The 55,893-nt window shown below is 56.2% G+C and carries 55 protein-coding genes and 1 pseudogene (2 of these 56 cut by a window edge); 26 read left to right on the top strand and 30 right to left on the bottom strand.

Annotation, left to right across the window (positions count from 1 at the left end; genetic code table 11):
- On the bottom strand, positions 1-89 hold the beginning of the coding sequence (locus tag ACE4QZ_RS02305; RefSeq protein WP_047279633.1) for an OprD family porin. Its footprint begins 1,255 nt before the window's first position; 89 of the gene's 1,344 nt are visible here — the first part of the coding sequence; it begins with the start codon at positions 87-89; the stop codon falls past the left edge of the window.
- Positions 90-493: 404 nt separating this feature from the next.
- Here ACE4QZ_RS02305 and ACE4QZ_RS02300 point away from each other — a divergent pair, with 404 nt between their 5' ends.
- The 5 genes from ACE4QZ_RS02300 to ACE4QZ_RS02280 all read left to right on the top strand — a co-directional run bounded on the left by ACE4QZ_RS02300 (position 494) and on the right by ACE4QZ_RS02280 (position 8,956).
- Positions 494-1,765 (top strand): TolC family protein, encoded by a 1,272-nt coding sequence (locus tag ACE4QZ_RS02300; RefSeq protein ID WP_010951456.1) that lies wholly within the window; start codon positions 494-496, stop codon positions 1,763-1,765.
- 68 nt (positions 1,766-1,833) lie between these two features.
- On the top strand, positions 1,834-3,084 hold the full coding sequence (locus ACE4QZ_RS02295) for an efflux RND transporter periplasmic adaptor subunit (RefSeq protein ID WP_010951455.1): 1,251 nt from the start codon (positions 1,834-1,836) through the stop codon (positions 3,082-3,084).
- Positions 3,085-3,108: 24 nt separating this feature from the next.
- Entirely contained in the window at positions 3,109-6,270 is a 3,162-nt protein-coding gene (locus ACE4QZ_RS02290; RefSeq protein WP_010951454.1) for a CusA/CzcA family heavy metal efflux RND transporter, read from the top strand.
- Positions 6,271-6,432: 162 nt separating this feature from the next.
- Positions 6,433-6,756 (top strand): DUF2790 domain-containing protein, encoded by a 324-nt coding sequence (locus ACE4QZ_RS02285; RefSeq protein WP_003253432.1) that lies wholly within the window; start codon positions 6,433-6,435, stop codon positions 6,754-6,756.
- A 202-nt stretch (positions 6,757-6,958) separates the two neighbouring features.
- On the top strand, positions 6,959-8,956 hold the full coding sequence (locus tag ACE4QZ_RS02280) for a heavy metal translocating P-type ATPase (RefSeq protein ID WP_010951452.1): 1,998 nt from the start codon (positions 6,959-6,961) through the stop codon (positions 8,954-8,956).
- Between the two features lie 92 nt (positions 8,957-9,048).
- Here the strand turns inward: ACE4QZ_RS02280 and ACE4QZ_RS02275 are convergent, their stop codons facing one another.
- The 4 genes from ACE4QZ_RS02275 to ACE4QZ_RS02260 form a co-directional block, all read right to left on the bottom strand.
- Complete coding sequence (locus ACE4QZ_RS02275; RefSeq protein WP_010951451.1) at positions 9,049-9,273, bottom strand: hypothetical protein; 225 nt, start codon at positions 9,271-9,273, stop codon at positions 9,049-9,051.
- 127 nt (positions 9,274-9,400) lie between these two features.
- Entirely contained in the window at positions 9,401-10,426 is a 1,026-nt protein-coding gene (locus ACE4QZ_RS02270; RefSeq protein ID WP_011953109.1) for a hypothetical protein, read from the bottom strand.
- A gap of 298 nt (positions 10,427-10,724) precedes the next feature.
- On the bottom strand, positions 10,725-12,032 hold the full coding sequence (locus ACE4QZ_RS02265; protein WP_009395904.1) for an OprO/OprP family phosphate-selective porin: 1,308 nt from the start codon (positions 12,030-12,032) through the stop codon (positions 10,725-10,727).
- Positions 12,033-12,242: 210 nt separating this feature from the next.
- On the bottom strand, positions 12,243-13,211 hold the full coding sequence (locus ACE4QZ_RS02260) for a LysR family transcriptional regulator (protein ID WP_011953108.1): 969 nt from the start codon (positions 13,209-13,211) through the stop codon (positions 12,243-12,245).
- A gap of 257 nt (positions 13,212-13,468) precedes the next feature.
- On the opposite strand from ACE4QZ_RS02260, the gene ACE4QZ_RS02255 reads away from it, so the two are divergent.
- The 3 genes from ACE4QZ_RS02255 to ACE4QZ_RS02245 are packed head-to-tail and all read left to right on the top strand — an operon-like array spanning position 13,469 to position 16,285.
- Positions 13,469-13,888, top strand: coding sequence for a GtrA family protein (locus ACE4QZ_RS02255; RefSeq protein WP_010951446.1), 420 nt, complete (start codon positions 13,469-13,471; stop codon positions 13,886-13,888).
- Positions 13,854-14,837 carry a glycosyltransferase family 2 protein gene (locus ACE4QZ_RS02250; RefSeq protein WP_010951445.1) on the top strand — a complete coding sequence of 328 codons (984 nt, stop codon included), beginning with the start codon at positions 13,854-13,856 and terminating at the stop codon, positions 14,835-14,837. Before ACE4QZ_RS02255 ends, ACE4QZ_RS02250 begins: the two co-directional genes overlap by 35 nt.
- Positions 14,831-16,285 carry a phospholipid carrier-dependent glycosyltransferase gene (locus ACE4QZ_RS02245; RefSeq protein ID WP_010951444.1) on the top strand — a complete coding sequence of 485 codons (1,455 nt, stop codon included), beginning with the start codon at positions 14,831-14,833 and terminating at the stop codon, positions 16,283-16,285. Before ACE4QZ_RS02250 ends, ACE4QZ_RS02245 begins: the two co-directional genes overlap by 7 nt.
- 82 nt (positions 16,286-16,367) lie before the next feature.
- On the opposite strand, the gene ACE4QZ_RS02240 is transcribed toward ACE4QZ_RS02245, so the two are convergent.
- Positions 16,368-16,589, bottom strand: coding sequence for a hypothetical protein (locus tag ACE4QZ_RS02240; protein WP_010951443.1), 222 nt, complete (start codon positions 16,587-16,589; stop codon positions 16,368-16,370).
- Positions 16,590-16,855: 266 nt separating this feature from the next.
- On the opposite strand from ACE4QZ_RS02240, the gene ACE4QZ_RS02235 reads away from it, so the two are divergent.
- Entirely contained in the window at positions 16,856-17,443 is a 588-nt protein-coding gene (locus ACE4QZ_RS02235; protein WP_010951442.1) for a hypothetical protein, read from the top strand.
- A 57-nt stretch (positions 17,444-17,500) separates the two neighbouring features.
- Here ACE4QZ_RS02235 and ACE4QZ_RS02230 read toward each other — a convergent pair whose 3' ends face one another.
- Both ACE4QZ_RS02230 and ACE4QZ_RS02225 read right to left on the bottom strand, forming a co-directional pair.
- Positions 17,501-18,919 carry a heavy metal sensor histidine kinase gene (locus ACE4QZ_RS02230; protein ID WP_011953107.1) on the bottom strand — a complete coding sequence of 473 codons (1,419 nt, stop codon included), beginning with the start codon at positions 18,917-18,919 and terminating at the stop codon, positions 17,501-17,503.
- Positions 18,916-19,590 carry a heavy metal response regulator transcription factor gene (locus ACE4QZ_RS02225; RefSeq protein WP_003253457.1) on the bottom strand — a complete coding sequence of 225 codons (675 nt, stop codon included), beginning with the start codon at positions 19,588-19,590 and terminating at the stop codon, positions 18,916-18,918. The genes ACE4QZ_RS02230 and ACE4QZ_RS02225 overlap by 4 nt, the downstream gene beginning before the upstream one ends.
- A gap of 689 nt (positions 19,591-20,279) precedes the next feature.
- Here ACE4QZ_RS02225 and ACE4QZ_RS02220 point away from each other — a divergent pair.
- A complete protein-coding gene (locus tag ACE4QZ_RS02220) occupies positions 20,280-20,606 on the top strand; it encodes a DUF2790 domain-containing protein (protein ID WP_011953106.1) in 327 nt (108 codons plus the stop codon).
- Between the two features lie 32 nt (positions 20,607-20,638).
- Here ACE4QZ_RS02220 and ACE4QZ_RS02215 read toward each other — a convergent pair whose 3' ends face one another.
- The 3 genes from ACE4QZ_RS02215 to ACE4QZ_RS02205 all read right to left on the bottom strand — a co-directional run bounded on the left by ACE4QZ_RS02215 (position 20,639) and on the right by ACE4QZ_RS02205 (position 22,445).
- Entirely contained in the window at positions 20,639-20,989 is a 351-nt protein-coding gene (locus tag ACE4QZ_RS02215) for a DUF3147 family protein (RefSeq protein ID WP_011953105.1), read from the bottom strand.
- Positions 20,990-21,146: 157 nt separating this feature from the next.
- On the bottom strand, positions 21,147-22,052 hold the full coding sequence (locus ACE4QZ_RS02210; protein ID WP_010951438.1) for a cation diffusion facilitator family transporter: 906 nt from the start codon (positions 22,050-22,052) through the stop codon (positions 21,147-21,149).
- 54 nt (positions 22,053-22,106) lie between these two features.
- Complete coding sequence (locus ACE4QZ_RS02205; RefSeq protein WP_071890582.1) at positions 22,107-22,445, bottom strand: zinc ribbon domain-containing protein; 339 nt, start codon at positions 22,443-22,445, stop codon at positions 22,107-22,109.
- A 490-nt stretch (positions 22,446-22,935) separates the two neighbouring features.
- On the opposite strand from ACE4QZ_RS02205, the gene ACE4QZ_RS02200 reads away from it, so the two are divergent.
- Positions 22,936-24,633 carry a phosphoethanolamine transferase gene (locus ACE4QZ_RS02200; RefSeq protein WP_003298414.1) on the top strand — a complete coding sequence of 566 codons (1,698 nt, stop codon included), beginning with the start codon at positions 22,936-22,938 and terminating at the stop codon, positions 24,631-24,633.
- 122 nt (positions 24,634-24,755) lie between these two features.
- Entirely contained in the window at positions 24,756-24,884 is a 129-nt protein-coding gene (locus ACE4QZ_RS02195; protein ID WP_003253468.1) for a hypothetical protein, read from the top strand.
- 143 nt (positions 24,885-25,027) lie between these two features.
- Here ACE4QZ_RS02195 and ACE4QZ_RS02190 read toward each other — a convergent pair whose 3' ends face one another.
- From ACE4QZ_RS02190 to ACE4QZ_RS02160, 7 genes and pseudogenes are all read right to left on the bottom strand, one after another.
- Positions 25,028-25,234: a hypothetical protein gene (locus ACE4QZ_RS02190; RefSeq protein WP_011953104.1), complete on the bottom strand. Its 207-nt coding sequence runs from the start codon at positions 25,232-25,234 to the stop codon at positions 25,028-25,030.
- 14 nt (positions 25,235-25,248) lie between these two features.
- Positions 25,249-25,458 (bottom strand): hypothetical protein, encoded by a 210-nt coding sequence (locus ACE4QZ_RS02185; protein ID WP_015268418.1) that lies wholly within the window; start codon positions 25,456-25,458, stop codon positions 25,249-25,251.
- Positions 25,459-25,678: 220 nt separating this feature from the next.
- Positions 25,679-26,602: a hypothetical protein gene (locus ACE4QZ_RS02180; protein WP_011953102.1), complete on the bottom strand. Its 924-nt coding sequence runs from the start codon at positions 26,600-26,602 to the stop codon at positions 25,679-25,681.
- A 310-nt stretch (positions 26,603-26,912) separates the two neighbouring features.
- Positions 26,913-27,146, bottom strand: a complete 234-nt coding sequence (locus ACE4QZ_RS02175) for a hypothetical protein (protein WP_156867445.1) — start codon at positions 27,144-27,146, stop codon at positions 26,913-26,915.
- Positions 27,147-27,563: 417 nt separating this feature from the next.
- A complete protein-coding gene (locus ACE4QZ_RS02170) occupies positions 27,564-27,818 on the bottom strand; it encodes an STAS-like domain-containing protein (RefSeq protein ID WP_128337688.1) in 255 nt (84 codons plus the stop codon).
- Between the two features lie 174 nt (positions 27,819-27,992).
- Complete coding sequence (locus ACE4QZ_RS02165) at positions 27,993-29,012, bottom strand: ATP-binding protein (RefSeq protein ID WP_015268415.1); 1,020 nt, start codon at positions 29,010-29,012, stop codon at positions 27,993-27,995.
- 423 nt (positions 29,013-29,435) lie between these two features.
- Positions 29,436-29,771 (bottom strand): annotated as a pseudogene (locus tag ACE4QZ_RS02160) (helix-turn-helix transcriptional regulator); the annotation flags it as partial.
- Between the two features lie 47 nt (positions 29,772-29,818).
- On the opposite strand from ACE4QZ_RS02160, the gene ACE4QZ_RS02155 reads away from it, so the two are divergent.
- The 7 genes from ACE4QZ_RS02155 to ACE4QZ_RS02125 all read left to right on the top strand — a co-directional run bounded on the left by ACE4QZ_RS02155 (position 29,819) and on the right by ACE4QZ_RS02125 (position 35,920).
- On the top strand, positions 29,819-29,977 hold the full coding sequence (locus ACE4QZ_RS02155) for a hypothetical protein (RefSeq protein ID WP_011953098.1): 159 nt from the start codon (positions 29,819-29,821) through the stop codon (positions 29,975-29,977).
- Between the two features lie 43 nt (positions 29,978-30,020).
- The gene (locus tag ACE4QZ_RS02150) at positions 30,021-32,543 is read left to right on the top strand and encodes a heavy metal translocating P-type ATPase (protein WP_137108948.1); all 2,523 of its coding nucleotides are present in this window, start codon (positions 30,021-30,023) and stop codon (positions 32,541-32,543) included.
- A 337-nt stretch (positions 32,544-32,880) separates the two neighbouring features.
- Positions 32,881-33,081 carry a heavy-metal-associated domain-containing protein gene (locus tag ACE4QZ_RS02145; RefSeq protein ID WP_004575963.1) on the top strand — a complete coding sequence of 67 codons (201 nt, stop codon included), beginning with the start codon at positions 32,881-32,883 and terminating at the stop codon, positions 33,079-33,081.
- A 265-nt stretch (positions 33,082-33,346) separates the two neighbouring features.
- Positions 33,347-34,369 carry a cytochrome D1 domain-containing protein gene (locus ACE4QZ_RS02140; RefSeq protein WP_011953096.1) on the top strand — a complete coding sequence of 341 codons (1,023 nt, stop codon included), beginning with the start codon at positions 33,347-33,349 and terminating at the stop codon, positions 34,367-34,369.
- A gap of 138 nt (positions 34,370-34,507) precedes the next feature.
- Positions 34,508-34,963, top strand: a complete 456-nt coding sequence (locus tag ACE4QZ_RS02135) for a hypothetical protein (RefSeq protein ID WP_011953095.1) — start codon at positions 34,508-34,510, stop codon at positions 34,961-34,963.
- A 25-nt stretch (positions 34,964-34,988) separates the two neighbouring features.
- Complete coding sequence (locus ACE4QZ_RS02130) at positions 34,989-35,264, top strand: DUF2933 domain-containing protein (RefSeq protein ID WP_011953094.1); 276 nt, start codon at positions 34,989-34,991, stop codon at positions 35,262-35,264.
- Positions 35,261-35,920 (top strand): methyltransferase family protein, encoded by a 660-nt coding sequence (locus tag ACE4QZ_RS02125; protein ID WP_011953093.1) that lies wholly within the window; start codon positions 35,261-35,263, stop codon positions 35,918-35,920. Before ACE4QZ_RS02130 ends, ACE4QZ_RS02125 begins: the two co-directional genes overlap by 4 nt.
- Positions 35,921-36,334: 414 nt before the next feature.
- On the opposite strand, the gene ACE4QZ_RS02120 is transcribed toward ACE4QZ_RS02125, so the two are convergent.
- The 6 genes from ACE4QZ_RS02120 to ACE4QZ_RS02095 form a co-directional block, all read right to left on the bottom strand.
- Entirely contained in the window at positions 36,335-36,682 is a 348-nt protein-coding gene (locus ACE4QZ_RS02120) for a copper-binding protein (protein ID WP_011953092.1), read from the bottom strand.
- Positions 36,679-39,837, bottom strand: a complete 3,159-nt coding sequence (locus ACE4QZ_RS02115; RefSeq protein ID WP_197860483.1) for an efflux RND transporter permease subunit — start codon at positions 39,835-39,837, stop codon at positions 36,679-36,681. The genes ACE4QZ_RS02120 and ACE4QZ_RS02115 overlap by 4 nt, the downstream gene beginning before the upstream one ends.
- The gene (locus tag ACE4QZ_RS02110) at positions 39,834-41,300 is read right to left on the bottom strand and encodes an efflux RND transporter periplasmic adaptor subunit (RefSeq protein WP_011953090.1); all 1,467 of its coding nucleotides are present in this window, start codon (positions 41,298-41,300) and stop codon (positions 39,834-39,836) included. The genes ACE4QZ_RS02115 and ACE4QZ_RS02110 overlap by 4 nt, the downstream gene beginning before the upstream one ends.
- A complete protein-coding gene (locus ACE4QZ_RS02105; RefSeq protein WP_011953089.1) occupies positions 41,297-42,550 on the bottom strand; it encodes a TolC family protein in 1,254 nt (417 codons plus the stop codon). Before ACE4QZ_RS02105 ends, ACE4QZ_RS02110 begins: the two co-directional genes overlap by 4 nt.
- 470 nt (positions 42,551-43,020) lie before the next feature.
- A complete protein-coding gene (locus ACE4QZ_RS02100; protein ID WP_011953087.1) occupies positions 43,021-44,427 on the bottom strand; it encodes a heavy metal sensor histidine kinase in 1,407 nt (468 codons plus the stop codon).
- The gene (locus ACE4QZ_RS02095; RefSeq protein ID WP_011953086.1) at positions 44,427-45,104 is read right to left on the bottom strand and encodes a heavy metal response regulator transcription factor; all 678 of its coding nucleotides are present in this window, start codon (positions 45,102-45,104) and stop codon (positions 44,427-44,429) included. Before ACE4QZ_RS02095 ends, ACE4QZ_RS02100 begins: the two co-directional genes overlap by 1 nt.
- A gap of 166 nt (positions 45,105-45,270) precedes the next feature.
- Here ACE4QZ_RS02095 and ACE4QZ_RS02090 point away from each other — a divergent pair, with 166 nt between their 5' ends.
- From ACE4QZ_RS02090 to ACE4QZ_RS02065, 6 genes are all read left to right on the top strand, one after another.
- Positions 45,271-45,477 (top strand): co-regulatory protein PtrA N-terminal domain-containing protein, encoded by a 207-nt coding sequence (locus ACE4QZ_RS02090; protein ID WP_011953085.1) that lies wholly within the window; start codon positions 45,271-45,273, stop codon positions 45,475-45,477.
- A gap of 182 nt (positions 45,478-45,659) precedes the next feature.
- Positions 45,660-47,618, top strand: coding sequence for a copper resistance system multicopper oxidase (locus ACE4QZ_RS02085; RefSeq protein WP_012269846.1), 1,959 nt, complete (start codon positions 45,660-45,662; stop codon positions 47,616-47,618).
- A gap of 14 nt (positions 47,619-47,632) precedes the next feature.
- The gene (locus tag ACE4QZ_RS02080) at positions 47,633-47,956 is read left to right on the top strand and encodes a hypothetical protein (RefSeq protein ID WP_012269845.1); all 324 of its coding nucleotides are present in this window, start codon (positions 47,633-47,635) and stop codon (positions 47,954-47,956) included.
- The gene (locus ACE4QZ_RS02075) at positions 47,946-49,061 is read left to right on the top strand and encodes a copper resistance protein B (RefSeq protein WP_011953082.1); all 1,116 of its coding nucleotides are present in this window, start codon (positions 47,946-47,948) and stop codon (positions 49,059-49,061) included. Before ACE4QZ_RS02080 ends, ACE4QZ_RS02075 begins: the two co-directional genes overlap by 11 nt.
- Positions 49,062-49,070: 9 nt before the next feature.
- Entirely contained in the window at positions 49,071-49,850 is a 780-nt protein-coding gene (locus tag ACE4QZ_RS02070; protein ID WP_011953081.1) for a c-type cytochrome, read from the top strand.
- Positions 49,840-50,295 (top strand): DUF411 domain-containing protein, encoded by a 456-nt coding sequence (locus ACE4QZ_RS02065; protein ID WP_011953080.1) that lies wholly within the window; start codon positions 49,840-49,842, stop codon positions 50,293-50,295. The genes ACE4QZ_RS02070 and ACE4QZ_RS02065 overlap by 11 nt, the downstream gene beginning before the upstream one ends.
- A 97-nt stretch (positions 50,296-50,392) precedes the next feature.
- On the opposite strand, the gene ACE4QZ_RS02060 is transcribed toward ACE4QZ_RS02065, so the two are convergent.
- From ACE4QZ_RS02060 to ACE4QZ_RS02050, 3 genes are all read right to left on the bottom strand, one after another.
- A complete protein-coding gene (locus ACE4QZ_RS02060; RefSeq protein ID WP_011953079.1) occupies positions 50,393-50,725 on the bottom strand; it encodes a DUF2790 domain-containing protein in 333 nt (110 codons plus the stop codon).
- 371 nt (positions 50,726-51,096) lie between these two features.
- Positions 51,097-51,456 (bottom strand): histone-like nucleoid-structuring protein, MvaT/MvaU family, encoded by a 360-nt coding sequence (locus ACE4QZ_RS02055; RefSeq protein WP_010951431.1) that lies wholly within the window; start codon positions 51,454-51,456, stop codon positions 51,097-51,099.
- 56 nt (positions 51,457-51,512) lie between these two features.
- Positions 51,513-53,042 (bottom strand): hypothetical protein, encoded by a 1,530-nt coding sequence (locus ACE4QZ_RS02050; protein WP_015268410.1) that lies wholly within the window; start codon positions 53,040-53,042, stop codon positions 51,513-51,515.
- Between the two features lie 335 nt (positions 53,043-53,377).
- On the opposite strand from ACE4QZ_RS02050, the gene ACE4QZ_RS02045 reads away from it, so the two are divergent.
- Positions 53,378-54,574 carry an IS256 family transposase gene (locus ACE4QZ_RS02045; RefSeq protein WP_004575957.1) on the top strand — a complete coding sequence of 399 codons (1,197 nt, stop codon included), beginning with the start codon at positions 53,378-53,380 and terminating at the stop codon, positions 54,572-54,574.
- Between the two features lie 55 nt (positions 54,575-54,629).
- Here the strand turns inward: ACE4QZ_RS02045 and ACE4QZ_RS02040 are convergent, their stop codons facing one another.
- The 3 genes from ACE4QZ_RS02040 to ACE4QZ_RS02030 all read right to left on the bottom strand — a co-directional run.
- Positions 54,630-54,818: a TniQ family protein gene (locus ACE4QZ_RS02040; protein WP_410480393.1), complete on the bottom strand. Its 189-nt coding sequence runs from the start codon at positions 54,816-54,818 to the stop codon at positions 54,630-54,632.
- A gap of 75 nt (positions 54,819-54,893) precedes the next feature.
- Positions 54,894-55,853 (bottom strand): TniB family NTP-binding protein, encoded by a 960-nt coding sequence (locus tag ACE4QZ_RS02035; RefSeq protein ID WP_010951429.1) that lies wholly within the window; start codon positions 55,851-55,853, stop codon positions 54,894-54,896.
- Positions 55,850-55,893, bottom strand: partial view of a DDE-type integrase/transposase/recombinase gene (locus ACE4QZ_RS02030; RefSeq protein WP_011953078.1) — the 3' portion only. It continues 1,915 nt past the right edge of the window; the window shows 44 of its 1,959 coding nt (coding positions 1,916-1,959); its start codon lies off the right edge, out of view; the stop codon is at positions 55,850-55,852. Before ACE4QZ_RS02030 ends, ACE4QZ_RS02035 begins: the two co-directional genes overlap by 4 nt.

Here is a 55,893-nt window from a genome sequence, read left to right as displayed (position 1 = left end):
TCTGGCTTGTCTTCAGCTTGTGCCGAAATAGCATAGCTTCCAGACAGCGCAGAAACTGCCGCCAAATACAGTGGTACTTTGATTTTCATCCGATGCTCCTTTGATTCACGGCAGTTTTTATTATGTTTACCTGCGCGGGTGTCGTTAATTGTTCTGACCCGGCGGCGCGCCTAGCGTAGCGCGAGCTCATATTTGCAGGCCGAAGATAACGGGAGGGTGATAGGAAAATTACAATTTCGTCATCTGCCCGTTATTTGGCGCCTTCGCACCGCGTGGTTGCCATCTCCGTTGCTTGTAACGAAATCATAGAGCCGGGTTGGGAATCGCAGTATTTACGGGCATTACAGGGATTTATTACGAAATTGTAATTTTCCAGCCACCCCTCTGATAGCTACCGCTCATTAGAGTGCCATCACCTAATCAAGTGGGGCTTGGCAGCTGTTTCGGCGTTCTCGCCAAGCTTTATCGAAGTTTGTGCACGAGGACCATCAAAGTGCCCCGGTATAACCGCAATGTCTTACCCAAGACCCCCGTCTCGCCCTGGAAGATCGCTGCACTCTGTGCAGTCATCTCTGGGTTGATGGCGCCTGCAGCCCTTGCCCAAAGCATCAGCTTGCCCCAGGCGCTTTCGACGGCCATGGATGCCAACCCAGACCTGGCCGCGGCCAGGCAAGAAATTGGGATCGCTGATGGTGCTCGCAAGCAGGCCGGGCTTATCCCCAACCCCACAATCTCGTATGACGTGGAAGACACCCGTCGTAACACCAGCCAGACGACTGTCTCTCTCAGCCAGACCCTTGAGCTGGGCGGTAAGCGGGGGGCTCGTGTTGACGTCGCCACATACGGGCAGACCGCCGCACAGCTTGAGTTAGACCGTCGCGTTAACGGCCTGCGTGCAGATGTCGTCCAAGCCTTTTACGCCGCGTTGCGGGCCCAGACAGGTCTCGACCTGGCCAAGCAATCTCTCGAACTGACTGAGCGCGGTCTTCGCATCGTCGATGGCCGTGTTCGCGCAGGTAAGTCGTCCCCAGTGGAGGCGACCCGCGCTCAAGTGCAACTGGCCGAAGCCCAGCTGCAAGTTCGACGTGCAGAAACGGAAAAAGCGACCGCTTACCAACAGCTCGCTCAAATTACCGGGAGCTCAGTCACCGTGTTTGATCGACTCGAATCGCCAACCCTCTCCCCGGGCTTGCCACCTCGCACTGAAGATCTGCTGGCTAAGCTCGACCAAACAGCAGAAATGCGTCAGGCCGTGGTGCAGATAGACAAGAGCGATGCCTCGCTCGGCTCAGAGAAAGCTCAGCGTATCCCGAACCTTACTGTCAGTGTAGGTAGCCAGTACGACCGCTCTGTGCGCGAGCGGGTCAACACTGTGGGCCTGTCTATGCCTTTGCCGCTGTTCGATCGTAACCAGGGCAACATTCTTTCCGCTTCTCGTCGTGCAGATCAGGCCCGGGACCAGCGCAATGCTGTTGAGCTGCGCCTGCGCACCGAAACCCAAACCGCGTTGAACCAATGGTCCACCGCCATGCAGGAGGTCGAGTCCTACGACAAGACCATTCTGCCTTCAGCCCAACAAGCCGTAGAGACCGCAACCCGCGGCTTCGAGATGGGCAAATTCGGTTTCATCGAAGTGCTGGATGCCCAGCGCACCTTGATCGTCGCTCGTGGCCAATACCTCGAATCGTTGGCAGCGGCGACCAATGCGCGTGCGCAGGTGGAAAGGGTTTATGGCGAAGTCGGCTCAACCGCCGGCACTCGCTGAACGGGCCAAACATTTTCTTCGGCACACAGCCTTGAACAAGCCGGTGCCTACGATCAGCAGGAGTAGCAATGGATAACAAACGCAAGATCGCCCTCGCGGTAGCCGCTGTGGCAGCCCTCGGATTTGGCAGCCTTGCCTGGAACAACAGTTCCGGACAGCAGGCCGCCAGTACTGCCGAGCATGGCGCTAACGATGGCCATGGCGACGAAAAGAAAGCCGCATCTGCCGCCAAAGAGGAAGGTGATGAGGGCCATGGTGAAGAAGGCCACAGCGAAGAGGGCGGTGAAGAAGAGGGCAAGCTGACGCTCAGCGCTGAACAGATCAAGGCCGCTGGTGTTGCCCTGGAAGCTGCAGCGCCTCGTGACCTCGGTACCGTCGTGAGCTTCCCTGGCGAAATTCGCTTCGACGAAGATCGTACTGCCCACGTGGTTCCTCGTGTTCCTGGCGTTGTTGAGGCTGTCCAGGCCAACCTGGGCGAGACGGTCAAGAAAGGGCAAGTCCTCGCGGTAATCGCCAGCCAGCAGATCTCTGACCTGCGCAGCGAACAACAGGCCGCACAGCGTCGCGTCGAACTGGCGCGTGTGACCTTCGAACGTGAGAAGCAACTGTGGCAGGACAAGATCTCTGCAGAGCAAGACTACCTCCAAGCACGCCAAGCGCTGCAAGAAGCGGAGATCTCCTTGGCCAACGCCAAGCAGAAGGTCGGCGCAATCGGTGCCTCGGTTAACTCCGTTGGCGGTAATCGTTACGAGCTCCGCGCTCCCTTCGACGCCGTGGTAGTGGAGAAACACCTGACCGTCGGCGAAGTCGTCAGCGAGGCGACCAACGCCTTCATCCTTTCCGACCTGAATCAGGTCTGGGCGACCTTCGCAGTTCCGCCGACAGATCTGGGCAAGGTCACGACTGGCCGTGCAGTGAAAGTCTCTTCGCCTGACATGAACGTCGAGGTCGAAGGGAAGGTGGGTTATGTCGGCAGCCTGCTGGGCGAGCAAAACCGTGCAGCTACTGTCCGCGTCACCTTGACCAACCCCAACGGCGCCTGGCGTCCAGGCCTGTTCGTAAACATTGCGGTCACCTCCCAGACCGATCGAGTTGCCGTAGCGGTCCCTGAGCACGCTGTGCAGACCGTTGAAGACAAACCTTCGGTATTCGTACGCACCCCAGATGGCTTTGACACCCGCCCGGTAAAACTGGGTCGCCGCGACAATGGGTACGTGGAAATCATCGACGGTATTGAAGCCGGCGCCCAGGTAGCAACCAGTGGCAGCTTCACACTCAAGTCCGAGCTCGGCAAAGCTTCTGCCGAACACGGTCACTGATGCGAACTGACAGGATGATTTCTCATGTTTGAACGTATCATCAGATTCGCCATCGAGCAGCGCATCGTAGTAATGATCGCCGTTCTGATCATGGCGGGTATCGGTATCTACAGCTATCAAAAGCTGCCCATCGATGCGGTACCCGATATCACCAACGTCCAGGTGCAGATCAACACTGCAGCGCCTGGTTACTCGCCCTTGGAAACCGAACAACGGATCACGTTTCCAGTTGAAACGGCCATGGCCGGTCTCCCGGGCCTTCAGCAGACCCGTTCCCTGTCTCGCTCTGGCCTGTCTCAGGTCACCGTGATCTTCAAGGATGGCACTGACATCTTCTTTGCCCGCCAGTTGATCAACGAGCGGCTGCAGGTTGCGAAGGAACAGCTGCCAGAAGGTGTAGAGGCCGTCATGGGTCCGGTATCTACCGGCCTCGGCGAGATCTTCCTGTGGACTGTTGAAGCCGAAGATGGCGCGGTCAAAGAGGACGGTACGCCGTACACCCCGACCGACCTGCGCGTGATCCAGGACTGGATCATCAAGCCTCAGCTGCGTAACGTCCCGGGTGTGGCCGAGATCAATACCATCGGCGGTTATGCCAAGCAGTTCCTGGTTGCGCCGGATCCAAAGCGCCTGGCTACCTACAAGCTGACACTCAATGACCTGGTCGCAGCGTTGGAAAGTAACAACGCCAACGTCGGTGCCGGCTACATCGAGCGTAATGGTGAACAGTTGCTCATCCGTGCACCGGGTCAGGTAGGCAATATCGAAGACATCGCCAACATCGTGATCACCAGTGTGGATGGTGCACCGATTCGCATCAGCAGCGTTGCTGACGTCAGCATCGGTAAAGAGCTCCGTACAGGTGCTGCTACTGAGAACGGCCGCGAAGTCGTGCTCGGTACCGTGTTCATGCTGATTGGTGAAAACAGCCGCACCGTATCTCAAGCTGTCGCCGCCAAATTGGCGGACATCAACCGCACCCTGCCAAAGGGCGTGGTGGCTGTGACTGTTTACGACCGTACCAACCTGGTTGAAAAAGCCATCGCGACGGTGAAGAAGAACCTGGTGGAAGGCGCGATCCTGGTTATCGCCATTCTGTTCCTGTTCCTCGGCAACATCCGTGCGGCTCTGATCACCGCGATGGTGATTCCGCTGTCCATGCTGTTCACCTTCACAGGCATGTTCAACAACAAGGTCAGTGCCAACTTAATGAGTTTGGGGGCACTCGACTTCGGCATCATCGTCGACGGTGCCGTGGTTATTGTAGAAAACGCGATCCGTCGACTGGCTCATGCGCAACATAAGCATGGCCGCATGCTCACCAAAACCGAACGCTTCCACGAGGTCTTTGCCGCGGCGCGAGAAGCTCGCCGGCCGCTGATCTTCGGTCAGCTGATCATCATGGTGGTGTACCTGCCGATCTTCGCCCTCACCGGCGTCGAAGGCAAAATGTTCCACCCGATGGCCTTCACCGTTGTGATGGCGCTGCTGGGTGCAATGGTCCTGTCCGTTACCTTTGTTCCTGCAGCTATTGCCATGTTCGTCACTGGCAAGGTGAAGGAAGAGGAAGGCGTGGTCATGCGCACAGCTCGACTGCGCTATGAACCGGTTCTGCAATGGGTGCTGGGACATCGGAACATCGCTTTCTCGGCCGCAGTAGCCTTGGTCGTGCTCAGTGGTTTGCTGGCAAGTCGTATGGGTAGCGAGTTCATCCCAAGCCTCAGTGAGGGTGACTTTGCGATGCAGGCCATGCGTGTGCCTGGAACGAGCCTCACTCAATCTGTCGAGATGCAGCAGCGTCTGGAGAAAGCGGTGATTGCGCAGGTGCCTGAAGTTGAGCGGATGTTCGCACGCTCGGGTACCGCAGAAATTGCATCTGACCCGATGCCGCCGAACGCCTCTGACGCCTACATCATGCTCAAGCCTCAGGATCAGTGGCCTAACCCGAAGAAGCCTCGTGATGAGCTGATTGCTGAAGTGCAGAAGGCCGCAGCGGGTGTTCCAGGAAGCAACTACGAGTTGTCGCAGCCAATCCAACTGCGTTTCAACGAGCTGATTTCGGGCGTGCGTAGTGACGTCGCTGTGAAAGTCTTCGGCGATGACATGGACGTGCTCAACAACACCGCCAACAAGATCGCGGCAGCGCTCAAAGCGGTCCCGGGCTCATCGGAAGTGAAAGTTGAGCAGACATCCGGCCTGCCGGTGCTGACCATCAACATTGACCGCGAAAAAGCAGCACGCTACGGCCTGAACATCGCGGATGTTCAGAACTCGATCGCTATCGCCGTGGGTGGCCGTCAGGCCGGCACGCTGTATGAGGGCGACCGTCGGTTCGACATGGTAGTACGCCTACCAGAGACCGTTCGCACCGACGTAGCGGGTATGTCCAGCTTGCTGATCCCGGTACCTGCCAATGCGGCACAGGGTGCCAATCAGATCGGCTTCATCCCGCTGTCCCAGGTCGCCAATCTGGACCTGCAACTGGGCCCGAACCAAATCAGCCGCGAGAACGGCAAACGTCTGGTTATCGTCAGCGCCAACGTTCGAGGCCGCGATCTGGGGTCCTTCGTTGAGGAGGCGACCGCATCGCTGGACAAGAAGGTGCAAATCCCTGCGGGCTACTGGACGACTTGGGGGGGCCAGTTCGAGCAGCTGCAGTCGGCTGCCAAACGCCTGCAGATCGTTGTTCCAGTCGCCTTGCTGCTGGTCATGACCTTGTTGTTCCTGATGTTCAACAACCTGAAGGACGGCATGCTGGTCTTCACCGGTATTCCATTCGCACTCACCGGTGGTGTTGTGGCGTTGTGGCTGCGGGACATCCCACTGTCGATCTCGGCAGGTGTCGGCTTCATTGCACTGTCCGGCGTTGCAGTACTGAACGGCCTGGTGATGATTGCCTTCATCCGCGGGCTAAGGGAGGAGGGACGAACGCTCAGACAGGCAGTCGATGAAGGTGCATTGACCCGTCTGCGACCTGTTCTGATGACAGCCTTGGTAGCGTCCCTGGGCTTCATCCCGATGGCTTTGGCCACCGGCACCGGTGCCGAAGTTCAGCGGCCATTGGCGACGGTGGTGATTGGCGGGATCCTGTCCTCCACCGCACTGACCTTGCTGGTACTGCCTGCCCTGTATCACTGGGCACACCGCAAGGATGAAGACGGCGACGAGGCCGAAGTGGTTAGCTAACAGCCTCCGCTAAAGAGAAGCCCACAACACGTGTTGTGGGCTTTTTTGTTTAAAGTGAAGTAGATGCACTTACCTTTCAAAATTGTAAGTTTCTCGTCATGCCGGTGATGCCTATGCATTGCTAAGGTTACGCCCGAGAAGTTTTGAAATTGAGAGGGTTTTATGAAAAAGCTAATTATCGCTGCTGCACTTGTTGTTTTCTCGGTGGCTTCGCAGGCCAACACTTTCTCCGAGAGCAAGCAGCTTCAATACACCAAGGAACACCAGACCGCAGTGGCCAAGTACGCGGAGAAAAATGGCAAGCCAATGCCAGAGATTCAGGATTACAAATATGGCATGAAGATAGACGTTGCGAAATTCGTACGTCAGTCGCAGGACCCCCGTACCTGCCAGGTCTATCCACGGTTGATGACCTTCGAGGACTCCCAGGGCACGCTCAAGACTGTTCGTTACTCGATGTATTCGCAATGCATCAACAACAAGTAGTAAACGATTTGAACAGAACAATTAGAGAATTCATAAATGCCAGGCAGTGCCTGGCATTTTTTATTACGCCCGATACCCCATAGCTTCGAAATGTTAACGCCTGGGCTCGGGCAAACCGTGCAATAGATCTTAGCCAACCAACAGAGACGGCTCCCCAACTGCAGAGGGCAATTGGAAGCCTTGACCCCAGAAGGGACGAGTTATGAAGAGTTTGCTTGAACGCCCTGATGACCAAGCCGGGCATGAAGGTCATAGCCATGAGCATGGCGGCATTTTTGGAATGAACACAGAGCTGATTTTCGCGCTGATCTGTGGTGCTCTCCTGGGTGCCGGAGCTCTCGCAGGAAAACTTGGCCTGATTGATCGTCTGCCTCTGATTCTGTACGTGTCGGCCTACGTGTTCGGTGGATGGTTCACCACTAAGGAAGCGGTTACCAACATCCGTCAGAAACGCTTCGAGATCGACTCGCTGATGCTTCTCGCCGCAGTCGGTGCCGCGAGCATCGGCGCCTGGGCGGAGGGGGCTCTGCTGCTGTTCCTGTTCAGTCTGGGGCATTCCCTTGAAAGCTACGCGATGGGGCGGGCCAAGAAAGCGATTGAGGCACTGTCCAAGCTCGCACCAGCCACCGCGATCGTACGCAGAGCAAATGGCACGGTGGAGATGCCCGTGGAGCTGCTGGTTCCCGGTGACGTTGTCATCGTGCGCCCCAATGACCGCCTGCCGGCCGATGGTTTTGTAGTCGTAGGCTCCTCAAGTATCAACCAGGCGCCAGTAACCGGTGAGAGCGTCCCCGTGGACAAGCAACCTGTTCCTGATGCCGAACTCGCACGCAGCAAGCCAGATGCAGTGGATGCAGCCTCGAAAGTCTTCGCCGGTACCATCAATGGCGAAACGCTCATCGAGGTTGAGGTAACCCGGCGCTCTACGGAGAGTACCTTGGCGCGGGTCATCAAGATGGTCAGTGAAGCCGAAGTCAGGAAGTCACCGACCCAGCGATTCACGGACCGCTTCCAACGCATATTCGTCCCGTTGGTTTTACTGCTGGTAGTCGGGCTGCTATTTGCCGGCATTTTCCTTGACGAGCCGTTCCGTGACTCGTTCTACCGGGCGATGGCCGTACTGGTTGCAGCCAGCCCCTGCGCGCTCGCGATCGCTACACCAAGCGCCATTCTCTCTGGCATCGCCAGGGCAGCCCGAGGTGGCGTGCTGATCAAGGGCGGTGCGCCACTTGAAGAGCTTGGATCATTGAATGCCATGGCATTCGACAAGACCGGTACCCTGACCGAAGGGCGCCCACGTATCACCGATGTAATACCCATAGGCGGCACGCAGATCGAGGATCTGCTAAACGTCGCCATCGCTGTGGAGTCGATGAGCGACCATCCGCTGGCTGCGGCAATTGTGCGTGACGGTGAAGAGATGATTGGCACACGGCGCCGATTCCAAGCCAAGAACATGAGCAACATGATTGGCCGCGGCGTGCGTGCTGAGCTTGATGGGCAGTTCGTCTGGATTGGCAAGGTCGAGATGTTCGGTACCAATGGTATTCCCGCACTCAGCAAGGCAGCCCTGGAGGCTGCGGAGCGTCTACGTCAGTCAGGCCGTACCACCATGGTGGTACGGCGTGCTGACAAGGATCTGGGCGCTATCGGGCTATTGGACACACCCCGGGAGGGGGCCAAAGAGGCACTCCAGAAGCTTAGAGAGATGGGCATCGAACGCATGGTCATGATTTCTGGAGACCACAACCGCGTTGCAGAGGCTGTAGCCAAACAAGTTGGCTTAGATGAAGCGTGGGGAGACCTGATGCCGGAAGACAAGGTCAAGGCCATCAAAAACCTGCGCCTTAGCGCCAAGGTGGCCATGGTGGGTGACGGCGTCAATGATGCCCCTGCCATGGCCAGTTCGAGCGTTGGTATCGCAATGGGGGCTGCTGGATCTGATGTTGCCCTGGAAACGGCTGATATCGCGCTTATGGCTGACGACATCAGGCAACTCCCATTTGCGGTGGGGCTGAGCCGTCACACGCGATCGATCATCCACCAGAATCTGTTCGTCAGCTTGGGGATTGTGGCCATCCTGGTTCCGTCCACCATCATGGGCTTGAGCATTGGTGCCGCTGTTGCGATCCATGAGGGCTCCACACTGTTGGTCGTCTTCAACGCCTTGCGCCTGTTGGCCTACCGCAGAAGCACCTGATCCCTGAGCTTCAATCATGAAGCTAAGCAGGGAAATGACCTGAAGTAGAAGTACGGGTCGTGCGCGATCAGCGCACGACCCGTACTTTTCTCTCACTCGTCGATCCCGATGCGCTTGAGGCTTTCAAGGGCCTTTCCGCACTCAGGTGAGCCATGCCGTAAGCCGCAGGCCAATGCAGCTTTGAGGCTCATGACACCGGCTACGAAACCGACTTGATTGCCGACTCCGTGTCCGTCCGCAAATCCCTGATCATACGCAATCTCGACAAGCGCATTGATCGCCGCCAGGGTGTCCTGTTTGTTTTTACTCTTTTGCATATCTACTCCGCGAGCATTCAGCTCATATCGCTCGGTTAGGTGGCGGCGCCTTCAGGTTTGGGGTGAGCGAATCCCGCTCCCATAGCCAATCCCTAACGGGGGGCTCAGCCCGCCACCGTAAGGAAAATCAGCTATTGAGAGCAGATGACTCGTTTTGGTCACCCGTGCTGCTCGCCTCACCGCATTGGCACTGAGTGGGTACATCCGGGTAGTCGCTGTGATTCTCAATGAACAGCGTTCGGCAGGTTTCGCACCCATAGATCCGGGGCAGGGATTTAAGGCCGCTCGGAAGCACGTCACTCAGAGGCTCGTTATGCCAAGGAGCCCCGTCAAGGATTCTTGAACGCAGGATGTTTCCCAGGCGCCAGGTGTCACTTTGTGCGCGCCAGGACCACATCGGCGCAGAAAGCGAATACTGGATGAAGGTCTCTTGTGACTGCCTGGATAGCGGGTACTTGGGGCGGGTCCAGCCGGAATCGATGATGCTGAACCCCATGCCCATTTCTGCGCTCGGGTGGGTCTTTTCACCAAAGAAACGGTCATGCGTCGCTGGAGCCGTCGCATGATGGTCAGTCGGTGGGAATACCCACAGATAACACTCATCCCGGTTGACCATGCTGATGAGCTCGCTTGGCCCCCGCATGGGGGAATTTGCAGCCAGGGCGAAGCGATCCTTCCACGACATTTTGGGAGGCGGCGCAATACCAGCAGCGATGGCCAACGTGGCAGTCTTGGGGACGAAGCGATCGCCTAGCTCGTTCAGATCCAGGTTCTTGCAGAGAGCCTTGAAGGCCTTTTTGCGAGTCTTCGAGCTGAAGGAGGGGTCAAGGAGCAGGCGAACCTGGTTCACGCCGATTCCCGCAGTTCGTAGCACCTCAATGACTTCTTCAGCCACACCGACTGCTTGAAGATCGGTCAATCCTAAGCACGTTTTCGCCCGCTCGACCGCCGCGTAGAGGTTGTACTGCCGTGTCTCGTTGTCACGACAGACCTGAATTGGCAGCTTGTCTTGGATGGCAACTTGCGGTGCAACGGAGCCGATGGCCGCGTGGAACAGCTGGTGGAGGTGCAGATGAGAGTACGGGCGGCCAGAAGCCGAGAACGAGGCGTGCAGCTGAGCAGCGAGAGGTTGAAGCAGCTTTTTTGCAGACATGACTATCCCCTAATGAGCGACGTTGGGGTAGCTGCGCTTGTAGGGCCGTTAGACGCGAAGCTGGACGTCGAATCAGGTTCAATCATGAATAGGAGTCAGGTTTGATTTGCTTGCACGGCCACCATGCAAAGCCCGACGCGGCAATCACATCAGATTCGCCGAGCTTTGGCAAGAGCGGTCATCGGTAAGCGAAAGCAGGTAGGAGGAGGGCGCTCCATGCTTGATCACCTCCAGAAACAGGAAAGCCGGAAGCACGTTGAGCGCTTCCGGCTTTCTCACGTCAGACTGATGAGAGGGATCAGAAGACGTATTGCAGGCGGGTCACGATGGCATTGCCGCTGTCGTCGCCCACGGTGTTCTCGTTGTTGTCGGTGCGCACGTTGATGTAGTTGGCACTGACTTTCACCGCCTCGTTGACGTACCAGTTCACACCCACCGTGTGGCTCTTGGCCTTGCGCTCGTTCGATTGGTCCGCCGCGGTGACCAGGTTGCCGTCTTCGACCTTGATATCGTCAAAGCGGTAGAAGACTTCCCAGGCCCCCAGTTCCTTGTTCTCTGGTTTGATAGTGTCGAACTTGGCACCATCGAGCTTGTAGATACGCGGCTCGCCGGTCAGGGTGTAAGCCATCTGGGCGTAGTAACCGGAGGCCTTCATGTCGTTGTTGGCCTGGTCAGCTTTCAGCTTGCGGCGAAGGTATTCCGCTTGAACCGAGAACGGGCCGGTGGCCCAGGCACCTTCGAGACCCCAGACCGAGTCGTCCTTCCACAGGCCATCTTGTGCAGCAGCACCGCCAAACAGCATGCGGTTGCCGTTGGTGCCGGCATCGCCGCCGCCATTGGTATCTACACCGCGGACGCCCAGACGCGAACGAATCCGGGTATCGACCGCACTGTTTTTGAGGTCGCGGTAAGCGTACTGAGCACCGACGTGCAGGACGTTGCCATCACTGTGCAGCGGTGCGAACACGCCACGTACGTTGTAGCGCTTGGTGCTGTCGCCATCCGAGTTGTTATTGGTTTCGCTGAAAACGCTACCGGAAACATAAGCCATGTCAGCGATGGTGCTGGTGGCTTGAACACCCATGCCGGCGTTGTCGTTGATCCAGTCCGCCAGGTCGTACGAGAGGTTCCGCTCCATGGCGGTGGTCCACTTCGAACTGGTGGCTTTCTCAAGACCGAAGTCGGTGTAGAAACGGCCAAAGCGCAGTTGCACCGGCTTGAAACCCGTGTAGGTCAGGCTGGCTTCGTCGAAGTAGCCGTCGGAGTCGTTGCCCGTGTTGCGGGAAAGGTCGTAGTTGAGCTGATACTTCCAGTCGCGGTACAGCACGCCACCGAGCTCAAGGTAGGCGCGACGGAAGTAGCCTGCGTCAGCGGTATCGCCATTCTTGGTGAAGACACCATCGAAACGGCCGTAGTCGGCCTGAACTCGGCCGCCCAGTTTGAAACTGAATTCCTTGTCAGAAGTCGATACTTCAAGACCGCCCTTGGTCTTCAGAACGATGTCAGCTCCGTCAGTGGTTACTGTTCCGGAGAATGCTTGCGAGGAAAATGTGCCTATTATTGCGGCAGCCAACAGCTTTTCCCGCATGTTCGAAGAACGGATCATTGCTTGCCTCTCGTATGTTAAGTGCTTAGCTACCGACGTTATATTTCGCCCTGCGCCGGCCTAAATTTATCTTGCAGATGGGAGCAGGCCACGGTTGTCACCTGCTGTAACAAGATGCCTTTGTTCTAAGCACTCTGACTAGGTTGCAAGCGAATATGACAGTTGTGTTTCTGTAGTGTTAACGGAGGAGTTTCAAACCTAACAAAACTGTTACCGAACAAGCCAGTCCTTCTTATCAAAGAAGCTCTTCTTGATCAATCTTCGAATTTCCAAAACCTGCGGATTGCGGACAAGCTTCGTTTTGATAACAAGATAGACATCTTTCTCCTCCAGGTCGTCCAGGAAACCCGGCACGGGTAGGATATTTCTCTCCAGTTTTCGGCTGTAGTCGGGCAGCACTCCAATACACGCACCGCCAACGACAAGGCCTCGTGATAGGTTGTAGCTCTTGACCCGAGTGGTACCGCCCTGATGCTCAGCCATTATCGATGCCCACTTTCGTGAGCCCGCCAAGATCTCTTCATCCCAAGGGACAACGAGCATGAAGTTGTGCAAATCCAAGCTCTCCACTGGAAGGGTGACGCTTCTTGAATAGCGGCTGGAAATGAACAGGGCGTGCCCAATCCGGCCAAGCCGTTCAAACCTATACGTAGGATGGCGATCAAGCGCGCCTTTATCATCTGGGCTCACCAAAGCGATACCCACATCGACTTCACACTCAGAAAGCATCTGCGTTGTGCATTCTGAATGGATTTCCAGCTGCATTTCGGCATGATCACGCACGTAGGCGACTAGATCGCGGTTTACGATGTCGTTCAGCACTGGCTCTGTGATCGCGATGGTAAGCCTGGGGACTTCCTTTTCACCGGACTTGCCAAGGCCGTCTGGGCCGAAGAGCTGGCACAGGTAATGGCTGACCCTCTCGCCTGTGCGGGTCAGGGCAAGCTTGTTGTGTTTGTAGACAAACACGGGAGCACCAATGTGCTCTTCCAGTTTCTCCAAGCGTTTCCGCAGGCCTACCACTGGCACATTGAGCCCTCGGGCAGCCTGTTTGAAACTGGCACAACGTGCTGTTGCGAAAAACTCTACGGCCAGCTGATCATCAATTGGCAAATCATCCAATATGTCAGGGCTGTAAGGAACAACGCTGCTTGTATATGTTTCATTTTGTGTAACCATTAGGTCCCCCTTAATTCGGGGAATCTATCTCAATGCCACCCGGTGTTTCCTTATCTTGTCAACATTGTAATCCACGGGTCATGCATGCGTTATCGGAAGGCTTTTATTTCGAAAGCGTAATTTTCAGGCAATCCCTCTGATATTGTAGCGTGCTAGCCTAGTGCGCCGACTTGTTACTTACCATATATAGATTCGGCTAATTACGCATTTACATTTAGTTCACTATTTTTTCACCTTTGCCTCCATAGGCTTTGGGCATGGAAAATCAAACCCCACCTCTTACTACCTTACTGATTCGTTATCTGGGGATCGGCTTCATAGCAACGGGAGTCCATTATGCGGTGTTCCTATTGCTGGTTACGACAGAATTCGTTACTCCGTTACTGGCCAGTATCTGTGGCGGCATGGTTGGCGCAATCGCGAGCTTCATTGGAAATAGGGCGCTCTGTTTTGTGGCAGATGGCTCTCGTAAGTTTCAGCCTGTCAGGTTTGCACTGGTCGCGTTAACCACAAACTTCGGCAATGGCGTGGGTATGTGGTTCCTCATCAAGTCGAATCTGTCACCGCTCATCTCCCAAGTCGTAGTGACCTTAAGCCTCACTGCACTTGGATTCATTGCACATCGTTTTTGGACATTCAATCATGCAGACATTACATCGCTTTCCCGAGCGCCCTGATCCCTTGTTAACCATCGTGGTCCCTTGCTTCCAGGAAGAGGAAACCATCCCCGAGTTCCACCAGCGAATCACCCGCGTGGTGAAGCGCTTACCCGTCTCCTGCGAAATCCTCTATGTCGACGACGGCAGTAATGACCGGACGGCCGACATTCTTCGCCACTATCAGGATGGGTCATCTGTACGTTGCCTGTCCCTGAGTCGCAACTTCGGCAAAGAGGCTGCACTGAGCGCCGGGATAGACCATGCCCGTGGCAGTGCGCTGATCTTCATTGATGTCGACCTGCAGGATCCACCAGAGCTCATCGCGGCCATGGTGGACTACTGGCAACGCGGCTACGACGTGGTGAACATGCAGCGCAACCTGAGAATCGGTGATTCGTGGTTCAAGCGCATGAGTGCCCGGGCTTACTACTGGGTCATGCAGCGCCTGGTGGAGAAGGTGGACATGCCGGCCGATGTCAGCGATTTCCGATTGATTGGGCCTGCGCCGCTGGCAGCCCTGCGGGCCCTGGATGAACGCTCCAGGATTCTCAAAGGCATGATCGGCTGGGTAGGCTTTCGTACCATCGAACTGCCCTACAATCGCACTGTTCGCCATGCCGGGAGCACCAAATGGAATGCAGCTGGCCTGTTCAATCTGGCCATCGAGAGCATCGTCAGCTTCTCTCGCAAACCACTGCGCATTTTCAGCCTCATCAGTTTCGGTCTTTTCGTCTCCAGCATCTGCTACATGCTTGCGTCGCTTGTGGCAGGCAGTTTCGACATCCATCACCTGATCGTCGGAATGGCTTCATTCATGTGCGTCGGTGTCGCCATGGTGGGGGAGTACCTGGGCGTGACACTCGCGGAAGTGAAGCGCCGGCCTCTCTATTTCCTGAAGCACAGCAACAAGGCAGATCCCGTGTCACTCCACCCTTCGATGGCTTCGATCGAGGGTAAGAAATGCTGAACCTGAAGAACGAGAGGACGCTGTGGTGGGTCCTGGGTTCGATTTTGCTATTGCGTTTGGTGGGGCTGGGCATCTACCCGCTGATGGACACATCTGAGGCCCGTTACGCTGAAATGGCTCGCAAGATGGTCGAGTTGAATGACTGGATCACGCCCATGTTCGACTACGGGGTACCGTTCTGGGGCAAGCCTCCGTTGTCCTTCTGGACCCAGGCCGCGAGCATGACGGTCTTCGGCGTTAACGAGTTCGCTGCGCGCTTCCCAGCGTGGCTACTCCACCTGGCAAGCTGTTTCATCATCATCAAACTCGGCACGCAGCAGATTTCTCGTAACGCCGGCATCTGGGCTGCCATTATTTTTTCCAGCACCACACTTGGCCTGGTCTCCAGCGGTGTTGTGCTGACTGACCCTGTTTTGTCGTTCTCGATTCTGCTGGCCAGCTACGGTTTCTGGCGTTGGATGAAGTGCGCCAGCAAGGCGGATGCCTACCTGATGTTCGCAGGTCTCGGGCTGGGCTTGCTTGCCAAAGGGCCGCTGACCCTGGTGCTTATGGGGGCGCCGGCATTCGCCTGGTTCGTTATCTACAAGGAATGGGGACGGGTACTGAGGCTTCCCTGGATTAGCGGCCTTGTACTCATGTTCGGTATATCCGTGCCATGGTATGTCGCGGCCGAGATGAAAACGCCCGGCTTCATGGAGTACTTCTTCGTTGGTGAGCACTGGAGCCGCTACGTCGTCAGTAACTGGGCAGGGGACCTCTATGGTAGTGCTCATGCCAAGCCGTACGGCAGCATCTGGATCCAGCTCGGATTGTCGCTACTGCCATGGGCCTTGTTTCTACCACTGTTGATCCGCAAGCGTGGATCGATGCAGCGCTTCAAAGCCTACCTCTGGCTGTGGGCCTTGGCGACACCGGTCTTCTTCACATTTGCAGGCAACATTCTGTGGACCTACCTGCTACCCGCGCTGCCAGCGTGGGCATTGCTGCTGTCTGCACGGGTCAGCGAAGTTGGCCCGAAGACCACCTGGGCTGCCGCTGCGAGCGCATTGGTGTTGCCAATCATCGGTGCGGGCATCATCTACGCCGGGGTACTAGAGGAGCGCCCTCAGAATCAGCGGGATGTGGTTCAAGCCTGGCTCAATGTGCAGTCTGCTCATTCCGCTCCCCTGATCTATCCTGGCCGCCGCTCATACTCGTCGGAGTTTTACAGCAGCGGGAAGTCCGAGAACATCAAGGATCCTGCCAAGTGGCCGCGGGATGGCTCGTTCTATCTGTCCAGGCGCTTGCGAGACAGCAAGGATGGTCTGCCCGCTGATCTAGCTTGCACATCGATCACCGAAGCGAACGCCAGCCAGCTCCTGCTGTGCCATTGGAAACGCCCCGCACAAGGTGCCGAGGGTCTGGCCGGAGAAAGCAATGCGGAAACGCCTCGCAAGAACGAAGGCTAAATTCCAAGCACAAAAAAGCCAGGTTTTACCCTGGCTTTTTTGTCGATTTCTTTCGTCATTTGAAGTCCTATTTAACCGCCGATTAATTGTCGGCTTGTTCCTTACCATCCTTGCTTTCTTTCTTTTGCTCTTGAGCGACTTGTTGTTTGTTCTGGTCCGAAGAGTCATCGCTCCATAGGCGAGCCTGTTCGGTTCGGAAGTTCTCGTTGAACTGTTTCGTTCGCTCGAAGCCGCCTTCAGCGTAAGCGGTACCCATGAGACCCAGCAGCAGGCTGCCAATAGCGATAGATTTGACAAATTTCATTGTGAACCTCGGTTCATACTAGGCCAACCTGATTAGCGGCCTTTGTTGGTTTGTAGTTTAGGAACGCGAAGCTAACGACAAGGTGAGTCAATAATTACAATTCCGTAATTTTGGCTGCAGATAGGATGCGTTAAATCTTCAAATCTGGAAGGATCATGTCTATCTCGGCACTGTCGAGGGCGACTTCGAATTTTCTCTTAAATTACAATTTTGATATCTAGCGCGTTAATTCAGCGCGGCGTTGTTGGCCGCCCTAGGAGATAGCCATGAATGACATAGAGCCCTGGGCAGTTGCTATCGGTGACTTTCGCCGCTGCACTGAAAAACTCACTGTCCAGCTCGATGAGCTGACCTCGCAGACGCGCACCTCCAGCGCTGTTCTGGAGAGGTCGAACGAACTGGTGGAGCAGGTGGACGCTGTCGGCCGGCAGATTCAGGAGGAGGTGCGAAAGGCGGAGAAGGCTTGGTCGAACGCGGAGGAGGTTGCCTTGCGCGCCGCTGCATCAGCGTATTCAGCTGCATGCCGCGGAGTCGACACCGCCATCCAGCCACTGATCTCGGAGCTTACAGCAGCGACAAAGGCGGCGGACGCCTCTATCCAGGAGCTCAAGCGGGCACCGGTGCTGGCCAAGCGTTATGTGATGGTGGTCGCCACGGCGTTCTTCATTCTGGCGCTGATCTGTGTCTACTCGACCATGCGCCTGATCGATGCCGCCGGCAGCGTAAGTGCTCAAGAGAAAGTGAATGCTCAGTACTTCTCACACCTGTGGAAAAACGCCAATCCTGACGAACAGAAGATTATTAAGTCGGTGATTCTGCGGTCGCCCATGGACCCTGTGGTCCTTCGGCACTGATGCATTGAGGCAAACAAAAGGCCCGTCGATTGACGGGCCTAATCGTGTCTGCGCAATTTAAGCGGCGGTCATTGCCGGCTGCATTTGCTGGGCTTCCGGAAAGTGAAGGTGGAACCAGGTGAAGTTTTCTTCGGTCACCTCCACGCTCGCCGATCCCTGGTGCAGACTCATGATCGACTGCACAATGGCCAAGCCAAGACCGGTACCGCCTTCGCTCCGTGCTCGGCTCTTGTCCACACGGTAGAACCGCTCAAACAAGTGCGCGTGGTGTTCCTTGGCAATACCACGGCCGGGGTTGCCGACACTCAACGTCGTACCGCTCGCACTATGCTGCACCTTAACGTAGACCGTGCGGCCGCGAGGGCAGTAACGGATCGCGTTCGAGACCAGATTCGAGACGGCACGTTGAACCATCAGGCGATTCCCGCGCACCACGTCATCACTGCCGGAGATCTGCAGCTGAATCTCGCCTTCTTCTGCTGAAATGCTGAAGAGCTCGCACACTCGCTGAACCTCGTCGACCAAGGAGACGGATTCGAACTCCACCATTGATGCTGGATGACTGACCTGGGCCAAGAACAGCATGTCGGAAACCATGCGGCTCATGCGGTCCAGCTCTTCTGTGCACGACTCCAGAACCTCCCGGTACTCGGAAAGCGATCGTTCTCTGGTCAAGGCAACCTGGGCCTTGCCCATCAGGTTGGAAAGCGGTGCTCGAAGTTCGTGAGCAAGGTCGTCAGAAAACTGCGAGAGCTGCTGAACCCCATCATCCAGGCGAGCCAGCATGATGTTGATGCCGTCGGCGAGCATTTTGAGTTCTGCCGGCATCCCATCAGTTGGAAGGCGATGGTCGAGGCTCTCGGTTGAGATTTTCGAGGCGATCTTGAGGAACTTGGTCAGTGGTAGCAGGCCTCTGCGCACAGTCCACCAGCCAATGGCCAAGATCAGTGCGAGGATGACGGGGGACATCATCAAGGCCCAGGTCAGCAACGCATCGAGCAGCGCCTCACTGGATGACTGGTCCATGGTCATATAGACGCTGACCTCTGTTCCATCGCCCAAACGCATGATTCGAGAAGCACTCAGCAGAGGACGGTCCTGCGTATCACGCCATTCGTGCTCTTTGGGCTGGGCCGCCGGCTGAAACTTGTGCACCTCCAGATTGACCTGTTTCGAGCCAATCGAGAGCAGGGGAGTCTGATTCTGTGAGGTATCGAATATGCTCACATACAGGTTGTTGTGGCCCATGACCAAATCGACAAGCTGATGCGCATCCGCGTTGACGCCGGAGATGTCCGGGATGGTGGACAGGTTGTGAGCCATCCCCGCCATCTTTACTTCCAGGTCTGCTCTGGCATTTCTTTCCAGAGCCTTGCCTACCATCAGATAGCCAAAGGTGGCGAACAGAAGCAGCAACGCTGCGCTCATCAACCCAACTTTTAACCCCAGCTTTGCAGCCAGGCTGAATGGCCTCATGCGCGTTCCTCAAAAACGTACCCAACGCCACGAAGCGTGTGAATGAGCTTGGTTTCAAACGGGTCATCGATCTTCGAGCGCAAGCGCCGGATGGCTACATCGATGACATTGGTGTCGCAATCGAAATTCATATCCCAGACCAACGAGATGATCTGAGAGCGAGTCAGCGCTTCGCCCGTTCGGCTCATGAGCAGGTGCAGAAGCGCAAATTCCTTGGTGGTGAGATCGATGCGTGTGCCACCGCGGAAGACGCGATGGCGGACGGAGTCGAGTTCCAGATCGGCAATTTTCAGCGAGCTCTTCTCGACTAACTCATCACCACGGCGTTGCAGCGAACGGATGCGAGCAAGCAGCTCAGGGAATTCGAATGGCTTCACAAGGTAGTCATCCGCGCCGCCGTCCAAGCCCTTGAGCTTGTCATTGATGCGTCCGCGGGCGGTCAGCATGATGATGCGGACCCGGCTGGTCTTACGGATGGTTTCCAGCAGGTCCCAGCCGTCGATACCCGGGAGGTTCACGTCCAGGAGGACCAACGAATAGACATTAGTGTTGAACAAGTGCAGAGCATCTACACCGTTGTGCACGATATCTACGACATACCCGCTTTCGGATAGGCCCTGCTGAAGATATTCGGCAGTTTTAATTTCGTCTTCCACAACTAGAACGCGCATAACTTATCTCAAGGTGTGAGGAAGGAGTTGGCCTAATCCGCCAAGATTATGGTTGCAGGCTGTTCGAAAGTTTGGCTGAGGGTATGGCATGTGGTAGTCGCTACCTCTGTCCATACGCCGGGTCACCTGAGGACGCTTGAATCTTAACGCGAAGAAGCTGGCCGCGGCGAAATCCTACAAATTTGTAATGTAGCCGCAAGATTTCTGACAGTCATGCAGGCTCCACCCCTAAGCATAGCGGATTCTGGGGCCTGCGGCGGTGTATGACAGATTCGCCTGGCAGGTGGAATCGGCCAGGACAGGCAGCATTTCGGTCGTTAGCTTGCAAGGACTGGTACTGGCCTTGGATCGAGGGCGCCACGCAGGCAGACCCCATGCACGGCCGCAAACCGCAGCGCCTTTCTGCAAATTAGTTCACGTGGCGGCTCGATATTCTCTCGAATAATTATCTTACAATCTATTACATGTCCAAATTGTAATTGCCCGATCATCTTGGTGTTAGCCTCCTTTGCTAGTTTAAGGGCAGCGGAAGAGGCATCGCTGCTTTGGAAATTGTCTCATTTCAAAGCAGCTTGGCAAGAGCACCGAGCAGTTGTTCGCGCCAGTGCATTCACCTGTAAACCATACGCTCCTTTGGTAGGTGAATTTTAGCGCCCCCCTACGGGCGCTTTTTTATTAAGGGACTTCTTATGAACACTACTGTATCAGCGATCGCCGTGTTTTTGCTCTTTACATCACTAACAGCCAATGCCCAAAGCGGTATGGAGATCAATAAACGCATCGAGCGTACTGCTAGAGAGGCTACAGCGGATTATGCTCAACGCGTAAAAAAGCCCATGCCTCAACTAGAAGACTACGCCTATGGCATGGACCTGGACGTTGGTAAGTTGGTGTATGTATCACCCAGTGTGCGGTACTGCGGTAATGTAAGAAGCATGATGACCTACGAAGACTCGAAAGGCGAACTGCACATGGTTCGCTACCTGGTGAAGGGCGAGTGTGTTAATAGCCGTTAAGACTCATCAAGATGATCCCTGCGGCCACCGGATCATAGAAGCTCAATGCCGAACCGGCGCAGCAGTATGGCGAAGCCTCCGAAGCTGGCCATTGTGATGAGGATGCTGCTGATCAGTGTCGGCCAAAAGCCGAGCTTAGGTAGCAGCAATGGAAAAGCAATAAACATCGGTAGGGTCGGAAGCACGTACCAGAACGTGTACCAAGCATGGTTGGAGATCTTCTCCATGCTCTGGTTCTCTAAATAGAGCCAGACCAACGTCACGACCGTGACCAAGGGTAGGGCGGCGACCAAGCCGCCCAGCTTGTCGCTGCGTTTCGCCAGCTCTGACACGAGAATCACTATACCGGCAGTGAGTAGGTACTTCGTGATGATCCAGGCCATCGCTGAGCCTTCTGGAGGTTGTTGACGAGGGCAGGCGAAGCCATTCACCAACCCCCTTGAAGCGCTCCTGCCGTTTACGGCATCCCTCACCGCATTTTTTTTGCAACATCACCCTCAGCCAGGAGGGTGATGTGTTTGCATGGTGTTTACCGATCGGTCAGTGCGAGGGTGAGGGAACGCTCTCGTGGAAAGCTGCCCGCTCGATCTGGATGGTGCAGTGATGGATTTCGAATGCATCGCTGACAGCATCCACGACGGCCGCCAACACAGCATCCCCATCTGCAGAATCCCGAACCACTACGTGCGACGTCATCACGTTACTGCCACTGCTGACAGCCCACACGTGCAAGTCATGAACGTCCGTCACGCCATCTACTCCGAGGATGGTGGCCTCGATTGCCGTAACGTCGAGCCCCCTCGGGACACCCTCCATGAGGATCCCCAGGCTTTCGCGAAGCAACTGCCACGTCCGCGGCAGAACCCAAAGGCCGATCGCCACAGCGACAATCGTGTCGACCCAGGTCCAGCCGGTGAAGCGGATGATAAGTGCCGCGATGATTACGCCAAGCGAGCCGAGCATGTCGCTCCAAACTTCGAGGTAGGCTCCTTTGACGTTGAGGCTTTCGTTGCTCGCAGATGCCAGAAGGCGCATCGAAATTAGGTTGATGATCAGGCCGGCGATTGCGATCCACATCATCGCTCCGGTAGCGATCTCCGCCGGCATGAAGAAGCGCTGGTAGGCCTCATACAAGATGTACATCGCCACCAGGAAGAGCAGCACGGCGTTGAACGTCGAAGCCAGAATTTCCAGGCGCGCATAGCCGAAGGTTCTTTTCTGATCCGCCGGCCGCTTGGCTATCTGAAGTGCAATCAGTGAGATCGCCAAGGCGGCAGTATCTGTGAACATGTGAGATGCGTCCGACAGCAGCGCCAGGCTGCCGGTAATCCACGCACCGATCACTTCTGCAATCATGAAGCTGCCAGTCAAGCCGAGCGCCATGATTAGCTTCTTCTGATGCCCCTCGCGTACTGCAGCGCTGCCATGGTCATGATTTGAACCCACGTATTTCTCCTTGCGCAGGGTTGTGGTCTCGTTGGCCTTCCTGTCTACCTAGCCTTAGAGCGTCGCTTGGCCACAGTGACTGCAAAATCTTGCTCCTGCACTCAGCAGCGAGCCGCAGGCGGTGCAACCACTCGATAGCGGTGTTCCGCAGTTTAGACAAAAGCGTGCTGACGGATCGTTGGCCGTCCGGCACTGCCTGCAGCCCTGCAGATCTTTGATGGGGGCAGGAGTGGGAGGGCGCCCGCCGTCATACACCTGATTACCGCCGTCGCAGCCCTGCTGCCGGCCATGGCGATCATATTGCTCGGCCCCATGTCCCCCGCTGTGGTGCTTGCCTCCACCGTGGTTTCCACGGCCATGGTGCCCGCCCAGGATGTTTTTGAAAAAGCTCATGGTATTCGCCCCTCATTGATGGGTGACATATTAACGAGCAAAAGTTGAAAATAATATTCTGCTCGCGAGAAAGACTTGTAAGTTGAATTGAAAGTTCAAAATTAGCCTACGACAAAACGAAACCGTTTTGTTTGTGAAATTAAATTTATCTAGCTGAGCGGAGCATTGCTTTTGGTGGGTAGTATCCCCCTAATTTTGATCATAGCGTGATCAATGACAATCAAAACAGCAGTAATTGGATTTCTGTCAGCATTGTAATCCCGAGGTCATCGTGTCGTTATCAGGTCCCGGAAATAATGCGCTCAGCGAGATTCATTTCTCTTTTTATCCCTATGCCTCACACATACTAAGCGTCCCCAACGCCTAGGGGCCTAAGGCCTCTGACGCTCCGCACATTGCGCAATCGCTCAGCATCTGTCGACGGTTTGCCTTGTAGCTCCCGCTAACTCCATAGCTACCGCCATGGATAAGCAGCTTCCAGAGTTTGATAATGACACCTTCCAAATCCATTGTTCACACCCTGTTAAGCAAATGGATCTTTGCTATTCGCAATGCGCGGCAGAAAGGCATCAGTACTAATTTGCTAATCGGCCTGGTGACTTTTTGGTTACTGCTATTCGCGAACGCTGAGCTCTGGAACGTGCTCTGGAAGCTGGTATTCAAAACCGATGAAGTGAACTGGCAGCTAGCGGCTAGCCTCCCAGTCATAGTATTCGCATGGGTGTTTACCGTTCTGAGCTTGCTGTCATGGGGGCGGCTGGCCAAACCCATACTGTGCCTGGTACTGATCAGCGCGTCTTTTGCGAGTTACTTCATGAATGCCTACGGCATCGTGATCGATTACACAATGTTCACCAACGTTGTGGAGACCGACGTCGCTGAGGCAACCGAGCTGCTGAATTGGAAGCTCGGTCTTTGGGTCGCAATGGTTGGGGTGTTGCCCGTCTACCTGATTGCCCGGGTTCCCCTCCGGCGCAAGCCTTGGGCCAAAGCTTTGGTCAGCAGGTTCATTGCTCTGTCGCTCGCTCTGTTGACCTTATCTGGCATCGCGTTGAGTCAGTACCAGTCGTATGCCTCCTTGCTGCGCAACAATCGGGAGATCCGGCTGATTCTGGTACCTACCAACTTGTTTGCGGCTGGCCATGGGTACCTGAAGCGTCAGCTGGCCTCACCTAAAACGCTGACGGCCATTGGTACTGATGCGGTAGTTAATCGACAGGGTGCGGCTCGTAAACCCAGGCTGCTGGTACTGGCAGTAGGAGAGACCGCTCGCTCCGCCAACTTCTCCCTCAACGGCTACTCCCGTGAAACGAATCCGGAACTAGAAAAGCGAAATGTCATTAGCTTCACGAACGTGAGCTCCTGCGGTACCGCTACCGCGGTCTCGCTGCCATGCATGTTCCTGGACGTGGGTAAGGCCCAGTACAAAGATGGCTTGGCCAAGAGCCGAGAAGGGCTGCTCGACGTGCTTCAACGCGCTGGCATCAGTGTCATGTGGACTGACAACAACTCGGGGTGCAAAGGGGTCTGCGACAGGGTTCCCAACCACAAGGCTGCCTCTCACGCGGATTCCCAACTGTGCACCAGCGAGGAGTGTAAGGACGGGGTGCTGCTCACGGAGATGCAAGACTTCATCAAGCGCCAGGAAGGCGATGCTGTCCTGGTGCTCCACTACAAAGGCAGTCACGGCCCGGCCTACTACAAGCGCTACCCCTCGCAATTCAAGAAATTCGCACCGGTGTGCGAGACCAACGAGCTCGACAAATGTAAGCAGGAGGAGGTGGTCAATGCCTACGACAACTCAATCCTCTACACCGATTATGTGACTGCAAATCTCATCGATATCCTGGCGGCCAACACCAAGTTCGACACTGCGCTGATGTACGTTTCGGACCACGGCGAATCGCTGGGGGAGGGTGGGCTCTATCTACACGGGCTGCCTTACGCGATGGCTCCTGACGAGCAAACAAAGGTGCCGTTGGTACTTTGGATGTCTGACTCGCTCGCGAAGAGCGAAAAGGTCAACGTGGGTTGTTTGAAAGCTCAAACCACGTCACCGCTGAGCCACGACAACCTGTTCCACACCGTGCTCGGCATGATGAACGTCCAGACGTCTTCGTATCGCTCAGCGCTGGATTTCACTGCCCCTTGTAAGCCCTTTGTCGGAGGCTCTTATTCTGGCCTCTGAATGTTCGATGTGGACCGGATCATCGGCCAGGCGGTTCTGCACCAGCCTGCTTTGACAGCTGAGAGAAGCTGGACTAATTACATAGCTGCATTCAACAACCCAAGCGGAAAAGGAAGTTTTGCATGAGCATCAAGCCAGGCCCAAAGCGCACCAATGAAGATGGCACTCCGGACAAAAGGCAGCGAGTCACCCCTGAAAAGCAGAAGGACCATCCGGACCTGAAACCCCACAAGCACAAAAAGGGGGAGTAAGAAAAAAGCAGCTCTCGGGAGCTGCTTTTTTTTTGGGGCTGTGTGCAAACCCTCCCGACCGTCTCGCTGATCAATCGGACCGCGTCGTGAGTCTTCCGCTTGGCTTGATGGATTCTGAAGCTACCTCCGGATCGGTTATCCCTTCAGTGCGGACGACGAGACTGATATCCCAGAGCGTTGAGCTGATACTCGCTGACAGCCCGAAATTGTGATTCTGCGATTTGACGCAGGCGCTCAACCTCTTCGGCAGATGAGCCAGAAGCCTGCGCCTCGTGGTATTGCTTCATCGCATCCACTGCGTCGGTATACATGGGGTGGTCGGGGAGAAGAGCTGGTATCTTTTTCGTCATGTAGCGGCAGGTCCTCACTGGATAGTCGACGGTGGTTTACCTGCTTTGAGGAGCTGAAAATCAATGACCGCCTGATAGAGCGAATCTGCCAATAGGTGAAGACGCTGTACCTCAAGGTCTGGCAATCCAGCAGCCTCCGCTTCGTGGGCCTGTCGGATAGCTTCAAGCGCTTGCCTCATCAGTGGCTCACCAGCCTCGACCATTCCAATGAATGTGCGCTTCACAACATTTTGCTCCACTCAGCTGAAGATGAATTATAGGACACCGCGGCGTGGCAAGGCCCCGAGCAGCACAGGTGTTCGACGTCCGGCTGAACGAACCAATGAGGAGCGCGCTGGCCTGGGGAGTGGCCAGGGCGCGTGTCATAGCTACGTTGTAAACCACTTTTTTCACTGTAAACCACTGTGGTTTACAGTGAAAAAAAGTGGTTTACAGCAGGCCTCCTCAGGCCTGAGTCAGCTCCAGCAGATCGCCCAGTTCCTCCCGGGCCATCTTCACTCTATCCATTCTGCGATAAGGATGATCAACCGGCATCCGGATAAGAGATTCGAACCAAGCCGAATCGAATTTGATGACTTCCTTGTGAATGTGCTCAAGCTCACCTCCGCGAGGCTGTGACACTACAAACTCCATGCTTTCAACCAAGCCAGACGCTTCACTGTCTTTGACGATTCGATGGCGGATGAAACTCATTTTGAGATCAAAATATGCCGCCTTCGAACCAGGCACCTTCTTCGATTCCAGCCGACCAGTGCTGCTGATTTCCGCCCCCGGCACCTCAGCGGCAATAGCTTTCACCAGCTCAGCATTTCCACTGACCTTCTGGCCAAACAGGCGGGTGGCGTCCGACATGTAAGCAAAGATCCATGGCACATTGCGAAGCGTCGCGCCGGTATAGAGGTAGCCACGCTCTCCCTTGTAACGCTGCAGCATGCCTCTCAACGCGTTCTCGGAAAGGACCAGTTGGGTCTCTTTCTCCAGGATGTAAACCACGCGATCGAACTGTTCGATCAATAGCTTGAGAATCTTCCGCGGGACGCCGTCAAACCTGGTTTTTCGTTCTGTTTTCTTATGCTGGCGAGGCTTGAAGTACGGGCAATCGTTACGGGCCTCACTATCAAATGGAGCGATGCCGCGAATGCTCTTAGTAGCATGTTTCCCGAATGGGTTCTTCACGTTAGGCGGTAGCTCATACAGCCCAACCAGCTGGACAGGGTTGTCGCATGCCGGGCATACAGCAAACTGAGCTAGCTTGCCCGCACTTCCAGGCTGGTACCACGGATCTCTGCGGAAGGTCTCGGCCTCGAAACCTTCCTTGTCGATGATCTTGCTTTCTGTGTCTTCGATGCGGAGCTTATAGACATCCATCTTTGCTGAAACCGTATCAATAGAGGGTTTCTGGATGGTAACGAGCGAGGATAGGCAGCAGTAGGCCTAACTGACCCTTTTGGTGGTCACCCACTGGTTTGAGGCCAGCCCAAAGCATGCCTGATCGACCTGGGCGGGCCCTAGAAACAACTAACCCCCTGATGCGCAGTACAGGTCTGGGACCTGCCCGAGGCGTGGGGGCTATTCTTGGAGCGACAGTGACACCGGCTCCGGAGAAAATCAATTGGTTTGTAGAGCAGCCGGTCAGCTAAGGTCAAACCCAGATCCTAAAGGGGAGGCCGATAGCAGCTCAGTCAGCATCATCGGCACCTTCTTCATCTTCATCGGTATCCCCAACACTGAGCCAGTCGTGAAGGTTGTACCGCACGAAGTCTTCCGCATCGAGCATGGTAAAGTCTTGTAGCACCGTGACGTCTGCTCCACCGAAGTACAGCCCATCGTTGAGATTTCTGGCCACCCCGAGCACTTCATTCAGCTGGTCGTGCAGCTCATTTGCGCGCCTGGCGTGCTCTCGTTTGGTCAAAAACCGGAACACCACCTCGTAGGGCTCAGGGGTGGTATTACCCGCTTTGCTTCAAGCCGCAGGAGTTGCAGGTCCGTTGCAGCTTGATGGTTTTACTTAAGGAGCCAAGCCAGCTCTCCAATCCGCAGATGCTGTGCACATTTTTTTGCACATATCTCACGCCACGATACCCCAGTAGATTCAGGCTTTTCGCAGCCTTTGCATAGGTGAGTCGCGATGGATTTCTACACATCTCAATGAGGAAACCTAAGCTCCGTTTTCCACGTATTCCTCCGCTACAGAACGCTTTTCTGCGGTGTGTCCCCTGACATTCGCTTTTCAGGGCGAGCTATGGGGGCCACTCAAGACGGCTATCTTTTGCCTGGCACCAATGAAAAGGCCCTCAATATTGAGGGCCTTAAATTCAATGCGGATCCGTCACGCGGGCATTTTTTGCAGCTGTCGAACTCGATCATGGACCACAAATTTAATGATTCCTTTGACATCGTTGGTGCAGTTTTCAAAGGCAAGGCGCGATACCACCTGGCGACCCTCCTTCAGAATCAGCGCCCCGATCAACTCGTCGACGAAGGACTGAGTGACATCGTTCCCAGCGAAATCTATGACAACGCTCTCACCACTGCTGAGCGAGCGTTCGATTTCGGTACGGTAGGGGATCGCTGAAGCTCGCATTCCGTACGTTCGGATAGAACTATCCCTACTTAATCGAATTTGAGTTTGCATGTCGTAACCCCTTGTATTGCATAATCCTTTTTTGCAGCCCGAGAGTTTCAGTTGACGCTGAATCTCCCATTTACCGCTCCTTGCATGATCGACTCTAGCCCTCGAGCTATCAAAAAGCCAGAGCTAGCGGAAATTCAGATCTAGGTCGAGATCGTCGTCAACCTGTCCTGCATCGTCCTTCGGCAGCAAGTCACTGATCGAAATGGTGGGCAGCAGCTCACGGGTACAGCTAAACGCGATCGATACACCATTCCACAGCGCATCATGCAGCTCCTGAGACTGCCGACGCTTTGTGTCATGTATGCCATTGCCGCTCACGATGATCAAACCACCGCCCGCCGCGTCTGCAATTTTTGCGGTAGTTGTTAACCCGATACCTTGGTTCTCGCTACCCAGGATCTGGGCCATCGCACCCCGGTTGCAGCTCACTCGCGGTTTGAGTGCCGCCTCGATCGCGTGCAAATGCGTGCGGTCATGAAGCTCAGGGTGATTCCTCAGTGTCGCGAGAAACCCACACCCATTATCGACGATGGCCATGCGTACAAGGTTCAATTTTGGATAAAACTGACAGGTCAGCCAAACGGCGGCGTCACCACGTCCCTCTCTGCGGGCGTGAGTAAGCGAGTTTTCCAATAGCTCCTTGAGCGAATACTCCAGAGGGCCCCGGTAGGAGTCAAACTCATTCCGTCCCGTGTGCTCGTCGACTGGGGCATCCGGGTCCGATTGAGTCAACCTTCCCGTAATAGCTCTAGCGAGGCGAGAGGCTGCAGCCTCTGCTTGATGGTGTTCGCTGATTTTGGTGATTTCCACCAACGAGGTGCTTCGGTCGTTTCGACGTCCTACCCCCGATAGATCTACACCCTCTACATCAATGTCCTTGAAAAAATCCATCCTGGCCAGGTAGGAGGTCAGGTCTCTGCTCAAAAACTGCATCGAAACTCGCTTCTGGACCAACTGGTTTTCAAACAACGCTCGCAGCGTGGCCATCCCTAACGGATCGATATACGAGAGGTTGCTAGCGTCTAAAACGATGTCACCAGGGCAGTTAATGATTTCTGCGCACACAGAAAACAGGTCATGGGGCGATCTTGAGCCAAGCCCCCAAGGAAGAACGATCGCGTTTTCAATATCGATGGCCTGCATGCAATTCCCTGGCAACGGAGCTAACCCTTTCGGATAGATATAGGGCTCGATAGTAGCCCATTGCCTGCCGGGTAAGCACTCACCTATTTTTTGACGAGTAGTGCCGGCATAGAATTGGCGCGCGGCAGTAGCGGCCTGTGGATGGTGGATCGCGCTCGCCTTGGGCTCAACACGCACGAAGAAAACACGGCCAACGCCCTGCCACGGGTCAGCCATTCAAGCAAAGATGGCCAGATCAAAGCCTTGTGCGAGAGCACTGGAGCAGGTTTGTGAGTCCGCCGAGCAGTTTCATCTCCGACGTCTGCTGTGGGCAAAGGCAAAGCTGGAAGGGGAACAGCGAAGAGTGACCCGATCAGCGCTGTACCGCACCGCATGTATCAGGTCTGGGGCTTGAGCTGTTAGATCGCATAAGGCTACCTTGGCCGGCAACTGGAGAACGAACTGCACCTCGTCTTCCAATGCGTTGGCGTGGAAGTAACTGAGGAAGTACTCGCTTTGACGGAACTGGTCAGAAGCGATCTCCTCCAGGCGTTACAGCCCACTGGGCAGGCCTTCCTGACAGGCCTGGTAGAAGGGGTCGAGCAAGTATAGGCCGTCCAGGCAGGAAAGCATGGACGGCGTTCCCCACCGGGAGCCGGCGTCGTACTCCTCCAGCGGCTTGGGCACTCCCTCGCCGGGGTACAAGGCAGCCAGCGCATTGTCGAAGGGCAACCACTGGTGCAGCAGCAGGATCAGCAACCTCCAGAAATGATCTATGCCATGACGCTACACCACAACAATAATCGACACGCTTACAGGAGCATTGATTGGCGTCACAGCTGTTCAAGGAGATGTTGTCTAGGCTGGACAATACGGCAGCGGCCGATATTTCCCACCCAGCTTGGGAGTTGATCATGATGGAGCCCATCGCCGTGGTACAGATCTGGCAATACCTTTTTGGCGGACTAAAGGCGGTATTGCACTGATCATGCTGGCCATATTTGGCCTGTTTTATGTGGCTCGTGCACTATGGCCACCTGTCACAGGCACTACAGTTATTTAATTTTGTTGCTCTGTCCGCTGACGCAACTCTTCGGGCACAACCATGGCGGGTATTCTCACCAGAAGGGTGAAAACTCGTCCAAACCGGACAACAAAGGGAACTACTTCATGCACACCGAATCGTGCCAGCATGACCATGACCATGACCATGACCACTCGCACCCGTATGAGCAACCGGATGGTAGTCAGCGCGATTTGGTATGCGGTATGACGGTGCCACCGGATAGTCGCTACTTCGAGCTATACGAGGGAAGGACATACCGCTTCTGCAGTGAAAAGTGCCTGACGAAATTCCGCGCAGCGCCTGTGCATTATCTTAGCCCTCCCCAGGACCAAGAACACGCGGGCCATCTCCACTCGGCTGCCCCGCAGCCAAGCAACGCGGCGGACGCCGAATACACTTGCCCGATGCATCCCCAAATCCGCCAGCGTGGGCCGGGCAGTTGCCCAATCTGTGGCATGGCCCTAGAGCCGGTAATACCGGAGCTTGAGGAAGACGAGAACCCGGAACTCAAGGACTTCTCCCGCCGCTTCTGGTGGACCTTGCCCCTGACGGTCATCGTGACCGTGTTGGCCATGACTGCCCACCAACTCCAATTGCTGCATGGTGCCACACAGAATTGGGTGGAGTTGATTCTGGCCACTCCCGTGACACTATGGGCTGGCTGGCCGTTTTTCGTGCGTGGGGTCGCATCGATTCGTAATCGCAGCCCGAATATGTGGACCCTGATAGGTTTGGGAACGGCTGCGGCGTACCTATACAGCGTTGCGGCCACAGTGTTCCCGCAGGTTTTCCCGACGACTTTCATGCAGGATGGCCGCATCGGTGTCTACTTCGAAGCGGCTGCAGTCATCATCTCATTAACGTTGCTCGGCCAAATGCTCGAGCTCAAGGCGCGCTCACAAACCTCCGCCGCCATCAAGTCGCTCCTGGGTCTTGCCCCCAAGACGGCCCGTCGCATCGGGGCCGATGGTCAGGAGGAAGATATTCCGCTCACCCACGTGCATACGGGCGACCACCTGCGCGTTCGCCCTGGCGAGAAGGTGCCGGTCGACGGGGTGGTCCTGGAAGGCGAAAGTGCTATCGATGAATCCATGCTGACAGGCGAGCCCGTGCCAGTGATGAAGAAAGCTGGGGATGCACTCATCGGTGCCACGCTGAATACCCACGGCAGCCTTGTGATGGCGGCGCAGAAGGTCGGCGCCGAGACAGTGCTCTCGCAAATCGTGCAGATGGTCGCGCGGGCTCAGCGCTCGAAAGCCCCGATGCAGCGGATGGCGGACACCGTGGCCGGCTATTTCGTCATGGGGGTGATTCTGGTCGCGCTGGTCACGCTCTTCGGCTGGGGGCTTTTCGGACCGGAGCCTGGCTGGGTCTTCGGCCTGATCAATGCGGTCGCGGTCCTGATCATTGCCTGCCCCTGCGCGCTCGGCCTAGCCACTCCCATGTCGATCATGGTCGCTACCGGGAAGGCTGCCAGCAGTGGCGTGCTCTTCCGAGACGCCAGTGCTATCGAGAACCTCTGCAAGATCGACACGCTGATCGTCGACAAGACCGGGACCCTCACCGAGGGCCGGCCAGTGTTTCATAGCGTGGTCGGTACCGGGCAGTTCATGCCACCCGAAGTCTTGCGCCTTGCCGCCAGCCTGGACCAAGGCAGCGAGCATCCGCTGGCACATGCGATTGTCGATCATGCGCGAGCGCATGGACACAGCTTGTCCAAGCCAGAGGCGTTTGAGTCGGGCTCTGGGATCGGTGTACGTGGCCAGGTGAACGGCAAACGGCTGCAGCTTGGCAACACGACCTTGATGGAAGAGGCTGGCCTCGACACCAGTCCGTTGCGAGACCGCGCCGAGCAGCTGCGTCTGGAAGGCATGAGTATCATGTACTTGGCCGTCGATGGCGTGCTCGCTGGCCTGCTAGCGGTGTCCGATCCGGTCAAACCCACCTCCAAGGAGGCGGTAACCCGGCTACAGGCAGAAGATGTGAAGGTCATCATGGCCACCGGCGACGGCCTGACTACGGCACGTGCGGTCGCGAAACAACTCGGCATCGAGGAAGTCCACGGAGAAGTGAAACCCGAGGACAAGGAGCAACTGGTGGCGCTCCTGCAGGGCGATAAGCGCCGGGTTGCCATGGCAGGAGATGGGATCAACGATGCCCCTGCGCTGGCCCGGGCTGATGTCGGGATCGCCATGGGAACTGGCACCGATGTTGCCATGAACAGCTCCCAGTTGACGCTGGTCAAGGGCGACCTGATGGGCATCCTGCGGGCCAGAACACTATCCGTGGCCACGGTGAAGAACATGCGTCAAAACTTGGGCTTCGCATTCTTCTACAACGCTATGGGCATACCGCTGGCGGCAGGTTTGTTCTACCCGCTTACCGGCCATCTATTGTCACCGATGATTGCGGCATTGGCCATGAGCGTAAGTTCGGCTTCCGTGGTATTCAACGCACTGCGGCTGAAGCGCGTAGTCACAGACTGAAATGGGCACACCGCAACCTATGAGAGGAAGTTCCGCCATCAGCGTTTCAACGCCTGATCCATATGACTGACTGTCTAGGGCTTTGGCCTTAGCGGGTATGTCCGCGAGTTCGGCGCCAATCTGGTCCTGATGGAGGACATCGGGCAACTGCGACGTCCGCCATCTTCTGCCAAGATCGTAAGGGACAATTGTGATGCAGCAGGGGCCGCCGCCAGAGGAGTTGGACAAGATTTCAGGGCGAAGATAAATCCTTTGACCGGGCCTTGACCTTGTCATCGTGTCAAGGTTGAAGCTGTAAATGCGGCGAGAAAAGCCGTACCAGCATGAGAGGCCCGCTATGTTCGTTTTGGAAGTTTCCGGTATGGGATGTGGCAGTTGTGTCAACAAGATCACCAAGGCCATCCAGGCTGCCGATGGCGACGCGAAGGTGATCGTTGATCGTGCTGCCGGTACAGTGAGTGTCCAAAGCAACATCGAGGCGGAACGCGTCGGTGCACTGGTCCAGGCGCTTGGTTACCCAACCAAAGTCAGTCGCTAAGTCTCGTTACCGCTCAGATGGCAAGCCGCCGTGCCATGTTTCATGGCGCGGTTTCTTCATATACAGCCTGATGTCGACTGACTCCGGGTCGGGATAGCCAGCAATACTCCCCAAGAAATGGACGGCCTTCGATCACCCAGTGCCGAGTCAAGCTGTGGACGTTGACGCTGATCAAGAAAATGCTTCGCGATTGGTGTTTATCTTGAGTAAATGTATAGGCCAGCCTGGCTCACATACCCCGGCCCCTCGTTGGAGCTCATTCACAATGATGACTGCCAAGCGGTTTAGTTCTATGGCCTTGGGGATATCCCTGCTCATCCCTCTGGGGCTGGTCATGGCAAACCCTACGGGTAACGTCTACACGGCCAATGAACGGTCCGCTTCCATTAGCCAGGTAAATCTTGCGACAGGTGATGTGAGCACGGTCGCCTTGCCGATCGCACCCCACAACCTACAGGTTTCGCCCGACGGCAGCTTGCTTCTGGTTGTTGGAGTGGCTGGACATGCGGGGCATTCGAGCGGTGAAAAGCCCGGTGGGCAGTTGCTGGTGTTCAGTACCAGCGCGCTGGACAGGCCACCGTTCAGCTTCCCGGCAGGCGATCACCCGGCTCATGTGGTCACCGACGTCACCGGGCTGCGAGCTTTTGTGACCGATTCCGCTGCCAACCAGGTGCGAGTATTTGACCTTGAGCAGCGAATCGAGTTGCCCGGTATTCCAACTGGGCGTTATCCCCATGGGCTGCGCTTGAGCCCTGATGGCCGGACACTCTATATCGCGAACATGAAGAGCGACAGCGTATCGCTTATCGATGTCGTCACACTCAAAGAAACCGCGCAGATTCCCGTGGGCAAAGGCCCTGTCCAGGTCGGCTTTGCCCCTGACGGTCGCCTGGCATTCGTCTCGCTCAGTGCGACAAATCAGCTTGGCATCATCGACACGGCCAGACGCAAGGTGATCAGCAAGGTTGATGTCGGCCGCACGCCAATCCAGATGATGGCCACCGTTGACGGTCGCCAGGTCTATGTCGCGAATCAGGGCAGTGGCCAGAATCCGGACGACCGAGTCTCCATCGTAGATCTCCAGACGCGTAGCAGCCTGGGCACCGTGACCACCGGCAAGGGTGCCCATGGTGTGGCCATCAGCAGCGACGGCGCTTATGTGTTTGTCAGCAATATTGAAGCGGGCACCGTATCTGTCATCGATACGAGCAGCCGAAAGGTCGTTGCTACCCATAAGGTTGGCGCCGGGCCAAACGGGATCAGCTTCGAGCCGCCGAGTGCCCAATAATAGCCCGTCGGTGTACAACCCGAGCACGACGCGAAAAATGAGCATTCACGCCGGCGCAGTAATTTGCTTGTCGTGCCAGGTGAGGCCTAGCGCCCAGACCAAGGCATCCGGCTTTAAAACAGTGCTAAGGAGATGATGATGAACAACGTTCGAAATTTACTGATCGGACTTTGTTTGGCCGCAGCGTCCGTGGGCGCCATGGCGCAAAACACCGATGAACACTCGACACATCACCCGGCCGATGCGCCAAGCGCGGCGGCTACCGAGAAGACGCCTTCTCAGCCAATGGACAAAGGGCAAATGGCGGCGATGGACCAGCAAATGAAGGCCATGCAAGCCATGCACGAAAAGATGGCTGCAGCCAAAACGCCGGAAGCCCGTCAGGCGTTGATGGCCGAGCATATGGCGCTGATGAAAAATGGCATGGCCATGATGAAGTCCATGGAGGGTGGCATGCCTGAAATGGGGGGCATGCATGGCGGCATGGGCGGGGATATGGCCGCCCGCCACCAGATGATGGAAAAGCGCATGGACATGATGGAGTCGATGATGCAGATGATGATGGACCGCATGCCATCTGCTGCATCGAAGTAACCCATCTCCTTTCCCAGGAGTCGCTATGAACCCTCACTTCGATGAAAACGGCTCACCACACAGTTTCTGGCGTTCACGCTATGCAATCGGCCTGGTGGTAATCGGTGGGATCGCCGTCTACTTCCTGCTCACCGAGCACCTTGCCCATGTCGTTGGAGCCCTGCCTTATCTGTTGTTGCTCGCCTGTCCGCTGATGCATGTCTTCATGCATCGAGGACATGGGGGACACCATCACCAGGGCCAGAGCAAACCGGCCCCCTCCGATAAGGCTGATATCCATAAGCCGGGAGATCCATCATGAATCATGGTGAAAGCGCGTATGGCCTCTGGTCGCTGGTTTTCATCAACTCCGCGATCTTCATCATGTTTGCCTTCAGTTTCTTCAAGCCGGCAACGGCGAGAGACTGGAGGAGCTTCGGTGCATTCTCGGCCTTCATCGTTGCCCTGTTTGTGGAAATGTATGGCTTCCCCCTGACGATCTATCTGTTGTCAGGCTGGTTGCAGGCCAGGTTCCCCAACCTCGATCTGCTTTCCCACGAATCCGGCCATCTGTGGTCGACGTTGCTCGGTGACCAGGGCAACCCACACTTCAGTGTTTTGCACATTGCCAGTTACCTATTCCTGGGTTTCGGCTTCTATTTGCTTTCTGCCGCCTGGAACGTGCTATATCACGCGCAACGCCGCCGTTCACTTGCAACGGTCGGGCCCTATGGCTGGATCAGACATCCGCAGTACGTGGCATTTGTGCTGATTCTTCTGGGCTTTCTCCTTCAGTGGCCGACGCTGCTGACGCTGGCAATGTTCCCGGTGTTGCTGGTGATGTACGGGCGTTTGGCGGTTTCCGAAGAGCGGGAAATGCACAAGCAGTTTGGCGCTGCCTACGAAGCTTATACCCGCGTTACGCCTAGGTTCGTTCCGCACCTGCGCGAAAGGTTGGGTGGGGGTCATAGAGGCTGAAGCGTAGGACGAAGGAGCTACATGCCAGGAGGGTTTCAGCGGCAGTGTTTCTAGCGGGAATAGGGTATCCAAAGTCTGTTTGCTCGGATAACACTCTGAGTTGTCGCGGGTTTTCTTGTCGACAAGCTCGGTGGAATCCTTGTTGGCGTTCGGATAACTCAGGCAGTTGGATGACTTTGCGATGCCCTGTCCGCTTTCGACCCATATAGATCGTGATGCACGAAGATCTCTGCTCAAACGTCAGCTACTACTCTGATCTGAATGCATCCCGGCTACAGAGCGCAAAGACCAACTAGCGTCCCGAGGCACAGAGCTGAAGGCGGCGCGGTCAGGAATTGCGGCAGCACTTTTTCCAAAGTTTGGCTAAATGACCCTGCCTATCAGCTCTAATAGGCAGGGTTAGAAGTCAATCCGTCACTGCTTGCGAATGCCTACGATCGTCGCTGTGCCCCCATTCATTCGGAAATCGAAGCTGACCTTGTCGCCTACCTTGAGTCCCTTGAGTTGCTGCTCGGTAGCGCTGAAGCCCATGGTCATTGCCGGCCATTTCAGGGCTGATACTGGTCCATGCGCCAAGGTAACTTTACCTGGTTCCAAAGCTTTGATGGTTCCCTCAGCCGATGCAGTCGGAGCCGCCTGGCTGCCTTGGGTCTCGTTGCCTTCCATGGGCATATTCTTCATATCCGTGCCATACATGTCTTGGGCCTGCACCGCCGCCGCAACGGCGAACACCAGGCCAGCGCTGATCAGTAGCTTCTTCATCGGGTTACTCCTGTTTGGGGGTTATCGTGTACAGCGAGTCCGCGGCGCCTGACGAGCCAGTAAGCCGCAGGGATTACAAATAGTGAGAGCAAAGGCGCGGTGAGCATGCCGCCGACCATGGGTACAGCGATCCGGCTCATGACTTCGCTGCCGGTACCGCTACTCCAGAGGATTGGCATCAAGCCTGCGACGATCACTGCTACGGTCATGGCTTTGGGGCGGATGCGCTGCACGGCCCCTTCGCGGATAGCATCCAGAAGCGCAGGTTGCCCCTGCGTACCGTTGCCGTTTCGTTCAGTCCAGGCATTGTTGAGGTAGATCAGCATGATGACTCCAAACTCTGCTGCGACCCCAGCCAAGGCGATAAAACCGACACCCGTGGCCACCGACAGGTTGTAGCCCATCATGTACAGCAGCCATACGCCGCCGGTTAGCGCAAATGGCAAGGTAGCCATGATCAGCAGCGCTTCACCGAGGCGGCCAAACGTGAGGTAGAGAAGGACGAAAATAATGGCCAGCGTCGCCGGTACTACCCATGCTAAGCGCGCATTGGCGCGCTCCAGGTATTCGAACTGCCCGGAATAGCTCAAGCTTATGCCAGGATCGAGCTTCACCTGCTGATCGACTAGCCGGCGCAGGTCGGCAACGACGGAGGACAGGTCCCGTCTCCGCACGTCGATATACACCCAGCCCGAGGGGCGCGCGTTTTCACTCTTGAGCATGGGTGGACCGTCCGCAATACGCACCCGTGCCACGGTTCCCAGTGTGATTCGCCCCCCTTGGCTGGTGTAAATCGGTAGCTGCCGCAGGGCATCAACAGAGTCACGCCACTCCCGTGGGTACCGAACACTGATGGGATATCGCGCCAGGCCTTCTACGGTTTCGCCGATGTTTTCGCCCCCAACGGCGCCGGCAACAATCGCTTGGACATCAGCAATGTTCAGGCCGTAACGCGCTGCGAATTGGCGGTCGATATCCAGATCGATGTAGCGTCCACCGGTTAATCGCTCGGCGAGGGCGGAAGTCACCCCTGGAACCGTTTTGGCCACCTTCTCGATAGCCAGAGTCACCCGGTCGATCTCATTCAAATTGCTGCCGGCAACCTTTACGCCGATCGGGCTTTTGATACCGGTTGCGAGCATGTCGATACGGTTTCGAATCGGTGGGATCCAGATATTGGTTAGCCCAGGTACCTGCACGGTACGGTCCAGCTCTTCGATCAGCTTCTCAGTGGTCATCCCTGCTCGCCACTGATCCTTCGGTTCAAGTCGGACAGTCGTCTCGAACATCTCCAGCGGGGCCGGGTCGGTCGCTGATTCAGCCCGGCCCGCTTTACCGAAGACACTGGCGACCTCCGGTACCGTTCGGATCAGCCGGTCCGTACGTTGCAAAAGCTCAGAGGCTTTCTGCGCCGAAAGACCTGGCAGGGCAGTCGGCATGTACAGCAAATCGCCTTCATCCAGTGGCGGCAAGAATTCGCCGCCGAGCTGGCTCAGGGGCCAGACACTGCTGAGCAAAATCAACAGTGCACCCGCCAACGTGAGCTTTGGCCGGCGTAGAACGATCTCCAATGCTGGGCGATAGAGCCGTATCAGGGTTCGATTGAGTGGGTTGCGCTCTTCTGCCGGTAAACGACCCCGAATCCAGTACCCCATCAGCACGGGTACCAGGGTAACCGAAAGGCCCGCTGCTGCTGCCATTGCATAAGTCTTGGTGAATGCGAGGGGCGCAAACAGCCTTCCCTCCTGAGCCTGCAAGGTGAATACCGGTATGAAGGACAGCGTAATGATCATGAGGCTGAAGAACAGCGCAGGCCCGACCTCGACTGCTGCCTCAGTCATCACTTTCCAATGATCTTCGCCACGCAACGACTTTCCAGGGTGCCACGTATGCCAAGCCTCAACCCGTTTGTGCGCGTTCTCAATCATCACCACAGCGGCGTCCACCATCGCACCGATTGCAATGGCTATGCCCCCAAGCGACATGATGTTGGCGTTGATGCCCTGGTGGCGCATGACGATCAGGGCAATGAGGACACCAACCGGAAGCGAGACGATGGCGACCAACGATGAGCGCAGATGCCAAAGAAATGCAGCGCACACCAGTGCGACCACGATGAACTCTTCAATCAGCTTCTGGCTCAGATTTTCCACAGCACGATCGATCAACTGGCTACGGTCGTAGGTAGTGACCAGCTCGACCCCGGCAGGCAGGCTTTTTTCCAGCGATTCAAGCTTGGATTTGACGTGAGCGATGGCATCTTTCGCATTCTTGCCACTGCGCAGAATTACTACGCCGCCCACCGCTTCGCCCTGTCCATCAAGCTCGCCGATGCCGCGACGTGCCTCAGGGCCCAGCTGTACAGTGGCTACATCGCCCAGTGTTACGGGTATACCCTTCGCAGCCAGGCGCAGGGGAATGGCTCGGAAATCATCGAGTGACTTCAGATAGCCGGAAGCCCTTACCATGAACTCAGCTTCGCCTTGTTCGAGCACGCCGCCACCGGTTTCCTGATTGGCCTTGGCGATGGCGTCCGAAACCTCAACTTGAGTGATTCCCAAGCTGGCCATGCGCAGCGGATCGAGCACTACCTGGTACTGCTTGACCATCCCGCCTATCGTCGCCACTTCGGCAACGTCCGGAAGAGTTTTCAACTCGAAGCGCAGGAACCAGTCCTGAAGGCTGCGCAGCTGTGCCAGGTCATGGGTACCACTGCGGTCCACCAGCGCATACTGGTAGATCCAGCCTACACCAGTGGCATCGGGTCCGAGCACTGGCTTAGCGGACGCCGGTAATCGAGACTGAACCTGGCTTAGGTATTCGAGCACCCTGGACCGCGCCCAATAGAGATCTGTGCCGTCCTCAAACAACACATATACGAAGCTGTCTCCAAATGCTGAAAAGCCCCGCACTGTCTTGGCTCCGGGTACGGAAAGCATTGTGGTGGTCAGGGGATATGTCACCTGATTTTCCACGATCTGCGGTGCCTGCCCTGGGTAGGAGGTGCGGATAATCACCTGCACATCTGACAGGTCAGGCAACGCGTCGATCGGCAAACTGCGCAGAGAGAAAACGCCCCAAGCTACGGCAAACAGTGTTGCCAGCAGGACCAGGACGCGGTTGCCAACCGACCAACGAATCAGGTTCGCGATCATGGCTGGTTCTCCTGCTGGGTTATTTGCTCGATGACCATGCCTTCATCGCGCTCGCGCACTCCAAACCGGATGCGTTCGCCAACCTTGAGTCCGGCAATCAAGCGGGGATCTGCCACAGGGAAAGTCATCGTCATACCAGGCATGCCCAGCGTCACGAACGGTCCATGAGCGATGGTCAGCTGATTACCTTCTATTTGAACGATGCGCCCATTGGCCTGATGTAGAGCCGGCTGTACAGGTTGCGCAAGTGGAGCATCGCCAGCAGTAACGGCCTCGATACCTTTCAAGCTCGCTTCGGAGTCCAGCAGAAACTGCCCGGACGCCACAACGCGCTGGCCCGCCTGAAGGCCTCGCAGCACGACCACCTGGCCAGCACTTTCCTGGCCGAGCACTACTTCCACCGGCCGGAATCGACCTCCGTCTTCTGACACCATTACGAGATCGCGTTTCCCCGTCCGAATGATCGCCTCGGCTGGCACCAGTAGGCTGTCATCCTGTTGCCCGGACGGATGGAGGGAAACCTGCGCGGTCATGCCTGGGCGCAACCGGCCGCCGGGGTTGGGCAGTTCTATACGAAGCCGCAAGGTGCGGCTTTGCAGATCCGCATCAGCCAGCAATGCGGTCAGCTTGCCGGGAACAGGTTCGCCTGGGAACGCTGCCAGATTCGCCTGCACTGCCTGTCCTTCCTGTAGGCCTTGGGCTTGCGCTTCAGGTACTGCGGCCTCAAGCCAGACGTTCGCGATACCATTGATCTTCGCCAACGTTGCACCCGGTGTCATTGTCATGCCTGGCCGCAATTCCAGAGCCTGAAGGACGCCTGCTGTTGGGGCCAAGAGCGTTACCGAATTCTGGACCCTTCCCGTACGGTCAATCCGGTTGATAAGATCGGCAGGCATACCCGCCAGCAGTAGTCGTTGCCGAGCTGCAGCGCGCAATTCATTGTCCCCAGATCGCTGAAGCGCCAGGTACTCTTCCTGCAAGCCCGCCCATTCAGGCGTCAACACATCTGCCAATGGGGCGCCCTTGGCAACCACGTCGCCTGTAGCGCGGCCATAGGTGCGTTCGACGTAGCCACCGGTACGAGCCTGCAGAACGCTAAAATCCCGCTCATCGAAGGTAAGCACGCCGCTCACCTGGAGGGTTCGAGCAAGCTGCCCTTTCGCTACGGTAGCCAGACGGACCCCCAGGTTTTGTTGGAGCCCCTGTGAAACTTGAACTGCGGGGCTCACCTCAGCAGCGGTGCTTTCCTGGTACTTCGGCACCAGTGGCATGTCCATGAAGGGCGACTTGCCCGGTGCTGGAAAGTGCTGCTGGGGGTACATCGGGTCATACCAATACAGCACCTTCTGTAGCGTTTCAGGGGAGGCAGTGGACACCTGCCCACGCTTTGCTAGCTGATAGCCAACGCCACCGCCGATAGCCAACGCGGCCAATACCACAAGGCTGATAGTTGAATTTCTCATGCGCGCACCTCTCCATACGCGAAGTGCAGCCGTGCAGCTGTCGCGGCCAACTGTCCTTGCAGATCGATGTCTTGCAGTCGTGTTTCAACCCGCTGACGTCGAGCGGTGAGAACCTCACTTAAGGGTGATTTACCGGCTCGATAGTCAGCAAGGGCGAGGCGGACTCGATCCTCCGCTAGCGGTAACAATGTTTCACGGCTGCGCTGCACTGCTCGCTGCAATCGCTGGTAATCCGCAAGATCTGTCTCCAGCTGCGCTTTATGCTCACGCAATGCCGCTTCCTGTTCGTCCTCCAGTTGCCGGACTTGTGCGCGACGTGCCGCGATCATCGGGTCCTGCCGTGAGCCAGCGAACAAGGGCAGTTGGAAACTTACCTGCAGGCTCACCATATTGCTGAATTCAGGCCCGCGCCGCTGGTAATCCACCTGCCACCCCCAGTCCGACTTCTTTTCTGCCAAGGCTTGGTGCACTTGAGCTTGTGCTTCCCGCGTAAGGGCGTTGTAGGTCGCCAATTCTGGATGTGCATGTATAGCGTGTAGATAGTCCGGCGCGCTCACTGGCCAGCGCGGAAATGCTTGAGCTTGCGGATCAGCATCCTCTCCAATCCATCGCTTGAGTGCAGCCCGTGCCTGAGCGGCCTGTGTGAGCAGAACATCTTTTTGCTCATCGAGTTGCGCAGCTTCCTGGTCAGGAGCAAGTGCGTCGGCCGTCGCGCCGGTACCGCCGGCCAGGCGTGCGCGGATTGCTGCGGCCAACAGACGGTTTTCTTTGTAGAAGTCCTCAAACTGCTGCAGTTTCCGTTGAACGGTGTACGCCGCGACCCAAGCTTGGGCTGTGGCAGCACGCACTTTTAAGCGCTCGAACACCGCCTCTGCATCGGCTCGCTCAACGCTCGCTCGTGCCGTCTCAACTCGTGCCTCCCGCTTGTCCCGGTTTGGTACTTCCTGGGAGAGGCCGACAACCTGCATCGTCATGAAATCGCGGTTCATGCTCCAACGATCACTGCCGTCAACAGGAAGGTTCTGCACTCCTAGGTTGAGACGTGGATCAGGCAGCTCGCCTGCTGGGATCACAGCGTGTCGAGCGGCCGTCATTTGCTCTTGCCTGGCCTGGAGGATGGGGGCATTGCGTTCGGCAAGTTGAAGCGCTTCCTCCAGAGACAACGGTGTAGCCTGAGCCGGTAACGTCGACAACAGGCTGATCAGAGCGGCCAGACATGCCATCCCTAATCGGTAACGTGGGGGAGTCATGGAAATGATTCCTCAAAAAATCAGCGCGCAAGCGCATGCCATCATCCGGCTGCAAAACAGGACGATGGGGTGAATTTAAGAGGTAATCAGGCGCGGGGTGGCCGCCAAGGGTCAGGAGGCGCCCTGTTTACGAGGCTCACCGCATAGGTATCTACTGGCCTAGGCGCAGAATAGGTGAGCGTGGGGTTAATTATTTCGACCTGAACTGTGCTCGCGGTTCTACACTCCTGGCCCACTTTGCAGGCTTTGGAGTGGTCGGCAGCTGATCCTGGATCAGTATCCTGGCAACAATCGTGATCCATCCCCGCCATCATCTCCATCCCCATGGTTTGCATGGGGCATGGTTCAATGGCTGAGTCGACTCCCGCCATGCCGTTGAGAGGAAGCGATGCGATTAGAAGCAGGATGGTGAACAGTCGTAGGAGCCGGTTCATGATGGCCGAGTATAGGTTACACGCATGAAATGAGCATTAAGCCGTTTGAGGCTTGGAAGTGGATTGTTTGGCGTGCGGCAGAGCGATGTGAAAACTCGTCACGCCGTCAGCGGAGGTACACCAAATTCGCCCACCATGAGCCTCGATGATCGAACGCGTTATGGCCAGACCCAAGCCGGCGTTGCTTGGGCTTCCTTCCCGCCTTGCAGGATCAGCGCGATAGAACCGGTCGAAGATTTTGTTGATATGTTCCGGATCAATCGTGGCCCCATTGTTCTGGACGGACAGGTTCACTTGATCAGCCGCCTCGACAATCCGGACGGCGATATCGTGGCCTTCGGGGGTATAGCGCAAAGCGTTGGATAGAATGTTGGAAACCGCCCGGTCAATCATTAGCCGGTCACCACGGATCGTACCTTCGCCTTGAAGGGCAAGCCGAATGCTTCGGTCTTCGGCTGCAAGCTGGTAGTACTCAATCAGTCTGGACACTAGCCCGACCAGATCGATATCAACCTGCTCGGGGATGATCAAGCCGTTATCAGCTTTTGCCAGGAACAGCATGTCATCGATCATGCGCGACATGCGCTTGAGGTCTTCAAGATTGGAGTAGAGGTTGTCTTCGTAGGCATCGAGGTCGCGTTTTTTGGTCAGAACGACTTCGGTATGCGTCAGAAGATTACTTACCGGAGTCCGCAGCTCATGTGCGATGTCGGCTGAGAAGTTTGATAGCCGGACGAACGCGTCTTCCAGGCGTGCAAGCATTCCGTTGAAGGAGAGGATCAGCTCCTGCAATTCAAGCGGCACGGGCTCCAATGGAATTCGCTCGCGAAGGGACCGGGCAGACATGGATGTCGCCACCTTGGTGATCTGCCCAACCGGCCGAAGACCGCTCTTGGCCACGATCCACCCCAATCCTGCACTAACCAGAGCGCTGATGACCAAGCCAATGCCGAACCACCATTGCAGCGTCTTGAAAAAGTGGGCATGGCTGGTGACATCCAGCATCAACATGACTGTTACCGGCGCCTGCGCCTGCGCTATAGCCAGTTGAGAGGTAATCCCCCGGAAGTTCCGCGAGTCGATTTGCCAGTCCCAAACGGCGCCAGAAGAGGCCTGCTTAAAGCGCTCAGGGATGCGGGATGCCTTGGAGTCCGAGAACAGGACAGTACCGTCAGCATCAAGAATCTCCGCAGAAAGGTCCTGATGAGCCCCCAACAAAGCACGCAGTTGAGGCTCCTGATCCTCAAGTTCATCACGTGCTGCTGAAAGTGAAAGGATGTGCCGGGTGGATTCGAGTTTCTCGGCCAGGGCTTGCTCATCCAGCATCTGGAAATGGTGCTGACTGAGCATGTAGAAGCTCACGCCGGCAACGACCAATACGGCGATGACCGCGAACATGAACATGAGGGTAAGGCGTTTAACGAGCGACGATTGGGCGCGCATTACTCGGGAACATCCATCAGATAGCCCATGCCACGAACTGTATGTATGAGCTTGGGGGCGAAATCGTCATCAATCTTGGCCCGCAACCTACGAACAGCAACCTCGATCACGTTAGTGTCGCTGTCGAAGTTCATATCCCACACCTGCGATGCGATCAGGGACTTCGGCAGTACCTCGCCGCGTCGGCGCATGAGTAGTTCCAGTAAGGAGAACTCCTTGGCTGTGAGGTCGATCCGCTTGCCATTTCGGGTGGCCCGGCGCTTAAGCAGGTCTACCTCCAGGTCAGCCATCTTCATAGTGGTCTGAGCATAGCCACTGCTGCCTCTTCGCAGCAAAGTGCGCACACGCGCTAGCAGTTCCGAGAATGCAAAGGGTTTGACCAGGTAATCGTCAGCCCCGAGTTCTAACCCTTTCACGCGATCGTCCACGCCATCACGGGCCGTCAAAAACAAGACTGGGACCTCTTTCCCTGCCGCACGTACCATCCGCAGCACCTCCCAGCCGTCTAGCCCCGGCATCATTACATCAAGAATCAGCAGGTCATACGCCTCGCTCAAAGCGTATTGCAGCGCGTCGGTCCCTGTGACCACACGATCGACGGTAAAGCCTGCCTCCGTCAGCCCTTGCTGCAGGTAGGCCCCGATTTTTGGCTCATCTTCGGCTACGAGTAATTTCATCTGCTGCGCCCCCTTGGATGCCCTTCAGTGTGCAGCAAAAAAGGCACCCAACCAGAAGCTGACGGAAAAGTAATGTCGGGCTCAGCTTGCTGACAGTGCCGGGTAGCTAGCTTGAGCACTGTGAACGGCGCCAATCAGGCGAAACTGACCCTTAGAGGAAACGCAAATGAACATGATCAAAGCGATTGTGATGGTAGTCACCTTCGGCATGGCGAGCCTCGCCCTGGCTGAAGGCGGCGCGGATCGCACCTTCGCCAGGATGGAAGCTGCACGTGCATCTTCCATGCAGGCTTACCAGGTTGCTCAGGAGAAAAAAGCAGAGGCTCCTGTTACCGCCCAAAGCCAAAAGCACCCCGGCCACGAGAGCTGCTGAGCTTAGCTTACAGAAATGTAATCACCCCGGAATCTGAACTATGTCAGCTTTCGGGGTATTGCCTCCCGCAATCCTTGTGCTTTGGCGAAAGTCTACGAGGCTTGGGGGAGCTCAATTGAAACCAGATGGCTGCGGATCCCGCAGTCTGGATATCAGCGATCTACCTGATTGGACGCAACGGCATGCAAAGCAAAACCACGAGACGTTCATTCGTCAAAGGCCTGGCTGCTACCGGACTACTGGGTGGGCTGGGCATGTGGCGCGCGCCGGTCTGGGCCGTAACCAGCCCTGGCCAGCCTAACGTACTGACCGGCACCGATTTTGACCTGTACATCGGGGAGCTCCCGGTGAACATTACCGGGGCAGCTCGAACGGCGATGGCCATCAACGGTTCGCTGCCAGGACCAATACTCCGTTGGCGCGAAGGCGACACGGTCACGCTACGGGTTCGCAACCGCTTGAAGCAGGACACGTCCATCCACTGGCACGGCATCATCCTGCCGGCGAATATGGACGGCGTGCCGGGTCTAAGCTTCCATGGCATCGCTCCCGACGGCATGTACGAGTACAAGTTCAAGGTCCACCAGAACGGCACCTACTGGTACCACAGCCATTCGGGCTTCCAGGAGCAGGTCGGTGTTTACGGTGCGCTGGTGATTGATGCCAAGGATCCAGAGCCTTTCACCTACGATCGTGACTATGTCGTCATGCTGAGTGATTGGACCGACGAAGACCCGGCGCGGGTTATGTCCAAGCTCAAAAAACAGTCGGACTATTACAACTTCCACAAGCGCACCGTTGGCGACTTCGTCGACGACGTGAGCGAGAAAGGTTGGTCTGCTGCTGTGGCCGATCGAAAGATGTGGGCCGAGATGAAGATGAGCCCAACCGATCTCGCTGACGTGAGCGGGCACACCTACACCTACCTCATGAACGGCCAGGCGCCAAATGGGAACTGGACGGGAATCTTCAAGCCAGGGGAGAAAATCCGGCTTCGCTTTATCAATGGCTCGGCGATGACCTATTTCGACGTGCGGATCCCCGGCTTGAAAATGACGGTTGTCGCAGCCGACGGTCAGTACGTTAAGCCAGTGTCGATCGATGAATTCCGGATTGCCGTTGCTGAAACCTACGATGTCATTGTCGAGCCTGAAAACGAGCAGGCTTACACCATCTTTGCTCAATCCATGGATCGCACCGGCTATTCAAGGGGTACCTTGGCTGTCCGTGAGGGCCTGCAGGCACCGGTGCCGGCTGTAGATCCAAGGCCTCTCATCTCCATGAGTGATATGGGGATGGACCACGGCAGCATGGGTGGCATGGATCACGGCAGCATGGCCGGTATGGACCACAGCAAGATGGCTGGCATGGACCACGGCAGCATGGCCGGTATGGACCATAGCAAGATGGCTGGCATGGACCACGGCAGCATGGCCGGTATGGACCATAGCAAGATGGCTGGCATGGACCACGGCAGCATGGCCGGTATGGACCATAGCAAGATGGCTGGCATGGACCACGGCAGCATGGCCGGTATGGACCATAGCAAGATGGCTGGCATGGACCACGGCAACATGACCGGTATGGACCAAAGCAATATGGCCGCCAGCGGTGCCATGCAGAACCATCCCGCCTCCGAAACAAACAACCCTCTGGTCGATATGCAGACCATGACCCCTACGCCAAAGCTGAGCGATCCGGGGATCGGGCTTCGCGATAACGGGCGTCGGGTTCTCACGTATTCGGATTTGCGTAGCACCTTCATCGACCCTGACGGCCGGGAACCTGGCCGGACAATCGAACTGCACCTTACCGGGCATATGGAAAAGTTCGCTTGGTCCTTCGATGGGATCAAGTTTTCTGACGCAGAGCCGCTGCGGCTCAAGTACGGCGAGCGCCTGCGTATTACCTTGGTCAACGACACCATGATGACTCACCCCATCCATCTGCACGGCATGTGGAGTGACCTGGAGGATGAGGACGGCAATTTCATGGTGCGAAAACACACGATCGATATGCCGCCTGGCTCGAAACGAAGCTATCGCGTAACCGCAGATGCACTCGGGCGCTGGGCCTATCACTGTCACCTCATGTACCACATGGAGATGGGCATGTTCCGAGAAGTCCGCGTGGACGAATGAACTGGAGATACGAGATGAGCAAACCAATGAAACGAAGCGCCTTTTTCCTCTCTGCCGCGATGGTTGGCCTGCTCGCGGTGTACGCCCCGTCTTCCTGGTCCAGTGACAACCATGATCAGCACTCTCAAAAGTCGTCCAACGCGGCGCAATCGAACGGCTCGAAGAGCAAGCAAGCCCAGGGCATGAACCATGAAGGCATGGATCACGGCTCCATGAAAGGCATGGATCATGGCTCTATGGAGGGCATGGATCATGGTTCCATGGAAGGAATGGATCACAGCAAAATGATGGAATCGCATGGCAGCGACAAAGCTAAGGCAGGGAAAAATGGCCAATAGCGTTGCACGACCATCGCTGCTGGCATTCGCCGTTTCTTTAGGTGTGCTGGGCGTTTCGCCCAGCTTCGCCGCTGAAATGGATCATTCCGGAATGGACCACTCGGCAATGGGCCACGGTGCCATGCAGATGGACCACGCCTCATCACAGGCTGCGATGCCGGGCATGGACCACAGCCAGATGGGCGCGAGCAAGCAACCCACGCAACCTGCACCCGTTGATCACAGCAAAATGGGCCATGGCCAGCCCAAAGCGAAACCCGCCTCGATGGACCACAGCAAGATGGACCATGGAAGCATGAAAGGCATGGATCACGGGTCCATGGAAGGCATGGATCATGGCGCGATGGGTCATTCCACGATGGGAAACGGGAACGCTGATTCGCCGACCCCGACCAGCCGTACGCCAATCCCGGTGCTGACTGATGCCGACCGGCAGGCTGCCTTCCCCCCGCTTGACGGGCACAAAATGGATGACAGCGGGTTCAACAGCTTTTTCTTGCTAGACCAACTGGAATACCAAGATGCCGATGAAGGTAGCACGCTTGCTTGGGATGCATCCGGCTGGGTGGGCGGCGATATCAATAGGCTCTGGATTCGCTCGGAAGGTGAACGAACCAATGGTGTGACTGAAGATGCTGAGCTGCAGCTCCTCTATGGCCGCTCGGTAAGCCCGTGGTGGGATGTTGTCGCCGGCGTCCGGCAGGATTTCAAACCGGAGGATCCGCAGACCTGGGCTGCGTTCGGTATTCAGGGCCTGGCCCTGTATGACTTCGAAGCTGAAGCCACCGCCTTTATCGGCGAGAACGGTCAAACCGCTGCCCGTCTGGAGGGCGAGTACGACATCTTGCTAACCAATCGTTTAATTCTTCAGCCAACCGCTGAGGCCAACTTTTATGGCAAGAACGACCCGGAACGCGGCGTCGGCTCTGGCCTGGCAAACACCGAAGTCGGGCTGCGGTTACGGTACGAGATTGTTCGCCAGTTCGCGCCATACATAGGTGTCACCTGGAGCCGTTCCTACGGCAAAACCGCCGATTTCATTCGGGATGAAGGCGGGGACGTGGACGAAGCTCGTTTTGTGGCCGGTATTCGGATGTGGTTTTGAGAACTCAACATGAAAAAAACAATTACAACGCTGGTGGCGGCAGGTGCTGTTACTAGCGCAGCAGTGCTAGGTGCTGCTTACTTCGGTCTCGTGAACGTTGGTGCGGACGACCCACACTTCCCCGCTGTGCATGCGTTTTTGGCCATGGCGCGGGATCGCTCGATTGAAGTCCGAGCAAGCGACATTGAGGTGCCAAACCTTAAAGATCCTGCTCTCATCCAAGCAGGGGCAGGCAACTACAACGCCATGTGTATCGGTTGCCACCTCGCGCCAGGGGTGGAGAAAACTGAACTCAGCCAAGCCCTATACCCATCCCCACCAAACCTCACCGAGATAGGTGTAAGCGGTGACCCTGCTGCTGCGTTTTGGACCATCAAGCACGGTATCAAAGCGACAGGCATGCCAGCCTGGGGTAAGAGCATGGACGACCAGTACATCTGGGGAATCGTCGCGTTCCTGGACCAGCTACCGCAACTCAATGCTGAGCAGTACCAGATGATGGTCGCTTCCAGTGGTGGTCACCAACATGGCGGTGGCGAAAGCGATATGCATAACCATGAAGGCCAACACGGTGGTGCGAAATCAGGTCATGGAAATCATGATGATTCCGCAGCAAACGGCGTGGCTGAGGAAAGTCATGATCATGGCAGTTCGCATTCGGAGTCTTCATCAGTAGCGGAGCACCACGGTGAACACGAGTCCGGCGAGGCGCACTCGGACCACCACACAGGTTCTACTCCCAAAACCCATGTGCACAAAGACGGGAAGGAGCACACTCATGACAAGTAAGCGCCGCTTCCTCGGTTTAAGTACCGCAGCGTCACTTCTAATCGCCTCAGCCGCCTTTGCTGCGGAGCCCCTGACTATCGATGTGCACCGGGACGCTAATTGCGGTTGCTGTAAGAAATGGATAGCGCACTTGGAGGCAAACGGCTTCAAGGTCGTCGACCACGTTGAAACGGACATGAGGGCGGTGAAGCAAGAGCTAGGAGTAGCTCCGAGGCTGGCTTCGTGTCACACCGCGGTTATCGATGGCAAGTTTGTGGAAGGTCACGTCCCCGCAGCCCAGGTGCAGGAGCTCATAAAGCGCAACGACCTGGCAGGCGTCGCGGTACCTGGCATGCCCGCTGGCTCACCAGGTATGGAGGTTGATGGCATGAAACACGCCTATCAAGTCATCGGCCTCACCAAGAGTGGGGACGATCAAGTAGTTGCCAGTTATCCTGACACGTAATGCAAGATGCCCCGGGGGAAGGGCTTCTGCCGGCCAGCCGACCAGCTGCAGCGCTGGTCGTGGTCAGCTTACTCCAAGACTTACCCTGTCCCTTCGGTCAGTTTTGACCTCTACAGTTAATTCCAGCAGAGCGATATTCGAGGATTTTCAACTCACCTGTTGAGTCCTCGTAATTCATCTGTGTCGGCATCACGTCGCAGCTACCTTTGAGCGAAGTCATACTGATAACTCTCGCCACATCCAGTTTCATTCCGTAGCGATAATGGATCACTTCAGGTGGTTTTTTTCCATTGGCAGCGGCGTAGGCACGCATTGCTTGCTCATTTGCCTGAATCATCTTTCCGTGTAAGCGATCAGATCCTCCTTCAGCTAAAGCGGATGAGGAGGCGATTACGAGCATGAGGGCGGCAATGCTTTTAGCGGTGTTCATTTCTGTTACTCCATGAAGACATGAGTGAAGCTTACCGACTGGGAGCTGTCATCCACGTGATCCAGGAATTACATGTTTGTAAGCAGGCTATCGATAATGATGGCTCTGAATACACGTGAAAGCCGCGTCGTTTCAGGCTGCGACAGTTTTAATTCTCTAGCGAATCAGTCTGAACCGGCGTTTTGGGTGATTGCGACAGTTTTGCGTTTCCTCTCCAAATGGCTGCAGGCCGCGAAAGACGGGACCCTCTAGCGACAGTTTTAATTCTCTAAATCCACCACCCGCAGAAAATTTCGTCACGCCCCAGAATGGGAATTTGCATTCGGGGCGCACCACGATTCATCTCGTGCCAGAAGCCGCCTGCAGTGCAATCAATTGGCGAGCCAAGACTCGACTACCTCAGCGCCATACTCGTTTTTCCAGGCCTTAAGCGTACGCTGATTACCACCCTTGGTCTCAACAACCTCTCCGCTGTGTGGATTCTTGTAGACCTTCACTTCGCGTGGTTTCCGAGAGGTTTTTGGGGCCATATCAGTGGAAGCCACCGCTTGCGGATCGAGGATCAGCACCACTTGGCGCAGGCCGTAGCCATACTCGTTGAGCAAACTGCGCAGCTTCGTTTCAAATTCCATTTCCTGCTTCAGGGCAGAGTCATTTTTCAGCGCTTCCAGCTCCGCCAGTTGGGCTGCGAGCTGTTGTTCGAGCAGGCGGAATTCAGCGAGACGGGACATAAGATTCTCCAAAATGGGTTCGATGATTTTAGCAATCAAGAAAGAAAGCGTGCTAACTATCTTGATCCCACATGCCTGAATCGGCAATCACGAGGCTGAGCGATCGGTGTGGATAAAAACGTGATGGCTTCAGGATCGTCGATCTGGGCGGCTTCACTTGCGAGGTAATCGATCAGCTTTTTGCTTCTTACCCAAACGTACTGCCGGCAAGCCGCGTTTGGAATGGATGGCCCCGCAACGGGGCGAAACCTGGCCTCCCAAAGGTGCTTGAACGCCTCCCTGGTCGACTTCCCCAAATACACCGCAATCTCCGGTCCCAAGATATAGCCACGCCTGAATCTGTCGATGGCTTGAGGCTTAACCATCAATTGCGTACGCCGGCCTCGTTCGACAGCAGTGCTCCATAGCAGACCCAGTCGAACGAACGCGTATGCGCATTGTTCTTTGACGCCTAACAGCGCAGCAGCCTTGACTACCGACAGGCCGGGAAAGACCGGACTCTTGTTCTCAGCTCGGGCTTGTTGCCACGCTGCAAAATCTTGCGGCTTGAGTAACCACGCCCCTACCGCAACCGAGCCATTCTCAGCTGGGCCGTAAGCGCGAAGTTCACCTGCACGTATTGCCTGAACCAACTCGACCAACCCACCCCCCTTGGGCAGAGAATGCTTGGCCAAGTAGTTGATCGACACCAGGCTCTGGTCAGAGCTGGTAGGCAGCTTCTCATCAATCAATTCGTTGATCGAGCGGCAGTCAATCAGCCACCTTTCGCCTGGGCGCGGTTCTCCACCAAAGAACTGGAGGGTACCACCAGCTAGCAGCTGCCTAACCCGATTGCGACAGAGGCTTAGCAAAGTCGAGGTTTCTTTCATATCAGCCACGCCCTGGAGATGCTGCGAGATTGCCTTCAAATGATCCAGGTCCACGACCGTAAAGACTCGATCTTCATGGACCTTCTCCCGATAGGCGATTTGTCCCTCCTGATGAAGGCGTTTTATGACTGATACCCCGAGACCACAAGCTTCAGCAGCAGAATCGAACGACACCCAACGATGTCTCTCAATCGTCTCCTCACTCAAATTGCGATTTCGCTTCGCTAACGGTGCTTCCCACGCATGCTGCAGAAATGATTCGAACTCTCGACGAAGAAAGTCAAAACAAGAGTCATCCAGATCACGGTGGATGTCGTGGTATATCGGGCCGAACGATCTGCTGAGCGTCCAATGTTCGTTATCGGAATGGACTGCCTTGAGGCCACTCAGCAGTTCTCTGAATGCGAGAGGCCAGTTCATGAGAACCACGCCCGCCGCGTTTGCCATAAGCCGCGATATCTCTAGCGAACCCGAATCAGCAACCTTCAGCGGCTGGGTTCTTTCCGTAGGCAAACTTCTGACAGCGAGACGCGATGACAACTCGTGAAACTGTTCGTAGGTGAGGGCCGCCAATCCCGCGTCAGCTGGCAACGAGTCGGCGTAAAACCTATCTTCAAAGCCAGAGGTGAGCCAGGCGGCCGTATCACTCGCCGGCGCGATCTCAAAATTGGTCCCACTCAATGAGGTGCCACACGCTTGGCAACTATTCGCACTCATTGCGCTTGGATCGGTTTCCTTCAGACAGTTGGGGCACCGCCCGTGGAGTTCAGTGCCGTGGACAGAACACGTCGTAACCAGGGTCAAGCCCCAGCTTTCTCTCCAATAACCGGCTTCGCCCAAACAGATCGGACAGTAACGAGCGTGATGAGTCGTCCATAACTTGACCCCCTTGGGCCTTGGATCACGAAACTCAGCAGATACCGCAGATCGTGTCCCGGGAAGTGGTGTAACTGAACCAGCCGAAGGCGCCCTGCGGGCGAAAGAGGATGGTCATCGTGGTTCTTGGCTAACGTTGAGTTTGCGAAGACCAAACACTCACCAGAGAAACCACGATGACCAAGCCCACTATCGCATTGACCGAGTTGGTTGAGAAAGGGGCAGACGCTGATCTGCTCAAGCAAATGATCCAGTTCGTTGCCCAGCGCATGATGGAGTTCGACGTCGAAGGCCTGTGCGGCGCGGGCTTCGATGTCAAAAGCCCAGACCGGACAAATAGCCGTAATGGCTACCGCGATCGTCTTTGGCAAACCCGCGCAGGCGACGTCGACCTTAAGATTCCCAAGCTGCGCCAAGGCAGCTATTTCCCTGGTTTCCTTGAACCTCGACGCACCGCTGAGAAAGCCATGGCGGCAGTCATCCAGGAGGCCTACATCCAAGGCGTTTCAACACGCTCAGTGGACGAGCTGGTCAAAGCCATGGGCATGACCGGCATCTCCAAAAGCCAGGTCTCACGGCTAGCTGGTGAGATCGATGAGCGCGTTCACGCCTTCCTTGACCGCCCGCTTGAGGGCGACTGGCCCTATCTCTGGATCGATGCCACCTACGTCAAAGTGCGGGAGGCCGGACGCATCGTCTCGGTCGCCGTAATAATCGCCGTGGCCGTGAACACCGACGGTGGCCGCGAAGTCCTGGGCATGCGGGTTGGGCCGTCAGAGGCTGAGCCGTTCTGGACAGACTTCCTGCGCAGCCTCACGCGACGTGGCTTGCGGGGCGTGAAACTGGTCATCTCCGACGCCCACGAAGGGCTCAAGGCGGCTGTTTCCAAGGTCTTCAACGCGACCTGGCAGCGCTGCCGTGTGCATTTCATGCGTAATGCCATGGCCCACGTCGGCAAAGGTCAGCGCACCATGGTGGCGGCCCTACTGCGCACAGTCTTCGCCCAGGACAGCCGTGCCGAATGCCATCAGCAATGGCGTTTGGTCGCTGATCAGCTACGCGAAAAATACCCCAAGATCGCGACACTCATGGACGGCTGCGAGGATGAAGTGCTGGCTCACATGGCGTTTCCAAAAGCGCACCGACAGCAATTACACAGCACCAATCCACTGGAGCGGCTTAACGCGGAGATCAAACGCCGCACCGACGTCGTAGGCATCTTTCCCAACGATCCTGCAATCACACGGCTGGTAGGCGCGATGCTGCTGGAGCAGAACGACGAGTGGTGCCTGCAACGGCGTTACATGCAGTTGGAGGCCTTTGAGGCAGTCAGCGATAATCCACAGGCCAAGCTGTCGGCCGTGATCAACTAAACGGCGAACTCAGCGGCCAGAACCATGATGAGTTACACCACTTCCCGGGACACGATCATACCGCAGGCCAGCTCAGTGGTCCTTCCATCATCTGCAGCCAGTCCGCAACATCGGTCTCGTCGGCTCGTGCAAAGGCGGTGAGCAGTTCCTTTCTGGGTAATCCGTTGGCTTTCGCCAGGCGCTGCAGGTACCCCAAAAGACTTTCGTCTTGGTGTGGTCGTGGGTTGATTAAAAGACCAAACATTCCTACACATCCATGAAATCGAAGACATAAAAATCAGGGGAGTAGAGCCGGGCCGATAAGCCCGGCCCTTGGCCGTCAGGTACTGCTCTCTTCGAACGTCTCAAACGGCTCCCGCTTCCCGAACAGAGGCTGGAAATTGAAGCTCGCACTGAAGGGGTTTCGATCCTCGGTGGCGTAGCTCCAAACCTCGTCTTCAAAAGCCTGGGCCAGCACAGGAAGTTCAATCCCGACAAGGTCCTGGACTTGAACCAGCCAAACAGCCCTGTCCACAATCTTGATGAGGTAGTCGATCAATCCATAGGAAGCCAGGTAGAAGCGTTTAATCATCGCTGGCTCTACAAAACTGATGGTTTGAACAGGCAGTTCGCCCTCGATTGCCTGCAACAACATCACGAAATGAAGAGACGTATTAGCGGAGAAGGTGAAGCGATCGTATGCCACCGTGGCCGAAAACCTGCGTCGCAGTTGCTCGTTTGCTAGCAGGAGATTTTCGGTGCGCTTCAGCCCAATCAGAACAAACGCGATACTGGTTTCATTCATCAGACTCTTGATCCAGTCTGCTGCCTCATACGCACCATTACGACGATAATCGACCAGGTGCTGCGCCTCATCGAGGACCAACATCTCCACGCCAAGGTTCTTCAGCAGCAGGACTACTCGCGCAAATTTAACCTCTGCCGAATGTCCTCGTGCCTCTGCGAAGGGATCCTTCAGCTCTGCCAAAATGGCTGCTGCCAGGTTCTTTTTGGTTGGAGACGAAGGCATCTCGACGAACAGAACTGTCCGCTTCTGTGGGTCATGGCTCTCCAATTCCTCCAATGACCGAATGTACTCCTTGACCAATGTGCTCTTGCCCACTCCGCTTGGACCTTGGATCAGCAACCCTTTACTTGCTCTGGTACGCCGACTATCGCCGTGGATATCGCCTAGTCGCGTCAACGCTCGCTCGACTTGAGGGCTGTGAATAAAACGATCGCGGAGCGTAAAGCTGTATTCACCATGCTCGTAGCATTCGTACAGATTGATGGCGTTCATGGCTTAGAACTCCCAGCAGGGCGACGAACCGAGACCTTGA

Source organism: Pseudomonas sp. DCA-1 (genome assembly GCF_046523955.1).
Lineage (GTDB): Bacteria > Pseudomonadota > Gammaproteobacteria > Pseudomonadales > Pseudomonadaceae > Aquipseudomonas > Aquipseudomonas putida_Y.
This window is presented reverse-complemented; position numbering and strand designations above follow the sequence as displayed.

Bases quoted from the DNA above. Each gene is read 5' to 3' on its own strand.
- ACE4QZ_RS02295 (WP_010951455.1), top strand. From the start codon at position 1,834: ATGGATAACAAACGCAAGATCGCCCTCGCGGTAGCCGCTGTGGCAGCC.
- ACE4QZ_RS02290 (WP_010951454.1), top strand. From the start codon at position 3,109: ATGTTTGAACGTATCATCAGATTCGCCATCGAGCAGCGCATCGTAGTA.
- ACE4QZ_RS02285 (WP_003253432.1), top strand. From the start codon at position 6,433: ATGAAAAAGCTAATTATCGCTGCTGCACTTGTTGTTTTCTCGGTGGCT.
- ACE4QZ_RS02280 (WP_010951452.1), top strand. From the start codon at position 6,959: ATGAAGAGTTTGCTTGAACGCCCTGATGACCAAGCCGGGCATGAAGGT.
- ACE4QZ_RS02275 (WP_010951451.1), bottom strand. From the start codon at position 9,273: ATGCAAAAGAGTAAAAACAAACAGGACACCCTGGCGGCGATCAATGCG.
- ACE4QZ_RS02270 (WP_011953109.1), bottom strand. From the start codon at position 10,426: ATGTCTGCAAAAAAGCTGCTTCAACCTCTCGCTGCTCAGCTGCACGCC.
- ACE4QZ_RS02265 (WP_009395904.1), bottom strand. From the start codon at position 12,032: ATGATCCGTTCTTCGAACATGCGGGAAAAGCTGTTGGCTGCCGCAATA.
- ACE4QZ_RS02260 (WP_011953108.1), bottom strand. From the start codon at position 13,211: ATGGTTACACAAAATGAAACATATACAAGCAGCGTTGTTCCTTACAGC.
- ACE4QZ_RS02255 (WP_010951446.1), top strand. From the start codon at position 13,469: ATGGAAAATCAAACCCCACCTCTTACTACCTTACTGATTCGTTATCTG.
- ACE4QZ_RS02250 (WP_010951445.1), top strand. From the start codon at position 13,854: ATGCAGACATTACATCGCTTTCCCGAGCGCCCTGATCCCTTGTTAACC.
- ACE4QZ_RS02245 (WP_010951444.1), top strand. From the start codon at position 14,831: ATGCTGAACCTGAAGAACGAGAGGACGCTGTGGTGGGTCCTGGGTTCG.
- ACE4QZ_RS02240 (WP_010951443.1), bottom strand. From the start codon at position 16,589: ATGAAATTTGTCAAATCTATCGCTATTGGCAGCCTGCTGCTGGGTCTC.
- ACE4QZ_RS02235 (WP_010951442.1), top strand. From the start codon at position 16,856: ATGAATGACATAGAGCCCTGGGCAGTTGCTATCGGTGACTTTCGCCGC.
- ACE4QZ_RS02230 (WP_011953107.1), bottom strand. From the start codon at position 18,919: ATGAGGCCATTCAGCCTGGCTGCAAAGCTGGGGTTAAAAGTTGGGTTG.
- ACE4QZ_RS02225 (WP_003253457.1), bottom strand. From the start codon at position 19,590: ATGCGCGTTCTAGTTGTGGAAGACGAAATTAAAACTGCCGAATATCTT.
- ACE4QZ_RS02220 (WP_011953106.1), top strand. From the start codon at position 20,280: ATGAACACTACTGTATCAGCGATCGCCGTGTTTTTGCTCTTTACATCA.
- ACE4QZ_RS02215 (WP_011953105.1), bottom strand. From the start codon at position 20,989: ATGGCCTGGATCATCACGAAGTACCTACTCACTGCCGGTATAGTGATT.
- ACE4QZ_RS02205 (WP_071890582.1), bottom strand. From the start codon at position 22,445: ATGAGCTTTTTCAAAAACATCCTGGGCGGGCACCATGGCCGTGGAAAC.
- ACE4QZ_RS02200 (WP_003298414.1), top strand. From the start codon at position 22,936: ATGACACCTTCCAAATCCATTGTTCACACCCTGTTAAGCAAATGGATC.
- ACE4QZ_RS02195 (WP_003253468.1), top strand. From the start codon at position 24,756: ATGAGCATCAAGCCAGGCCCAAAGCGCACCAATGAAGATGGCACTCCG.
- ACE4QZ_RS02190 (WP_011953104.1), bottom strand. From the start codon at position 25,234: ATGACGAAAAAGATACCAGCTCTTCTCCCCGACCACCCCATGTATACC.
- ACE4QZ_RS02180 (WP_011953102.1), bottom strand. From the start codon at position 26,602: ATGGATGTCTATAAGCTCCGCATCGAAGACACAGAAAGCAAGATCATC.
- ACE4QZ_RS02170 (WP_128337688.1), bottom strand. From the start codon at position 27,818: ATGCGAGCTTCAGCGATCCCCTACCGTACCGAAATCGAACGCTCGCTC.
- ACE4QZ_RS02165 (WP_015268415.1), bottom strand. From the start codon at position 29,012: ATGCAGGCCATCGATATTGAAAACGCGATCGTTCTTCCTTGGGGGCTT.
- ACE4QZ_RS02150 (WP_137108948.1), top strand. From the start codon at position 30,021: ATGGCCACCTGTCACAGGCACTACAGTTATTTAATTTTGTTGCTCTGT.
- ACE4QZ_RS02145 (WP_004575963.1), top strand. From the start codon at position 32,881: ATGTTCGTTTTGGAAGTTTCCGGTATGGGATGTGGCAGTTGTGTCAAC.
- ACE4QZ_RS02140 (WP_011953096.1), top strand. From the start codon at position 33,347: ATGATGACTGCCAAGCGGTTTAGTTCTATGGCCTTGGGGATATCCCTG.
- ACE4QZ_RS02135 (WP_011953095.1), top strand. From the start codon at position 34,508: ATGAACAACGTTCGAAATTTACTGATCGGACTTTGTTTGGCCGCAGCG.
- ACE4QZ_RS02130 (WP_011953094.1), top strand. From the start codon at position 34,989: ATGAACCCTCACTTCGATGAAAACGGCTCACCACACAGTTTCTGGCGT.
- ACE4QZ_RS02125 (WP_011953093.1), top strand. From the start codon at position 35,261: ATGAATCATGGTGAAAGCGCGTATGGCCTCTGGTCGCTGGTTTTCATC.
- ACE4QZ_RS02120 (WP_011953092.1), bottom strand. From the start codon at position 36,682: ATGAAGAAGCTACTGATCAGCGCTGGCCTGGTGTTCGCCGTTGCGGCG.
- ACE4QZ_RS02115 (WP_197860483.1), bottom strand. From the start codon at position 39,837: ATGATCGCGAACCTGATTCGTTGGTCGGTTGGCAACCGCGTCCTGGTC.
- ACE4QZ_RS02110 (WP_011953090.1), bottom strand. From the start codon at position 41,300: ATGAGAAATTCAACTATCAGCCTTGTGGTATTGGCCGCGTTGGCTATC.
- ACE4QZ_RS02105 (WP_011953089.1), bottom strand. From the start codon at position 42,550: ATGACTCCCCCACGTTACCGATTAGGGATGGCATGTCTGGCCGCTCTG.
- ACE4QZ_RS02100 (WP_011953087.1), bottom strand. From the start codon at position 44,427: ATGCGCGCCCAATCGTCGCTCGTTAAACGCCTTACCCTCATGTTCATG.
- ACE4QZ_RS02095 (WP_011953086.1), bottom strand. From the start codon at position 45,104: ATGAAATTACTCGTAGCCGAAGATGAGCCAAAAATCGGGGCCTACCTG.
- ACE4QZ_RS02090 (WP_011953085.1), top strand. From the start codon at position 45,271: ATGAACATGATCAAAGCGATTGTGATGGTAGTCACCTTCGGCATGGCG.
- ACE4QZ_RS02085 (WP_012269846.1), top strand. From the start codon at position 45,660: ATGCAAAGCAAAACCACGAGACGTTCATTCGTCAAAGGCCTGGCTGCT.
- ACE4QZ_RS02080 (WP_012269845.1), top strand. From the start codon at position 47,633: ATGAGCAAACCAATGAAACGAAGCGCCTTTTTCCTCTCTGCCGCGATG.
- ACE4QZ_RS02075 (WP_011953082.1), top strand. From the start codon at position 47,946: ATGGCCAATAGCGTTGCACGACCATCGCTGCTGGCATTCGCCGTTTCT.
- ACE4QZ_RS02070 (WP_011953081.1), top strand. From the start codon at position 49,071: ATGAAAAAAACAATTACAACGCTGGTGGCGGCAGGTGCTGTTACTAGC.
- ACE4QZ_RS02065 (WP_011953080.1), top strand. From the start codon at position 49,840: ATGACAAGTAAGCGCCGCTTCCTCGGTTTAAGTACCGCAGCGTCACTT.
- ACE4QZ_RS02060 (WP_011953079.1), bottom strand. From the start codon at position 50,725: ATGAACACCGCTAAAAGCATTGCCGCCCTCATGCTCGTAATCGCCTCC.
- ACE4QZ_RS02055 (WP_010951431.1), bottom strand. From the start codon at position 51,456: ATGTCCCGTCTCGCTGAATTCCGCCTGCTCGAACAACAGCTCGCAGCC.
- ACE4QZ_RS02050 (WP_015268410.1), bottom strand. From the start codon at position 53,042: ATGAGTGCGAATAGTTGCCAAGCGTGTGGCACCTCATTGAGTGGGACC.
- ACE4QZ_RS02045 (WP_004575957.1), top strand. From the start codon at position 53,378: ATGACCAAGCCCACTATCGCATTGACCGAGTTGGTTGAGAAAGGGGCA.
- ACE4QZ_RS02040 (WP_410480393.1), bottom strand. From the start codon at position 54,818: ATGTTTGGTCTTTTAATCAACCCACGACCACACCAAGACGAAAGTCTT.
- ACE4QZ_RS02035 (WP_010951429.1), bottom strand. From the start codon at position 55,853: ATGAACGCCATCAATCTGTACGAATGCTACGAGCATGGTGAATACAGC.